Annotated in this window: 35 protein-coding genes and 5 pseudogenes; 17 read left to right on the top strand and 23 right to left on the bottom strand. The window is 36.7% G+C overall.

Going from position 1 to position 40,908, the window contains the following annotated elements; translation table 11 throughout:
• Positions 1-294 precede the first annotated feature (294 nt).
• Positions 295-1,089: pseudogene (gene blaOXA / locus ACQKKK_RS25115) on the bottom strand (class D beta-lactamase).
• 220 nt (positions 1,090-1,309) lie between these two features.
• Between blaOXA and ACQKKK_RS25120 the strand changes: the two are divergent.
• Positions 1,310-1,489: a small, acid-soluble spore protein, H family gene (locus tag ACQKKK_RS25120; RefSeq protein ID WP_427619846.1), complete on the top strand. Its 180-nt coding sequence runs from the start codon at positions 1,310-1,312 to the stop codon at positions 1,487-1,489.
• Positions 1,490-1,652: 163 nt separating this feature from the next.
• On the opposite strand, the gene ACQKKK_RS25125 is transcribed toward ACQKKK_RS25120, so the two are convergent.
• The gene (locus tag ACQKKK_RS25125) at positions 1,653-2,423 is read right to left on the bottom strand and encodes a GH25 family lysozyme (RefSeq protein ID WP_427619847.1); all 771 of its coding nucleotides are present in this window, start codon (positions 2,421-2,423) and stop codon (positions 1,653-1,655) included.
• Positions 2,424-2,963: 540 nt separating this feature from the next.
• Entirely contained in the window at positions 2,964-3,188 is a 225-nt protein-coding gene (locus ACQKKK_RS25130; protein WP_427619848.1) for a hypothetical protein, read from the bottom strand.
• A gap of 438 nt (positions 3,189-3,626) precedes the next feature.
• Between ACQKKK_RS25130 and ACQKKK_RS25135 the strand changes: the two are divergent.
• Positions 3,627-4,081, top strand: a pseudogene (locus tag ACQKKK_RS25135) (DUF2935 domain-containing protein); the annotation flags it as partial.
• Positions 4,082-4,174: 93 nt separating this feature from the next.
• Here ACQKKK_RS25135 and ACQKKK_RS25140 read toward each other — a convergent pair.
• The gene (locus tag ACQKKK_RS25140) at positions 4,175-4,525 is read right to left on the bottom strand and encodes a hypothetical protein (RefSeq protein WP_427619849.1); all 351 of its coding nucleotides are present in this window, start codon (positions 4,523-4,525) and stop codon (positions 4,175-4,177) included.
• Positions 4,526-5,196: 671 nt separating this feature from the next.
• Here ACQKKK_RS25140 and mscL point away from each other — a divergent pair.
• Positions 5,197-5,595 (top strand): large conductance mechanosensitive channel protein MscL, encoded by a 399-nt coding sequence (mscL, locus tag ACQKKK_RS25145; protein ID WP_427619850.1) that lies wholly within the window; start codon positions 5,197-5,199, stop codon positions 5,593-5,595.
• Between the two features lie 218 nt (positions 5,596-5,813).
• Entirely contained in the window at positions 5,814-5,984 is a 171-nt protein-coding gene (locus tag ACQKKK_RS25150) for a hypothetical protein (protein ID WP_427619851.1), read from the top strand.
• A 301-nt stretch (positions 5,985-6,285) separates the two neighbouring features.
• Here ACQKKK_RS25150 and ACQKKK_RS25155 read toward each other — a convergent pair whose 3' ends face one another.
• From ACQKKK_RS25155 to ACQKKK_RS25180, 6 genes are all read right to left on the bottom strand, one after another.
• Positions 6,286-7,848, bottom strand: a complete 1,563-nt coding sequence (locus ACQKKK_RS25155; RefSeq protein ID WP_427619852.1) for a hydantoinase/oxoprolinase N-terminal domain-containing protein — start codon at positions 7,846-7,848, stop codon at positions 6,286-6,288.
• On the bottom strand, positions 7,848-8,942 hold the full coding sequence (locus tag ACQKKK_RS25160; RefSeq protein ID WP_427619853.1) for a DUF917 domain-containing protein: 1,095 nt from the start codon (positions 8,940-8,942) through the stop codon (positions 7,848-7,850). The genes ACQKKK_RS25155 and ACQKKK_RS25160 overlap by 1 nt, the downstream gene beginning before the upstream one ends.
• Positions 8,943-8,969: 27 nt before the next feature.
• Positions 8,970-10,289 (bottom strand): purine-cytosine permease family protein, encoded by a 1,320-nt coding sequence (locus ACQKKK_RS25165; protein WP_427619854.1) that lies wholly within the window; start codon positions 10,287-10,289, stop codon positions 8,970-8,972.
• 167 nt (positions 10,290-10,456) lie between these two features.
• Positions 10,457-11,164: an aspartate/glutamate racemase family protein gene (locus ACQKKK_RS25170; protein WP_427619855.1), complete on the bottom strand. Its 708-nt coding sequence runs from the start codon at positions 11,162-11,164 to the stop codon at positions 10,457-10,459.
• A 281-nt stretch (positions 11,165-11,445) separates the two neighbouring features.
• Positions 11,446-12,054 carry a TetR/AcrR family transcriptional regulator gene (locus tag ACQKKK_RS25175; protein ID WP_427619856.1) on the bottom strand — a complete coding sequence of 203 codons (609 nt, stop codon included), beginning with the start codon at positions 12,052-12,054 and terminating at the stop codon, positions 11,446-11,448.
• A gap of 354 nt (positions 12,055-12,408) precedes the next feature.
• The gene (locus tag ACQKKK_RS25180; protein ID WP_427619857.1) at positions 12,409-13,221 is read right to left on the bottom strand and encodes a nitrilase-related carbon-nitrogen hydrolase; all 813 of its coding nucleotides are present in this window, start codon (positions 13,219-13,221) and stop codon (positions 12,409-12,411) included.
• A gap of 217 nt (positions 13,222-13,438) precedes the next feature.
• Here ACQKKK_RS25180 and ACQKKK_RS25185 point away from each other — a divergent pair, with 217 nt between their 5' ends.
• The gene (locus tag ACQKKK_RS25185) at positions 13,439-14,842 is read left to right on the top strand and encodes an amino acid permease (RefSeq protein WP_427619858.1); all 1,404 of its coding nucleotides are present in this window, start codon (positions 13,439-13,441) and stop codon (positions 14,840-14,842) included.
• Positions 14,843-14,913: 71 nt separating this feature from the next.
• Here ACQKKK_RS25185 and ACQKKK_RS25190 read toward each other — a convergent pair whose 3' ends face one another.
• The 3 genes from ACQKKK_RS25190 to ACQKKK_RS25200 all read right to left on the bottom strand — a co-directional run bounded on the left by ACQKKK_RS25190 (position 14,914) and on the right by ACQKKK_RS25200 (position 18,614).
• Entirely contained in the window at positions 14,914-15,774 is an 861-nt protein-coding gene (locus ACQKKK_RS25190; RefSeq protein ID WP_427619859.1) for a MurR/RpiR family transcriptional regulator, read from the bottom strand.
• A 205-nt stretch (positions 15,775-15,979) separates the two neighbouring features.
• Positions 15,980-17,353: an aspartate aminotransferase family protein gene (locus ACQKKK_RS25195; protein ID WP_427619860.1), complete on the bottom strand. Its 1,374-nt coding sequence runs from the start codon at positions 17,351-17,353 to the stop codon at positions 15,980-15,982.
• Positions 17,354-18,407: 1,054 nt separating this feature from the next.
• Entirely contained in the window at positions 18,408-18,614 is a 207-nt protein-coding gene (locus tag ACQKKK_RS25200) for a hypothetical protein (protein WP_427619861.1), read from the bottom strand.
• A 298-nt stretch (positions 18,615-18,912) separates the two neighbouring features.
• Between ACQKKK_RS25200 and ACQKKK_RS25205 the strand changes: the two genes are divergently transcribed.
• The 4 genes from ACQKKK_RS25205 (at position 18,913) to ACQKKK_RS25220 (ending at position 21,122) form a co-directional block, all read left to right on the top strand.
• Positions 18,913-19,419 (top strand): DinB family protein, encoded by a 507-nt coding sequence (locus ACQKKK_RS25205; RefSeq protein ID WP_427619862.1) that lies wholly within the window; start codon positions 18,913-18,915, stop codon positions 19,417-19,419.
• A 38-nt stretch (positions 19,420-19,457) separates the two neighbouring features.
• Positions 19,458-19,679 (top strand): hypothetical protein, encoded by a 222-nt coding sequence (locus ACQKKK_RS25210; protein WP_427619863.1) that lies wholly within the window; start codon positions 19,458-19,460, stop codon positions 19,677-19,679.
• A 424-nt stretch (positions 19,680-20,103) separates the two neighbouring features.
• Positions 20,104-20,685, top strand: coding sequence for a YitT family protein (locus ACQKKK_RS25215; protein ID WP_427619864.1), 582 nt, complete (start codon positions 20,104-20,106; stop codon positions 20,683-20,685).
• A 128-nt stretch (positions 20,686-20,813) separates the two neighbouring features.
• A complete protein-coding gene (locus ACQKKK_RS25220; protein WP_427619865.1) occupies positions 20,814-21,122 on the top strand; it encodes a hypothetical protein in 309 nt (102 codons plus the stop codon).
• 522 nt (positions 21,123-21,644) lie between these two features.
• Here the strand turns inward: ACQKKK_RS25220 and xylE are convergent.
• From xylE to xylA, 4 genes are all read right to left on the bottom strand, one after another.
• A complete protein-coding gene (gene xylE / locus ACQKKK_RS25225; RefSeq protein ID WP_427619866.1) occupies positions 21,645-23,066 on the bottom strand; it encodes a D-xylose transporter XylE in 1,422 nt (473 codons plus the stop codon).
• Positions 23,067-23,242: 176 nt separating this feature from the next.
• Complete coding sequence (locus ACQKKK_RS25230; RefSeq protein WP_427619867.1) at positions 23,243-24,289, bottom strand: aldose epimerase family protein; 1,047 nt, start codon at positions 24,287-24,289, stop codon at positions 23,243-23,245.
• Positions 24,290-24,337: 48 nt separating this feature from the next.
• Positions 24,338-25,840 (bottom strand): xylulokinase, encoded by a 1,503-nt coding sequence (gene xylB, locus ACQKKK_RS25235; RefSeq protein ID WP_427619878.1) that lies wholly within the window; start codon positions 25,838-25,840, stop codon positions 24,338-24,340.
• Positions 25,841-25,898: 58 nt separating this feature from the next.
• A complete protein-coding gene (gene xylA / locus ACQKKK_RS25240) occupies positions 25,899-27,224 on the bottom strand; it encodes a xylose isomerase (RefSeq protein ID WP_427619868.1) in 1,326 nt (441 codons plus the stop codon).
• A gap of 238 nt (positions 27,225-27,462) precedes the next feature.
• Between xylA and xylR the strand changes: the two genes are divergently transcribed.
• Complete coding sequence (gene xylR, locus ACQKKK_RS25245; protein ID WP_427619879.1) at positions 27,463-28,617, top strand: transcriptional repressor XylR; 1,155 nt, start codon at positions 27,463-27,465, stop codon at positions 28,615-28,617.
• A gap of 567 nt (positions 28,618-29,184) precedes the next feature.
• Positions 29,185-29,556: a DoxX family protein gene (locus ACQKKK_RS25250; protein ID WP_427619880.1), complete on the top strand. Its 372-nt coding sequence runs from the start codon at positions 29,185-29,187 to the stop codon at positions 29,554-29,556.
• Positions 29,557-29,664: 108 nt separating this feature from the next.
• Here ACQKKK_RS25250 and ACQKKK_RS25255 read toward each other — a convergent pair.
• The 4 genes and pseudogenes from ACQKKK_RS25255 to ACQKKK_RS25270 all read right to left on the bottom strand — a co-directional run bounded on the left by ACQKKK_RS25255 (position 29,665) and on the right by ACQKKK_RS25270 (position 32,440).
• Positions 29,665-30,282, bottom strand: a pseudogene (locus ACQKKK_RS25255) (class D sortase).
• 1 nt (position 30,283) lies between these two features.
• Positions 30,284-30,394, bottom strand: a complete 111-nt coding sequence (locus tag ACQKKK_RS25260) for an LPXTG cell wall anchor domain-containing protein (RefSeq protein ID WP_427619869.1) — start codon at positions 30,392-30,394, stop codon at positions 30,284-30,286.
• A gap of 205 nt (positions 30,395-30,599) precedes the next feature.
• A complete protein-coding gene (locus ACQKKK_RS25265; protein ID WP_427619870.1) occupies positions 30,600-31,316 on the bottom strand; it encodes a GNAT family N-acetyltransferase in 717 nt (238 codons plus the stop codon).
• A 14-nt stretch (positions 31,317-31,330) separates the two neighbouring features.
• The gene (locus ACQKKK_RS25270; RefSeq protein ID WP_427619871.1) at positions 31,331-32,440 is read right to left on the bottom strand and encodes a mandelate racemase/muconate lactonizing enzyme family protein; all 1,110 of its coding nucleotides are present in this window, start codon (positions 32,438-32,440) and stop codon (positions 31,331-31,333) included.
• 106 nt (positions 32,441-32,546) lie between these two features.
• Between ACQKKK_RS25270 and ACQKKK_RS25275 the strand changes: the two genes are divergently transcribed.
• Positions 32,547-33,806, top strand: coding sequence for a transcriptional regulator (locus ACQKKK_RS25275; protein WP_427619872.1), 1,260 nt, complete (start codon positions 32,547-32,549; stop codon positions 33,804-33,806).
• An 89-nt stretch (positions 33,807-33,895) separates the two neighbouring features.
• On the opposite strand, the gene nhaC is transcribed toward ACQKKK_RS25275, so the two are convergent.
• Positions 33,896-35,317, bottom strand: a complete 1,422-nt coding sequence (gene nhaC / locus ACQKKK_RS25280; protein ID WP_427619873.1) for a Na+/H+ antiporter NhaC — start codon at positions 35,315-35,317, stop codon at positions 33,896-33,898.
• Positions 35,318-35,839: 522 nt separating this feature from the next.
• Between nhaC and ACQKKK_RS25285 the strand changes: the two are divergent.
• From ACQKKK_RS25285 to ACQKKK_RS25300, 4 genes and pseudogenes are all read left to right on the top strand, one after another.
• A pseudogene (locus ACQKKK_RS25285) lies at positions 35,840-36,109 on the top strand (transposase); the annotation flags it as partial.
• A gap of 216 nt (positions 36,110-36,325) precedes the next feature.
• Positions 36,326-36,877, top strand: a complete 552-nt coding sequence (locus ACQKKK_RS25290) for a hypothetical protein (RefSeq protein WP_427619874.1) — start codon at positions 36,326-36,328, stop codon at positions 36,875-36,877.
• 870 nt (positions 36,878-37,747) lie between these two features.
• Positions 37,748-38,212 carry a hypothetical protein gene (locus tag ACQKKK_RS25295; protein WP_427619875.1) on the top strand — a complete coding sequence of 155 codons (465 nt, stop codon included), beginning with the start codon at positions 37,748-37,750 and terminating at the stop codon, positions 38,210-38,212.
• A 3-nt stretch (positions 38,213-38,215) separates the two neighbouring features.
• Positions 38,216-38,356 (top strand): annotated as a pseudogene (locus ACQKKK_RS25300) (winged helix-turn-helix transcriptional regulator); the annotation flags it as partial.
• Between the two features lie 359 nt (positions 38,357-38,715).
• Here ACQKKK_RS25300 and ACQKKK_RS25305 read toward each other — a convergent pair.
• Positions 38,716-39,240 (bottom strand): hypothetical protein, encoded by a 525-nt coding sequence (locus ACQKKK_RS25305; RefSeq protein WP_427619876.1) that lies wholly within the window; start codon positions 39,238-39,240, stop codon positions 38,716-38,718.
• A gap of 1,102 nt (positions 39,241-40,342) precedes the next feature.
• On the opposite strand from ACQKKK_RS25305, the gene ACQKKK_RS25310 reads away from it, so the two are divergent.
• Positions 40,343-40,720, top strand: a complete 378-nt coding sequence (locus ACQKKK_RS25310; protein WP_427619877.1) for a VOC family protein — start codon at positions 40,343-40,345, stop codon at positions 40,718-40,720.
• Positions 40,721-40,908 lie beyond the last annotated feature (188 nt).

Raw genomic sequence — 40,908 nt, forward strand, 5'->3', positions numbered from 1 at the left:
AAGTACCTTGCGCTTCCTTAGTGGTTGGTCGATGTGTACCCCCACAGTGGACTTTCACCACCTAGATAGTTGCCATGCCTGGCACACTAAAAAAAGAGCTGCCGAAGCAACTCTCTTATTGAAGTAAATCATCCGTTGGCTCTATAATATATTCTTTTATGCTTAGACTTAGTTCCCATTGAGAAAAATTGGGGTTTTAAACTTCAAATTGACTAATCCAAAATACTACATTAAGTTCGGGAAGCATCAACTCGATTGAATTACCAAATCAGGTATTAACCCCTTATCTTTCCATTAAACGATATTTCTTAAAATGTCCGTTGTAATCTTCCTGGCGTCTACTGATGTACCAGAGATGTTCGTAACAAAAACATAGTCACAATCCTGTGTTTCAATAAAACCAACATACCAGCCATTGTTTGACCCCTGTCCTGTTTTTCCGTATAGGGTATAGTTTTCACCTTCAGTTTGGATCATCATCCGCTTAACGGTTTTCATGACATCCTTATCAAAAGGAAGTTTATCTTTATATAAAGTTTCCATAAAATCCGCTTGTTCGATAGGAGAAATTTTGAGTGTGCTACTTAGCCAAAACTGATCAATCCCTCCACTAATGTCTTGGTTGCCATAAGAAATCTTATGAACCCACTCTTCCATTCTATTTTCTCCAATGTCACGGGCCATTGCTTGATAATACCAAACAACAGAGTTCCTTAAACCAGACCCAAGTGTATGGTCCTTGTTCCCAATCTCAAGTTCACGTCTCACTCCGTCCCAATATTTAATGTCATTTCATCCTCTACAGCCCCTACCTGTAATCCAATGAGTGCATTAGGTACCTTAAAAGTCGATTGCGGCGCAAATCCTTGTTCGGCTCGTTCATTATTATAGATAAAAGTCCTGCCTTTTTTCATCTCACGTAATATGAAAGTACCGTCACGTTCAGTAAAAAATTCATCGACGTCTTGCTTTTTAATGTTTAGCTTATCCCTGGCAGCATTGGCCCCACTTGTTTTTTTGCATACATGTAAATAGAACGAATGTACCAATATGTATTAAAAAGACTGACAGGACCTTTAGTTTTTTCATATTTTATCACCACAACATTTTTTACAATCCTATCCATTTTAGCAGATAACCTAACATTTTTAAGTTTTAGAATTTTCATCTTTTCAATAATATTCATTTAGATCCCGCTCTCATATAACAGGGAAAGGTGGGCGACTTTTTGTTACATATCTTTAAAAAACGAATAAAATTCAGTCTATCCCCCAATAATAAGTAGACTAATAAGCAGGGAGGGATTTATGTGGATGTTAAACGTGTAAAACAGATACTTTCTTCTTCATCTGACATTGAGGTGAGATATAATGGCACTTCAGTATGGATTGATAATTTAAATGAAGACGGCAGAACTGCTACAGTACATCTAAGAGGACCATTAGAGGAAAAATCAGAAGTGGTAATTGATGAACTCAAAGAAATATAATGAATCTCAATTAAAAATAAGCTCCTCTCTTAAAGAGAAGAACCCAGAGTGTAGACAAACCCCTTTTCCCAAAGAATCGTTGGAGAAAAAGGGCTTTTTTTATCTTTTAATTAGCATATTTAGTTGTGACTATGAAATAAGGACACAACTAAATATGCTTTTCTTATTTCAACCTTAGCTTTTGACCGATATAAATTTTATCCGGGTTTTTAATGCTGTTGAGACTAACAAGAGATTTTACGGTTGTTTTGTTGTTTTTTGCAATCAAGCTTAGTGTATCGCCTTTTATTACCGTATATGTTGTGGTTGATCCAGTTTTCAATGCACGGGAGTTGGGCGTCCTAAAAGCATTTACTGTATTTGTAAAATCCCTATAAGCTATATTCAAATCCACCTTTGTGCTGATACCACTTATCTTACCAGAATCGGAATGCTGCCAAATATCTGTGCTTCGTCCCAACGAGCTGGTGTATTGAGCGATCCACAAAGCATACCTCGTCAATCTTGATTCCTCTAAAGTATTTTCGAGAAAGTATTTACCCGTATAAAGCATAGCGGTGTATCCTGCTTCTTCAATAGCGTCTAAAAAAGCTATTGCAGCATCGGTTAACTTTTTTTTCTTTGCACCTTTTTTATTTTCTTCAAGATCAAGAACAACAGGGTAATTTAAAGCAAAGGAGCTGATGGAATCTAAAAAATAAGCAGCCTCTGCCTTTGCCTCAGCAACAGTAGCAAACTTCGCATAGTGATAGGCCCCGACATTCAATCCCGCTGCCAAGGCTTGAGGAGCATTTTCTTTAAAATAGGAGAGCTTAGGATAATTCGTTCCCTCGGTTGCTTTAATGAATACAAACTTCACGCCGGCCTTTGCAACCTCATCCCAATTAATAGCACCTTGCCAATGTGAAACATCGATTCCCTTTACATTTTCCATATTAATATCCTCCTCTTTTTTCAAAAGGAAAAACACTCTATGTGCATGAATATAATCCATTTTCTAATTTTATGATTTGAATTCGTTCTTATAAACACCTCATGGTGGAAACATACATTCCTATTTCCCAAACTATAATTGTGGGAATGTTATTGCCGTCCTAAATACCATTCATTTGGTATCATCTAAAATTCATTTCAGTGAAAACATTAAACGTCGTTAAAAATCAGATTGAAAGTATAGTGCTTTAGTTTTCAACGTTTATTGTATGCTATCCTGATTTTATTAATATTAGAAGGGAGTTGGGTGCCCGATGTAACAAATAAATTTGAAATCAAATATTTCAAATCATACGAAATAGATTAGTCTGCCGATTTTCTATAAATTGTTGAGCAATAATGAAAATAGTTCCATATAAAAAGGTTGCCGTAGCAACCCCTGTTAGACCCACATATTAATAGTGGACCTATGTATCAAACATGGCATCTTCCATTAATAGTTTTCGGTGGCTTAATAGCTTAAAATTCTCTTTTTTATAGACTAATAGTCTTTTGTTCTTAATTTTTTAGCTGCATAGGCAAGGTTTTTCAAACATTCTATTCGAACTTTATCGTCACATACAAAGTCGTACAAAATTTCATTTTCTAATTTTGTATATATTAACGAGATTTCATCCTCTTTTGTCCATTTTCCCATTCGATAAATTTCTAGGTGACTTTGTATTTCTTGTACAAAGTATTCGACCGTACCAAATAAAACAGTCATTTTTTAATACCCCACTCTTATTCATATTCATGATTTTCTTTGTTTTCAAAACATTTGTTGTTAATTTTTTCAAAAATTGATTTTGGACGCGACAGGTTTTCTTTTACTAGACTTTTGTTACCTTTCCCCAATTCATTTCACTGGCAAGAATATAACAACACTGAATTCTTTCATCAAATCATTCTCTTCTTTCTTTTCTTTAATAATTCTTACGAGATAATTATTTGAGGCAATATAGATATCAAAAAACCTTTTTTAATTCTATATATCCTTTAATCCAAGTTCATAAAAATCATCATTATACTATTTTCAAATTTTCATTCTTAATAAAGTTCGAAAGGTTCTACTTGTTTCTACGGGTAAGGACATTATAAATTAGTTTTGAGTGAATTTGAGGCAATATTCAATAGAGTACTTACAATACATTTTATTTGTACCAATTATTTTAGAAAACGATTAAAGGAATTAAATGAAGGTAAATTGAAACCACTTGCTGATGCTATCATCAAAGAGAATGTTTTCTTTTTAAGGATAATGGCTGATTATGCAAAATTTATTGGACATCTCCTTGATCGATCGGAAAGAAAGTTTGTAGATATGGCGCGAAACTTTAGCAATGATTTTGATCAATTAGTCTTTCAAGCTGTAGACTTAGAGTCCATGAAGCCGCAATCTCAAACTGCCTCTCATTGGATTAATTTCTAGTTCAGAACCGTGTTTCCGTCGTATCACTTCGAGACTTTAAGAAAACCGCCAGAGATTTAATCGAAGAATGCAAAATCAAGAGCATTATCCATCCTCTATTGGCTGATCACGTTTTCCGTGAAGCCAATCGTTTCCTTGAAATTATCGATATGTTTGAATCCCATCTTACAGGTGAAAAATATAATTAATTGAGTATGAATGATATAGAAAATTGCAATTATCGGATTCTAACCTAAATATGCCCCTCTCGAATATAGAGAAGGGCTTTTATATGTAAAAAGTTAAGATTGGGAGTTCACCAATGTTTTAAGTTTCTCTTTATCAGAGACATGAATCCATGGTAAATCCAGATTATCATCGTTAATACCAGGTTGGATAACGCGGCTATACAAAAGGTCACAAATACAATCATTTAATAACTGGATATCCTTGTCTGATATTTTCCGGTTATATGTTACATCAGCGTCTCCTGTTTGTTTAGTCATCCCCCCTATCAAGCCTCTTTGTTTTAATGAACTTCTAATCACTTCTCGAATAGCCTCTAGACTAGTCAACGGAAATACATCAAGGTGCCTAACAATCATTCTAAAAATATCCTTTTTAGATAAGTCCTGTTCAATATGCTGTCGCAATTATTCCACCCCATTCGTCCAAACATTCTTCAAATGAAAGGTAAAATCCTCCTTTGTCCTTAAAAAGGAAAAAAAACTAATTTGATGCCGCCATTTGCTTTATTCTCAATGGAATAAATAAAAAATCTGATTAACGACTCCCAGTCACAAATACAGTATATGGAAAAAATGCCCGTTTGGTCCTTAAACTTTTATCGAAGATCAACAAATAATTAACCAATGCCCACCAAAAAACCCCTCTCGATTTTGAGAAGGCCATTGAACAATGGAGGAGTACCACTTAGGGGGTAGTACAATAATATAATTATCGCCAATCAAATACATTTATATTCCTCCCTTATATTAAGTAACAATTTAGTGAAAGCTTCTTTACCTGCCTTACAAATTTATATTGAATTGCTTTTTAGTACTATTTGTAAAGCTTTAATTAGTGCTTGGTTCTAGAAACGTTAAATCCGCCCGCAATAAAATATGCTTGATAACTACTTTTTAATGTTTTGTGAAAGCTACCCCCTTTGATTGACTGCCTTCCTTCTACTTATTAATGGATTTCAAAAGATTAAGCGGATTATCATTCCTTTATTTGTAAATAATAAAGGCCACTTACTCTATTCAATTTTCTCCATGTTTCTGATATGCTTTTATCATTAAAAAAGAAAGGTGTAGTTACGATGATAAAGGAATTCAGGGAGTTTATAACCAAAGGCAACGTTCTCGATCTTGCTATAGCTGTAGTGATGGGTGCTGCATTTGGGAAAATCGTTTCATCGCTAGTCGAAAATATTATCACACCTCTAGTTGGAATTTTACTAGGAGGGGTCGATTTTTCTTCGTTATTCATTTCAGTTGGAGACGCGAAAATTCAATACGGTGCATTTGTTCAAGCTGTGATTGATTTCTTGATTATTTCGTTTGCTATTTTCATGTTTATGAAGATAGCGAATTCTCTTATTAGAAAAAAACAAACGGACGAGGAAGAGGAAATTGTAGTGGTACCGGCAACCGAGCAATATTTAAAGGAAATTCGTGACCTTTTACAAAAAAATGCAAGGCAGGACGAAACATTATAATTTCATACTTTAATTTAACACACGGAACCATTCTATAATAATGGCCGCATGTCTTCTTGGAGTATCGGAAACGAAAGTTCAAGGAGACATATAAATAACTAACGATTTAGCCACTCTCAATTAATAAAATGTACCCTATAGAATAGACACTTTGAAAAAAGTCCACCTGTAGGGTACTTTTGTTTATAATTAGAAAAAACACGTCGGAGTGAATCAAGATGACCAAACGATTATTTACGGAAAAAGAACAAGCACAACTAAAATGTAATCCTCATGTTCAAGCTGTTAGTGACAAGGTCATCAGTACACAGCTGAATTTAAACTCCAATTTATTACTGAAAATGAGCAAGGAAAAATACCAAAAACTATTTTTGAAGAAGCAAGTTTAGATATTGAACTAATCGGCTTAAAACGTATACAATCTGCAGGAAAACGCTGGCGTAGCTCATCGTGAAAATGGAGAAGAAGGTCTACACGATGTAAGAAAAACAAATTCTGGACGTCCCGTTGGTAATTTGTAATTTTTATTCTTATTTTTATTTTTATTTCCTAATCTCAATACCAAGTACAATATTCGTCAACTCCACTATTCATAGCACCTCACTTTTTCCAATTACCAGAAAAAGTAAATCTTTCTCTGCACAATAAATAGCTACTTTACAGACCCCTGCCTAGCCTACACCAGTCCATTCATGACTGGGCTAAATCACCAGCTGCTTTCACACGAATACGGGTTGCATTCCCAGGCATATACGCTAAAGGTACATCTTCTATGTCGACAATAACAAGCGTTTCGGGATCAGCTCCTGCACTGATTGCTTCTGACATCGCTATTTCCTTTGCCTGTTCCAATGCTGCTTCCCTTCCTATTTCAGCTAGTGCATATACTTTTTCAATCTGCCCGCTAACCTGAGAGATAGCCGACCCAATGGCATTTGCTACACCTGAATGTAATGGGCGAATGACTTCAGATGCACCGTTTAATTCCTCAGGTAAAAGGATGCTTCCACCTCCAACGAGAATGACAGGCACTGGTGCAGCACTTGTTTTCATCTTATCAATAGCTTCTTCGACCAGATTGACCATATTTAAATAGACTCTATTTAATAATTCCTTATCAAGGTAAGCCACTTTTGAAGCATCCCCAAGTTCCACCTTTCCAAGAGCCACAGCAACATCAGTTGTTGTTAAAGTATTACCTCCGAAAATCAAGGCTTTTTCTGGCAGTCGGTATCCGACACTGTCTGGTCCAATTGTGAACTCACCATTCTCTCCTATGCGGATTATTGTACCTCCGCCAAGTCCGATCGAGATTAAATCAGGCATCCGGAAGTTTGTTCTGGCTCCTCCAATCTCTACTGCCAAAGAAGATTCCCTTGGAAACGATTGAACTAGAACACCAATATCTGTTGTTGTTCCCCCAACATCTAAAACGATTGCATCGGTTAATTCACTCAAATAGGATGCTCCTCTTAATGAGTTAGTCGGACCGCAAGCAACAGTGAAGATTGGGTATTTGACCGCATATTCAATTGACATTAATGTCCCATCATTCTGGCAAAAGAATACTTTTGCCTCAATTCCTTCATTCTTCAGTGCATTGATGAATCCATCCGCAGTGGTTTTAGCAACATTTACGACAGCTGCATTAAGAATCGTCGCATTTTCCCTTTCCAGTAAACCGACTGAACCAATTTCTGAAGATAAAGAAATTGAGATTTCTTCTCCCAGTACTTCTTTGAAAATTTCACTTGCTCTTTGTTCGTGTGTTTGCGTTACAGGTGAGAAGACAGAAGTAATCGCGATGGAATCCACTTTCCCATTGATATCTTCGGCAATTTGATACAAATGCGCTTCATCTAATTCAACAATCTCCCGGCCATCAAATTCATGTCCGCCGCGGATTAGGTATACGTACTTTCCGAGTACTGAGCAAAGGTCTTCAGGTACGCCGATCAGCGGTTTAACGGCTAAAGTAGCCGGAGCACCAATACGGATTGCTGCGATTTTGTTTAATCTCTTTCGTTCAACGATAGCATTTGTACAATGGGTCGTACCCAGCATTGCATATTTAATTTGCTCCCGAGGAACCTTTGCATCTTCGATTATTTTTCTCATTGCCGTATAGATGCCTATGGAAACATCCTCCGTTGTAGGTGATTTTGTTTCCGAAATGACCTGATTATATTGATCTAAAAGCACTGCATCTGTGTGGGTTCCCCCGACATCAATTCCTATTCGATATACACTCATTATACTAGCCCTCCTTTTTTCAATAGTTCTTCAACAGGAACATAACCGACGTCATAGCCAAAGTATTTTGGACCAACAGCTTCAATTCCCTTTTCCGTTCGCCACTTTGGATGGCATGGCATTCCGATTACCACGCATCTTGCTCCATATCTGATTCCTTCAGTAGTGATCGGCAAGCCTGTTTCTGCATCAAGCACGGCAATCAAATCTGGAGTGACACAAAGCAAGCGTTTCTCTGTCTGTGCAATTAAATGCTCATTTTGGAATCGCACCTCGAGTTTTTCTCCCTTATACTCATTGATTCCCTCAAATGTTGCCACACCTCTAGCAAATCCCGCTTCTGTCTTGCGGTTGATATCACTCACTTTTCCACGGAACAATTCAAACCCGTCTGCCTTATTCAACACTTCTTTTATTGGATCAACATTATTGTCCTTTGCAAGCCTTATTGTCTTACCGATTTTTTCCTCTAAGCTTAGTATATTTCTAATTCCGCTTTCCTTTATATTCTTTCCTGTCATTGGATAGATGGCTGTCATTGTGGAACCGCCCATTTCAATCGTCGCTGCACGAGCAATCCTTTCTGTCCAGACATTATTTATGGTTGAGAGCAGTGAAGTATTGCCTTTCTCATCCGCAAGCACCATCGGAGTAGCAGCAATTCCATCCAAATAAAAAGTGACCATTTGCAATTCCGGGAATGCTCTTCCCATCCCATCAACATCCACCACAGGCAAGCCAAGCTTTGCAGCAAGTGCAAGGGGCACCATCGAATTCACTCCGCCTGCTTCAATCGGCATCGTTGCAAAAATCTTTTTTCCTAAATAAAATTCGAGGTTTTTGAAAGCGGCTGTTGCTTCTTCGCCACTTGGAGCTTTTTCCAACATAACCGTCGGTGCTCCCATCATTGCGGAAGGAACTACTAATGCGTCATCAGGAACTTCATCCACATCCAACAATGTGATTTCCCCGTATTCTTCAATTGCCTGTAAAGCCATTAGTTTACCAATGTAAGGATCTCCTCCTCCGCCCGTTCCGAGTAAAGCTGCACCTACTGCTATATCTTCAATTTCCTGTTTACCTAATCTCCTCATTTTCTCAAAACCCCCGATTTTCAAAAATTATGATGCGATATGATCCCTATTCTCTTTTTTCCCTTTGATAGATTTTATAAATAACACACCTGTGTAATAGATAATGCCGCTTATTAAAAGGGAATTGATAGATGGTATGCCAACTGTAATAAAATAGCCGCTTGCAAATCCTGCTGCCCAGGCAACTAATGTAACTGGATTCAATTTTTCAGGCTCAGATGGCAAATTTCCTTTCTCTCTGCTTTCATCAAGAGCTTTTCGATACGTTTTTAGCACGAAGTAATCTACCACCATAATTCCAGCTATTGGAGGTATCATGATTCCAAGTAAAACAAGGAAGTCTACAAATCTATCGAGAATGCCCATTATGGAAAGCAAAGTGCCGATAGCACCAATTACAAGTGTAACGAGTCCCCGATTCATCTTGACCTTAAAAACCGAATCGAAAATATTAGTAAAGCCAAGAGAAGAGGAATATAAATTCACGTTATTAATTTTCACTGTGGAGAAAACGACAACTGCAGCACCAAGCCAGCCAGACGTTTGTAGCATGATGCTCACAACATCGCTCGTTTTTGCTGCATGGGCCATCAACACAGCGATCATTCCTACACCAAGTTCACCCACTAGAGTACCAATTGTAGTCATCCAAAAAACATCCTTACCGTTTCGGGCAAACCGACTGAAGTCAGGTGTGATTACGGCACCAATAATGAATCCTCCAGCAACCATTGTTGCACCCACGCCCAGAGAAAGACTCTCTCTCGGGGGCGGCGTTCCCATTAAACTGAAAATGGAATGATCACTGAGAACTTGATAGATGCCAATCCCTACCACCAATAGAAAGGCAGGAACGGTAATTTTGGCTGTCATGCTTAAAAGCTTAAAACCAAATATAACCAGTACAGTTACGCCTAATCCGGTGATGGCAGCTGCAATTGGGAGGGTCAATTTACCATCGGTGGCTTCAACCAATCCATTAGCAAAAACAGTGTTCTGTACTCCAAACCAACCAATTGTACAAAAAGCAATGACCGCGCCAATGATACTCGAACCATACCTGCCGAATCCTGTCCAACGCGACAATAGACTAGTTGAAAGGCCTTCACGTGCACCGGCATAACCGATTAGAAAACTTATAACTTGTAAAATGACACTTCCAAACATCATGGCCCAAAACGCCTGCCAAAAAGTCATTCCGTATCCTAATGCTGCACCTAGCATAAATTGAGAAAGTGTAGCTAGGGCACCGACTCTGACAATCATGATATCCCACATTGGCAATCTCGCATTTTGTGGAACTCTCGATAGAGAGTAATCGTCTCCCAACTTTGTATTATCTTCCATAAATTCACCCCCTATGAATTACTCCTCAGCTTTATCGATCAACTTGGAGATTTCCCTGCCTTTTTAAGGCTCTTTTGTATGATGAATATCAATAACTGCTGACCGAATATTCCGTTAATTTATTTTAAAGGGGTTAACTTGTTGTGTTTTCTTTTTCTTAAAAAAGTTTATGAACTTTTTACTCTCTGTTTAGAAGGTGGAGTCATGTAGGTCAAGCGGCTTTGTTTAACCCCCATAGCAATTAAAATTTCAAGCATCTTTGTGGCTGCAAATGCGGGATCAATAACCGGAACATCATAACCTTTTTGCTTTAATCGTTCCTGAAGCTCCGCTGCAACACCCATAAAGCCTGTACACCCTAACACTAAAGCATGAGCATTGTCATGTTCAATTGCTTTTATCATTTCTTCAAACAACGCACTTTTTAACTTTTCCTTGTCTTGAACTTCTAGAACAGGAATATTTACATACCTAATTGAGGCAACATTCCCATCTACACCTAGAGTTTTGCTTATGTTTTCAATCATAGGTACAACATTAGGCAACACCGTTACAATAGAAAAGGATTTTGCTAATGAGCTCGCAACAAGCATGGATGACTCACATGGTCCAACAACTGGAATATCCAATATTTCTCTTGCAGGCTTCACACCTGGATCTCCAAAACAATCACTAATTACACCCTCATACCCCTCTTCTTCAGCCTGCTTTGCTTTTTCCAGGAAATTAGGTATACAAAGTGCTTCATCATATTCGCTTTCAATTGATTCAGGTCCATAATCAAGATTGCAAACTCCTACTTCAGTGTTTTCGGAAACATAAGATTTAATCTCTCTTCTAATTTCTTCATTAAAAATGTCCGATATAACCGGCATGATCACTTTAATTTTAATTGGAATACACTCCTTTATTTTTATTAGACCTGCTGAACCATTTTTATTGCTTTGTCATGATTTATTATTTATATCACCCCCTTTTAGGAAACCATTCCATTTCTGCCATAGTTATGACTTTACCTTTTTATTATTCAAACAGGGGATATCTTCTTACTTTTTCCCCTCTTTGAAATCATGTTTGAAAGATTTGCTCCTTTCCTCGTCTGATCATAATACGAATGACTTTCATATATTTTCCTTACATATTACCTTCCTATTTGTTATTCACCTTTAGTCAAAGGCCCATATTTCCTCTCTATATCACTAAACATGGAGCTGATGAATCGATCTGCAATATGAACTTGTTCCATTAAATCTTGACCCTCATACAAGTTTATACCCCAGAATAATCCATTCCCGAGTAAAACAAATTGCTTAATGATTTGGTCCACTTCGTCTGCGGAAATGCTAGGATAACTCTGCCTCAATAGATCTTCAAGTGAACTAACCATCCAATCATTAAAATGCAACAAATACTTTTGTAAATATAGTTTTATTTCCGGAATGGGTGACGTAACTAACGATATATAAGCCATAGTCTCTCGCTCATCATCTTTGTGATACTTAACGATCCCGTGAAGCATTTCACTAAAAATCTGATCAACTGATTGTGAACTTGTTTTAGCTAAAATTCGTTTCATTTCGGCTAAATGGTTATCAAGTAATTGTTGAAAAGCAGCGATAAATAATTCCTCTTTGTTTTTATAAAAAAAATAAATGGATGCTGGTTTTATTCCCACTTCATCCGCAATTTTCTTCATGGTAGCTCCTTGGTATCCATGTAGTGAATAATGCAAAAGAGCTGCATCTATCAATTCTTGCCTTTTCAATTCATCCCCACCTAACGTTTATTAGGTAAATTATAAAGCGCATATTTCAGAAAAACAATAATTTTCTGATTTTTTTTGCTCCGCTGAATTATTAATATTGTGATGACAGTAGTTGCACAGAGATCAACACATTTACGGTTATCTTATGCCTCAAGAGATTCGGCACTGTCGATTAAAAGAAATCCTTTTGGCAACACACACTAGTATGTTCTATAAAATTGGATCTTGAGCCGATTCTTGGCTAATAAAACAAAAAATCCATTTATCATTTAATAATGAAAAATGGATTTTAATAAACTTTTATAAGATTCTAGTTATATTCCCACATAATTCGTTTAATGAATTTCGAAAAAACTATTTCTCCAATTCAAATAAAGCAGCAGCATTTGGCCACAATTTCTTGTCTAAATCATCCAAATAAGGAACCACTTTTCGTACATCGGAAATAATTGAAAAATCTACGTCATGAATTAAAATACTCTGTTCTGTTCTTGAAGCTTCACATAGGACCTCACCGTTCGGAGCAACAAATTTACTCTTTCCGCAGCTCCCTTCATTAACCGTGTTTACGCCAAGAATATAAACCGTATTATCGAGTGCGCGCGCAGGAAGTTGAATATCCCATCTTGTTTCTGCTCCGTAACTCCATACTGAAGGAACAATAATAAGTTCTACACCTTGAAGGGCTAGAATTCGGCTTGGTTCAGGAAATTCAATATCAGCACAAATAAGAACACCTATTTTTCCTTTCGATGTATCAATTGCATTATAGACTTTCTCACCAGGAGTGAAGATTTCTTTCTCTCTTCCCCACAAAAATGATTTTCGATAAGTTGCAATGACTTCCCCTGTTGACTCAATTACAGCTAAGGATATGTAAAGGTCTCCATTTTCTCCCTCAACAAAAGGTACGATGAGTATTACTTTTAACCTCTGAGCTAGCTTTTGAAATAATGAAACAGTTTCTCCAGTCGGAACCTCTTGCAACGATTGGAATTGTTCCTTCGATAAATAGTAACCACTTACCCAAAGTTCAGGTAATACGATTAATTCAGCTCCTTGTTTAGCCGCCTCTTCAACCATTTCTATACAATTTTTAATATTTTTATCCCTTTCTCCAGGGATAGCTTGTAATTGAACTGCAGCAACCTTAACCAACAAAAGCACATCCTTTTCTGCAAATGAAAATTATCGGATTATTTAGAAATCTGTGTTTAATTTAATAATATTTTATTTTATTTAATTAAGCAATGATTATTTCTTTTAGTATTTAATTTTGAATTTTTTATTTCAAAAAATCTAAAAATTGTGTAAACTATAATCAATCCAGTTTCGGTTAGGGTATTTGTAAACTTTTACACAACATTTTTCAGGGAGGTCTTACATGAAAAAACAACAGAATGAGTTAGAACAATCACTCAGTTCTCGTCACATGTCAATGATTGCTATCGGAGGCGTCATTGGTGCAGGTCTTTTTGTAGGTAGTGGCGCTGCCATACATAAGGTCGGGCCTGGCATCTTGGTTTCGTATGTAATAGCCGGTGTTTTAGTGTTCTTGATTATGAAGAGCCTAGGTGAAATGGCCACTTCCAATCCATCAAGCGGTTCATTTTCAGAATATGCTCGAGACGCAATTGGCCCTTGGGCAGGTACAACAGTTGGGTGGCTTTATTGGTTTCAATGGGTTGTCGTTATTGCCATTGAAGCCATTGCAGGTGCAGCCATCATCAATATGTGGTATCCAGGTATCCCTTTATGGTTTCTTGCTTTGGCCTTGACAATCGCATTGACTTTAACAAATATCTATTCAGTGAAATCCTTTGGAGAATTTGAATACTGGTTTGCCATGATTAAAGTAGCGAGCATCATCGCCTTTTTAATTTTAGGCGTATCTTATATATTCGGATTTTCAGGAGAATCGGCTGTTGGAATATCTAACCTTGTACAAAACGGGGGATTTTTCCCTAATGGTGTTAGCTCCGTCTTTGTGGGAGTCATCACTGTATTTTTCTCTTTTGCCGGTACAGAAGTAGCGACTATTGCAGCTGCAGAATCAAAGGATCCTGTTAAGTCTGTCTCTAAAGCTATCAATAGTACAATATGGCGTGTCTTAATCTTTTATGTAGGCTCAATAGCCGTAGTTGTGACATTACTTCCTTGGAATTCTGCTAATGTATTACAGAGTCCATTTGTTGCCGTTTTAGAGAACCTAGGTATTCCTTTTGCAGCTCACCTCATGAATTTCATCGTACTAACAGCTGTTTTATCATGTCTAAATGCTGGTTTATATACAACATCCCGAATGCTCTTCTCTTTAGCTAAAAAAGGGGATGCCCCTAAATATTTTAGTAAGTTGAATAATAATGGCGTACCTGCTAGAGCTGTTTTTGCAGCGACCATATTTTCTTATATTGCTGTAGTGATGAGTTATGTTTCTCCTGAATTAGTTTTTCTGTTTCTAGTTAATTCATCAGGAGCGATTATATTACTAGTTTATTTGGTTATCTCCATTTCTCAGTTGAGGATGAGAAAAAGATTAGAAAGAGAGAATCCTGATGCTCTTAAAGTGAAAATGTGGTTGTTCCCATATTTGACTTATGCAACAATCCTGGGGATTTCCATCATATTGATTTCCATGGCTTTTATTGATTCTACAAGAAGCCAACTTTATTCAACACTATTATTAACCGGAGTAATCATTGTGTTGACTCATTTCTTCGGAAATAAGAAAATTAATAGCGCAGAGGATAAAAGTAAACTATCCAGCAATTTGCCTCCATTGAAATAAGGCAGAATATTATGATGTGATATTTTTAAAAAAGCCTTACTCTTCCACATTGGAAAAAGTAAAGCTTCTTTCTATTGCATCTTCTTTTTTTGAAAAACATCAAAATGACTCCAGATGTCTTCTAAAACTTCTAATCGATCATGTATATCTTCCTGCTTCTCTTTTCCGACAAACATAATCAAAGCATTAATCAAGCTCAATGGTGCAACAAAAGAGTCAATAAAGCTGGGCATCTGACTGGATGCTGTCAACGGAATGTCCGCATAAGGAATAAGCGGTGAGAGTAAATTATCAGTAATGGCAATTGTTGTCGCATTTTTTTCCTTTGCAAAAGAAAACATTTGAATGGTACTTTTCGTATACCGATCAAAACTGACACCAATCACTACATCTTCCTCACTTAAATTATATAACTTTTCCGATGAATTCTCTAATGACTGCAGGAGTTCCACATTATTTAAAACAATTTGAAGATAATATTCTAAAAAAACGCCCAGGGAAGTGGCACTGCGGTTTGCGATAACATATACTCTTCTCGCTTGTAATAAGCATTTCACTGCTTCATGGAATGCATCTTCATCCAATTTCTCCATAGTGGATTTTATGTTTGCGATGTCATCTTGGAAAACTTCGTATACTCCTGAAGATTCTTTATTGTAAACCTTTTGGGACATCTTTAATCGCTCTGTCGTTGTCAGCTGCTGCTTAACGGAATTCTGCATATACTGCTGCATCTCTGGATAGCCTGAATAGCCAAGCGAGGTTGCAAATCGCACAACAGTGGCATCACTGACCCCTGCCATTTTTGCTAATTTTCCAACTGTAAAAAAAGGAACGGTCGTTTGATTCTCTAATATATATGTAGCTATTTTCACGTGGGACTTGCTCATTTCCCCTATTTGTCCAGCGATGTTTTGATAGACGTTTGACATTAAAAAGAGCGCCCCTTTATTTATATTTATGTATTGTAGGAGTATCTATTTCCTTTTTGTGAATGATTATAATTTAACAATAGGTTTTTTCATCCTTTTTTGTCAAGTTAATTGCAAGTACCATGGTGGAATTAAAAAAGGCCGATCAATTAAAATCGCTTTGATCGGTCCTTTTTCTTTTCATCTAACACTTAGTTAAACTGAATTATTTCAGGATCCGTCCAATGGCTTCATCATGCGCTTCCACAGTTCGAAGAATATCTTCCTCCGTGTGTACGACAGACATCGAATAACGATTAAGCGGCTTTGTATAAATACCTAATTTTAATAACTCATAGTCAATCTCTTTTCTTAATTTCGTATTTGCCCTGCTCATATCACGATAATTTTTAATCGGGCCTTCGGCTAAGATAATGTTAAAGATACTGCCCATACCGACTGTTTGCATGTTTAAGCCATGTTTTTTATACACATTCTCAAGTTCCTTACGTAAAGATTGCGTCTTTGCAAACAAATCTTCCATCGTATCTTCTTGTTCTAATAAGTCAATAGTTGCTAATCCGGCGGCCAATATGGTTGGGTGACCATTGTATGTTCCACTATGATATAAAGGATTTTGTTTATTTATATTATCTGCTCCGGCTGTTAAAATATCTCGTCCGCCTCTAGCTGAGCTAATCATCATTATTTCTTTTTTACCTCCAATGGCCCCTACTGGGAATCCGCCACCCAGTACTTTTCCTAAGGTAGTAATATCTGGTTTAATACCATAGACTTTTTGAGCTCCCCCAATTGATATCCTGAATCCTGTTTTTACTTCATCAAATATAAGCACTATATTAAGTTCTTCTGTTATTCTACGAAGCCCTTCCATGAATTCCTGTTCAGCAGGAATGAACCCTCCTTGAATTGGCTCTAAAATAACACCTGCTATTTCATGTGCATGGGCACGTAGAATCTTTTCGGTAGATTCCAAATCATTGAATGGAAGAATGACAGTATTTTCAATGTAGTAATCTGGTATTCCTCTTGATTCTCCAACTGCTTTAGGAGCTGTTGCGTTTCCTGCTTGATCCATATCAGGGTTAACACTCACTAATACTTGATCATATCCTCCATGATAATGCCCTTCAAACTTCGCCAATTTCGGTTTTCCGGTATAAGCCACCGCTGTACGAATTGCAAGAAGTGTTGCCTCTAATCCCGAATTCGTATAACGAACCATTTCAATACCAGGATATAACTCTACTAATTTTTCTGCCATTGTTGTTTCCATCTTGTGAGGCGTACCAAATATAGTCGTTCCAGACTCTATCATTTGTTTTGTCACAGCATCAAATACCTGTTGATGACCATGACCTAAAATTAGGGCTCCGTAGCATAATAAATAATCGATATATTCATTACCATCTACATCATATAACTTACTGCCTTTTCCTTTTTCCATCATTAGTGGATGTGGCGGGAAGTATTTAATATGTGCTGTGACACCGCCTGGAATCACTTCACAAGCTTTTTCAAATAATTCAGCTGATTTTTTTGTTTTTTCTGATAATATTTTTTTATCATGTATTATCATAATTAATTTCCCCTTTATATAGGTTTTTTATGCGAAGTTTTTATAAATAATAGAAGAGATTTTTTTAAATTTAATCAAACTTCTATTAAATGTGGAGATTTTTCAGACCAAACCCAGAGATTCAATTGATTAAGCAACCAGGTCCAGGTTCAGGCCCGACCATAAGAAGATAAGATAATAAGGTATACACTTTGAAAGTGCTTCCACCAACCATCATTTCCAGCTTCTCATTCACTTCCTGTTCTAACCAATAGTAAATTCCCTTATTATTAAAATAAACATTTCATTATAAAGTATAATATGAAATAAATATTACAAAGTCAAGATTAATAAGGAGATTTTTGCTTATTTTTATTACAAGATCTCAAAAATATAAATGCTAGCCCATACGGATGAAGCAGATTCAACGACTATTCAAAAGACCAGAAAAATTTCTCAATAAATAAGCTGTAATCAATATTTTCGACGGATATCTGATTTTAATGAATAAACGCCAATTAAGCGCTCCTAGAAAATGGCGAGCTTAATTGGCGTTATTTATCATGCACTTCAATCATGGCTGTGTTCCATTTGCCTCTACCGGAGCAAATGGCTGTAATTCCTATACCACCGCAGTTATTTGGAGATGCTGTTTCCTTTACATATTCTATCGTGGTCTATTTTAAAATAAACTAAACATTTATTCTTTAGAGATTCATCAGTTGGTGCCCACTAGTAAAGGATAGAAAAATGAGTCTGAACTACGAAGTTTTCTGCATTGAACGGAGCTCAACTATATTGCTGAATTACAACGTACTTTTATTTAATTCGAAATCTTTAAAAGGTTTTTGCAATCAAGGCAAAGATTTTCTTTTAAAGCTTTATATCCATTTTCTTCAATTCGGTCACTCTTGCACCTTCTCCCCCCTTATATATTAATTTAAGGGGGGAGGAGGCTCATTTAGCAGGCTACATTTTTAAATTTTAAATAAGAGGTTTTCTTTAAATATTTTCACTTTTATACTTTGACTTTCGTTCTAATGAAGGAGAAAATTTTAGAATACGTAAACTGCACTTACATTGCTTCATAGTTTTTTATTTCAAATTCATTTACAGGCCGACTAATTGACTTTCCCAATTTTTTAATAAGCTCTTGGTAATCCTTAGTATCATTTGGATCTATACCTTCCCTGACGTTTAGTATCTCGTATCGGTCATACTGTTCTGGAATAAGTTTTCCGTCTACATGGATATAAAGCCTATATTTGATCCTCAGATTCATAAAAGTACCATCTCCTTTACTATCAGTTCGATATAAGGAGCAGTTTTCCTGCAAGAAAAAATACTCTTATGTGGTGCTCCACTACTATTCATTTTTCTAAACAGAAAGATTAGTAGTTCGTATCTCAACATCTCTTTTTCATTGTAAATTCGTGATGAGCGTACATACCGTTAGAATCATTAGAAAGAATTGTTATATATATAAGAGAACAACATATTAAACTTTCTTGAATTCAACTGAATTTTTTTGTCATTTAGGCATAAATTGTTCAATACGACCCAAAATGGAGGTTTTTTATATGACTTACCCCGAACAAGTATTAAAATTGTACGACTACCACGTGTGGGCAAATGGAGTTATCATTGATCGTTTAAAAGAACTTCCACAGCACATTTATCATAAGGATATACAGAGTGGTTTTTCTTCGGTATCTAAAGTGTTGTCTCACATTTATCTCACAGATTACACTTGGTTTGACATTATCTCAGGTAAAAGTATGGACGAAGCAATGGCATCTTATAATCAACTAAGAGAAGCGGTGGAAAAGAAAAGTATTGAGGAAATGAAAAAAATATTTATAGACTTATCCGAAAGAAACAAAGCACTTCTGAGTACAAAGGATATGGAAAAGGTAATTGTCGTGGATAACCCATATGCTGGGTTGCTTGAAACCTCCATTTCCGAATCGGTATTACACGTTGTCACTCACGGATCATATCATCGTGGCAATATAGCTACCATGTTGCGGCAAATGGGACACACTTCCGTTATGCAAGATTTTGGTCTTTACCTTTATTCAAAATAGAAAACTATATACCATTTCCTAAATAGGGGGATGTATCGATGGATGAACTAGTTGGCTCTTGTGTTCGCTGTGCACATGATGTATATTGTACGGGTGGTTTTCTGAACGGTATTCTGTTAGATAACAAGAAAATCTTGTGTTTTAATTGTATGGACTTATTGATCGAAGCAGAATTAGTCGGGGGAGCAATGATGGATTATCTTCGGAAAACATATCCGTTTTCCGATTTGCAGGAGTTTACGCACAAATCAAGTGGATAAATGATAGCTACATGGTTAACCATAGTTGTATTCATACTGGCCTTTTACATAAGACGAACTTCACCACAAGAGGATACCATTACAAATCGTCTATCAAAAAATCAGTTTGAATAAACAGGACTAAGCTTAACCTAGTTTATAATATATAAAAATCCTAATAATAAACGGACTTGTCCCATGAAAACATAAAAATACCTGAAAAAGCGACACTTTTTATGAGTGTCGCTTTTTTTGCCGTAATTACTTCAGGGCCACAAGTTGACGGGCTTTATTCTATGCTGCACTCAGCTAAATTTAAGAATATCATCTGAAATACAAAGCAAACAATACACAAATAGCAATCGTAATTTCCAATCAGCTAAGTATAAATTTAGACTCTTCTCATATATTTTAAGATAATGATTTGGACAAGGAGAATATTTTTATGAAAAAGTTTATTATTCTGCTTTTTTCATCTTTTTGCATTGGAATTGGTCTTAACCTGTTTATAATCCCCATTCATCTAATAAATGGCGGGATATTTGGAATAGGTTTGTTAATCAAATATGTTTGGGGGATTAAGGTTGGACATACCATGATCATGATCAACATTCCCATATACCTTCTATCTCTTCTATACGATAAGTCTTATTTCTTTAATGCCATTTTTGGGTTAGCTTTTACTTCAACCATTATTGATTGGCTAACACCACTAAACGGTTTGGTTCATCTACCGATCATAACGAGTGCCATTATCGGTGGAATGACGATTGGGATTGGTGTTGGTTTTATGCTGAGACAACATATTAGCCCCGGTGGAGTGGATTTACTAGCACTATTAATCTCAAAATCCACAGCAATTAATCCAGGAATTGTTATTTTTATTATTGATTCACTGATAGTGATTGCGGGAATTATTATATTGAAAGATTTAAAGTTAATGTATTCCATCATCACGATTTCCTGTGTCGGGTTATGCGTCATTTTAATCAATTCTTTTAAGTCAATAAACTTTTTTATAAGATAAAGCCATGCCTACAAGTGCTGACAGGGAAGACTGATCCCCCTTTCGATATTTTGCTCGTGCTGCACCCATGATTTTAACGTTTACTCGGGATTTCGCTCCTTTTACTCGTGAGATTGAGCTATTTATTCGTGAATTCAGCATATTTACTCGTGAGTTCGTGCTGCACCCATGATTTCGCACGTTTACTCGTGATTTCGAGCCGTTTACTCGTGAATTTGGCTGTTTTACTCGTGAATTTTGACTATTTACTCGTGAGTTTTGGCTATTTACTCGTGATTTCGTGTTGCACCCATGATTTCGCACGTTTACTCGTGATTTCGAGCCGTTTACTCGTGAATTTGGCTGTTTTACTCGTGAGATTGAGCTATTTACTCGTGAATTTTGCTTCTTTACTCGTGAATTCGTGCTGTACCCATGATTTCACGCCCGTTTACTAAGCACTTGCCAGTTCTCTTGTATCTCTGGTTTTAAGTTGATAATCCGTGTATCCAACAACCCTTATGAAAAATTCCATATATATCCGTAACCAAACTGCAAAGCTTAAACAAGTTCCTCTTACTAATGGATTTCATCCTTTTCGTACCTAACTCTTAATCATGGACGTAGATATTGCACATCACTTTGGTCATATAATCACCTTTAGTTTCATTTTATTGCATAATTCGCTATCTTACCGAAATTTCCTTCTCCCAAACCTCTCCCGAACCATAAAAAAAAGGCTGCCTAAGCAACCTTCCTTATTGAAGTAAGAGATCCATTAGTTGAAGAGCAAAGTATAACTATACAACGTATATTAATCCAGAAATACCCAAACAGATTACCAGCTATGAGACCTGAGATTAATGCTATTTTCGCCTAACGCTTCGATCTTGTTGTTTCTGAATGAAAATTTGCACTTTGTTGTTGTCCACCTGTCCATGCACCTATCCACTTATGTCCAGTTTAAGTAATTTTACTATTTAAATAATTTGACTATCTCCTGATTTTTTGTCCTTTCTTCTCCATATATTCTCCATCTGTTCAAGAGTCTTGCCTTTGGTTTCAGGAACCATTTTCCAAACAAATAAGGCAGAAAGCACGCTCATTAAACCATAGAAACCGTATGTTAGTCCCCCACTATATTCCATCATCATAGGATATGTAGAAGAAATAAAATAGTTAGCCGCCCATTGTGCAGCTACAGCAATAGCTACAGCCTGACCTCGAATTTTATTAGGGAAAATCTCTGAAATTAGCACCCAGCAGATTGGGCCCCACGACATCATGAATGAAGCTGTATAAATAATGATAAATACAAGCGTCCATACTCCAATAATATTAGAAAAAGCCATGCTTGCTACACCAAACATTCCAATTGCCATTCCTATGGAACCTATTATTAATAAAGGCTTTCTTCCCCATCGATCAACTGTTAAAATTGCAATAACTGTAAAGATAACGTTTACCAATCCCATAATAATGGTTTGTAGCATAGAAGAATCTTTTGCTGCCCCCATGCTTTCAAAGATACGCGGAGCATAGTATAAGGCTACATTTATACCTACAAATTGTTGAAATACAGAAAGAAGTATACCTACAATGATAACTAATTTTCCATAAGTGAATAATTTTTCAGAAGAAATATTGATAGCAATCGTTTTTTTAATATCACCCAGAATCGCTTTCGCTTCTGAAGATCCATTAATTTTAGTAAGGATAGCTAAAGCTTTTTGATCTTGATTCTTTATTGCCAAATAGCGAGGTGTTTCAGGAACTAAAAACAAAAGTACAGCAAAGAGTAAAGCTGGTATAGCTTCTGAAGCAAACATGTATCTCCATCCTACATCATTTATCCATTCTAACGGTTCACCATTTGCAATACCCCAGTTTACAAAGTAGACGATTAACATACCAAAAATAATCATAAACTGATTAAATGATACCAATCTGCCGCGAATATCTGCTGGAGCAATTTCTCCTATATAGATTGGACAAATCGCTGACGCCAATCCAACACCAATTCCCCCGATGATTCGATAAAAGTTAAAAGCTAGTAATAAAGAAAGTGTTGGTTCACCTTTTGTAAAAAATAAAAATTCAGGATAAGCAGCGCCTAATGCTGATACTGTAAAAAGGATCGCTGCAAGTATCAGTGTTTTTTTACGTCCTAGTCTTGATCCAAAATAGCCAGATATTAATCCCCCGATAATACATCCTATTAAAGCACTTGAAGCGGTGACGCCATGTGCCAAAGAGCCTAACCCTAAGCTATCGATAAAATAAACCTTTAATGATTTTTCAGCTCCAGATATTACAGCTGTATCATATCCGAATAGTAACCCTCCAATTGCGGCCACTAAAGTAATAGAAAAGATATATAATGAGTTTCGTTTTTGCTTCATGTTTTATTAAAAACAGTTAAGAAGACGGGCTAGGTGAAAGTCCATTAATTATAACAGCGCATACTTTTGGTTGCGCTTTCAAAATTAATGAAAAATGACCTTTTCTCTCCATCATCCATTCTACTAACTGCTTTTATCCTCCCTTCCATTGTAGAATTTCATTTCACTAAAATTTTTTAATCGACGGTAAAAGTAAAACGAGTTTTAGAATGATACTCTTTATCTTTTTCTAATAAAATAGAAGGTAATTGCTGATTATGAATGGCATTTGGCGGATGTTGAGTTTCAAGACATAAGCCAAGATATTTTTGGCAAGGAATTCCTCTAATTCGAAAAGTATCTTCTAGCATATTTCCCGTATATAAAACAACATATGGCTTATCTGTTTCCACTATCATTTTCCGTCCGTTAGAAGGATTAACCAAACAAATTTCTTTTTGATGATTTTCACTTAATAAGAATGGATGATCATACCCATTTCCTACTAGTTCATTTTGTTGATGAGTCGATTTTACTCCTTCAATAATTCGCTTTCCTGTTCTAAAATCAAAAGGTGTATGTTCAGCGTCTATTAAATTGCCTGTAGGGAGTAAGGACGGATCAAGCTCTAAAAACTTATCACTTTTCATAGTCAATTCATGCTGTAAGATATCTTCTTTTAAATTGCCACTCAGATTAAAGTACGTATGATTGGTTAAATTTAATAACGTATTTTTATCTGAAATTCCATGATAGGTTATTATAAGTTCATTATTATTAGTGAGAGTATAAACGACACTTACCTCAAGATTTCCAGGATAACCAGCTTCTCCATCAGGACTTATATAAGTAAATGTCACACTAGCCTCATCTATACTCTCACTAGTAGAAGATTTCCAGACCACGTTATGGAATCCATCAGGTCCACCGTGTAAATGAGTTCCCCCTTCATTCTCAGGGAGGCGGTAAGTAACCCCTTCTATATCAACACTTGGTGGATTAACTCTCCCTGCCACTCGACCGATTACTGCCCCAAAATAAGGGGAATAATGTAAATATTCTTCTGCAGAATCAAATCCTAACACGATATTTTCTATATTCCCTTTTTTGTCTGGTACATCGATTCTAGTAATCGTACATCCAAGATCAATACAGGTTACTTTTATGTTTTGATTGTTCATGATTGTATAAGACTTCACCAGTTCTCTATTTATTTCACCGAAAATTCCCTCTTCTATTTTCACGTTAATCTCCTTTTCGAAGAAAGGTATGCATGATTCGAATGCAACCTGTTACTTTCTGCTAAATTGATTCAGCTTTTTACTTAAGTCTTTTGTTTGGGAATATACCTCTTTATATAGAGCATAAAGTTGTTTATACACTGGAACATTTTCTAAATTAGGATGATATGTTTTTGAAGAAGCAATGAATAAATCTGCGCATTCTTCTAATGAGTTGTACCACCCACAACCATAAGCGGCTAACATGGCTGCCCCTAGCGCCGGTCCTTGCTCAGTAGATAGCTTTATAACTTTTGTGTTAAAAACGTCTGCTTGAATCTGAAGCCAACTATCGTTTTTTGCTCCCCCTCCAATTGATACAATAGACGTAATTTCTTTTCCATTTTCTCGAAAAATTTCAATTGATTCATTTAATGAGAAGGTAATGCCTTCAATAACTGCCCTAGTAAAATCCCTCTTTTTATGGGAAGTATCCATTCCTATAAAGCTTCCACGTATAGTAGCATCTGCATGTGGTGTTCGTTCCCCAACTAAGTATGGAGTAAATAAAAGCCCATTTGAGCCAATTGGAACATTGTTTATATCAGCCAATAATTCTTCAAATGACTCATTTTCAGCAAAATTATCTCTAAACCAACTTAAACTGTGGCCAGCAGACAATGTAACTCCCATCGTATAAAAAGCATTTTCTTTTCCATGATTGAAATAATGCACTTTCCCACCAAAGTCTCTATCATTTCGCTCCTCATAAGAAAGTACGACACCAGAAGTTCCGATGCTGCATAACGTTTCTCCTGATGATAGAATGCCAGCTCCAATTGCACCACAAGCATTATCGGCTCCACCCGCAAATACCTTAGTCGATAAAGCTATCCCTGATTTTTGAGAGAATTCTTCATTAATTGTTCCCACGCATTCACTAGATTCCACTAGTGATGGGCATATGCTGATATCAATGCCCACTAATTGACAAAGCTCTTCGCTCCATTTTTTCTCACTCACGTCCAACAGTAATGTACCGGCAGCATCTGAATATTCACTATGAATAAAGCCAGTCATTTTGAAGCGTAAATAGTCTTTAGGCAACATAAATACAGCTGTTTGATCAAATATCTCTGGTTCATGCTCTTTAACCCATAGCAGCTTAGGTAGTGTAAACCCTTCCAAAGCTTGATTTTTTGTTATTTCTAAAAGACGCTTTTCTCCAATCATTTCATATAGCTGATGACATTGTGCTGTCGTCCTTGTATCGTTCCATAAAATACAATGGCGTAAAAGATTATGATTCTTATCCAATAGTACTAGACCGTGCATTTGTCCAGAATAACTAATACCTTCTATCTCTTCTGGTCTTACATCGGATTTGAAGATTAACTCATTTAAAGCACTAGCAGTCTGCTGAATCCACTCCTCAGGATTTTGTTCACTATATCCTGTTTTTTCATGCAAAAGAGGGTAATTTTTAGAAGCTTCTGCACAGATCTCACCATTTTTATTAACTAAAACAGTTTTGACAGCGCTCGTTCCTAGATCAATTCCGATAATATATTTCATCATGATTCCTCCACTTTTATAAAAGAGAGCAGAAATTGTTTCTACTCTCTTTTATCCGTTAAACTTCTAAAATATATTGATTTAAGATGGCTTTTAAGCGTTCCTGTCTTCCTGACTTATTCGTAATGTTTGTATTTTGTAATGCATATTGCTCTAGTGTATGGAAGTTGGCCCTTCCTTCAACAATCTCAAGTCCAATGCCTTCTTTGAAACTGCTGTAGCGTTCATCAATGATGTTTTCAAAAACTCGATCCTCTAATAATTTATGAGCCACTTTTAAACCTCTAGCGAACGCATCCATCCCTGCCACATGAGCATATACTAAATCTTCTTGTTCAAAGGAACCTCTGCGCACTTTAGCATCGAAATTTAATCCTCCACTACCTAATCCACCATTTTGGAGGATCTCATACATTGCTAAAGTTGTAGAATATAAATCTGTTGGGAACTCATCGGTATCCCATCCTAAAAGAGGATCACCTTGGTTTGCATCCACTGATCCTAAGAAGCCCTGAACTCTGGCTACGCGTAATTCATGTTCAAACGTATGCCCAGCTAGAGTAGCATGGTTAGCTTCAAGGTTTAGTTTGAAATATTTATCTAACCCGTATTGTCTTAGGAACGAAATGGTCGTTGCTGCATCTGTATCATACTGATGCGTTGTTGGTTCCTTTGGTTTTGGCTCAATTAAGAATTGACCTGTATATCCAATTTCCTTAGCATAATCTACAGCCATATGCATAAATCTAGCCAAGTTATCTAACTCTAACTTTAAATTTGTATTAAGCAGTGTTTCATAACCTTCACGGCCGCCCCAGAACACATAGTTTTCTGCTCCTAATTCTTTTGCTGTTTCGAGCCCTTTTTTTACTTGAGTTGCCGCATAAGCAAATACATCTGCATTACAAGAAGTAGCTGCACCGTGAACGAAGCGAGAATTTGTAAACATATTAGCTGTGTTCCACAATAACTTTACGTTACTTGTTTTCATATACTCTTGAATCATGCTAACGATTACATCAAGGTTTTTATTTGTTTCTTTTAATGTGATTCCTTCAGGTGCGATGTCTCGGTCATGAAACGCAAAGAAAGGAACCCCTAATTTTTCAAAAAGTTGAAAAGCTGCCTCTACTCTAGCTTTTGCTAAGTCCATTCCATCATATTTATCCCAGGATCTTTGCATCGTAGCTGCACCAAAAGGATCTGTCCCATCAGCTGTAAATGTATGCCAGTAAGCAACTGAGAAACGTAGTTGTTCCTTCATTGTTTTACCGCCTACTACTTCTTCTGGGTTGTAATATTTAAAGGCAAAAGGATTTTTAGAACCTTTTCCCTCATATGAGACTTTGTTTACGCTTTCAAAATAATTAGTAGTTTGAATCATGTGTTACTTCCCCCTTTAATAGTGAAAAACTTCCCTAATTAAAATTTTTGTAAATACCATTTTAGAAAGTTTGTTGCACCAATAAACTAACTTTATTTCATGATATACAAAAAAAATGTTTATTTCAATATTTTTTTAGAAAACTTAGTTATAATATGTAATATACGATTTCTGGACTGGGTTTTTAGTTAAAAATTAAAAACACTTAGTTCAATGGTAAAACAAAGGAGCGATTATCATTCCGATAGCAGATCAAGCTTTAGTAAAGAAAATGAATCAAAAGTTGATATTAAATGAAATTTTAAAAAACTCTCCAATCTCAAGAGCAACCCTTTCTGAGATTACAGGGTTAAATAAATCTACTGTTTCTTCCCAAGTCAATACATTACTTGAAAAAGATTTTATTTTTGAAATTGGAGCAGGAAAATCTAGAGGTGGCAGAAGACCAGTGATGCTTGTTTTTAATAAAAATGCAGGCTATTCAATAGGCATCGATATAGGTGTTGATTACCTTAATGGAATTCTAACCGACTTAGAAGGCAACGTTATCCTGGAGAAGGCTTCTGACTTGTCTAGTCCTTCAGCTGGTGAAGTGAAAGAAATTTTGTTTGCACTTATTCATGATTTTATTATTCATATGCCCGACTCTCCTTACGGTTTGGTGGGAATAGGTATTTGTATACCAGGTTTTGTGGATAGCAATCAAAAAATTATTTTTATGCCCAACTTGGAATGGTATATTGAAGATTTGCAACTCTTAATTGAAAGCGAGTTCAATGTACCTGTTTTTGTTGAAAATGAGGCTAATGCAGGCGCATGCGGTGAAAAAGTGTTTGGGGTTACTAAAAACTATGAAAACATCATTTACATCAGTATTAACGCAGGCATTGGAGTCGGGATTATTATTAATAATGAATTATATAAAGGAGTAAATGGCTTTTCTGGAGAAATGGGTCATATGACGATAGATTTTAACGGGCCCAAATGCAGATGCGGGAACCGAGGCTGCTGGGAATTATATGCTTCAGAAAAAGCATTACTGGATTCTTTTTCTATAGACGAAAAAAATATGTTACGAAAAGAAATTGTTGAACGTGCAAATAAAAATGATGTAGCCGTCTTAAATGCACTCCAGAACTTTGGCTTCTACGTCAGTATTGGCTTAACTAATATTCTCAATACATTTGACGCACAGGCTATTATTCTGAGAAATAACATTATCGAATCTCACCCGCTTGTGTTAAATACCATTAAGAATGAGGTTTCTTCTAGGGTATATTCTCATTTAGAAAGTAAGTGTGAACTATTGCCCTCTTCATTAGGAAGAAATGCACCTGCATTAGGGGCTGTTTCAATTGTGATCGAACATTTTTTAAATGTTACTACAAGCTAATTTATATAGCAGAGTATAGATGATAGATGATAGATGTCTGAATACCTTTCCTAAGCTAACAGGATAGGTCTTTCTCTACCTAGAGTAGGACCTCTCTTGTTTGTTTTCGTCCCTACATCTATGAAAGGATAATTGTATTAAATGAGTTAGGTCTAATATAAAACAATTTGTTGTAAATCCATCATTTAGAAATAGCTCTCTTTTATCATTAATTATGAGAGATTTTTCTTTTGGTTTGGCTCAATAACAGTTCCTTCGTTCTCTATATCCGTCTAAAACCTAAGAAGAGATATAATTTCTTCCATTCTTCAACAGACGAATAAGATGTACCACCACCGCTATTGGCATTGGAAAGGGAGGGGATTTCTGAAATCATCTGAATATTTTTTAGAAAAAACTGCAGATCAACTCGCTTTTCTACGAGTTTGCCTGCAGTCGCGCGCCACGACTGTTAAAGTTCGATAATTTTTTTAGAATGCATTAAAAAAGGAAAGTGGAATATGTTTAAAATGTCAATCTAAGGGAGGGAATGAGAATAAATGAAAAAAAATAAAAATTATATATTGGATCTTTACAGGGCTTTTGGTGGCATTAATGGTTTTGGGTTCTATTCCGGATATAATGTCTGCTCCCGATGCAGTCGCTTTATTTAATCATTTAGGTTATCCTACCTACCTCCTACCCTTCATTGGAATTGCCAAATTATTAGGTGTCGTGGCAATACTTATTCCTGGCTTTCCAAGAATCAAGGAATGGGCTTATGCCGGTTTTGTAGTTGATTTGACGGGTGCTATGTTTTCAAGCATATCAGTGGGCGACCCTGCCAGTGGATGGCTGCTTTTCATTATCGGATATATTTTGATAGCCGGCTCTTATATTTACCATCATAAAATAATAAAATCCGCTGCATCGAGTACTTTGAGCAATAAGAATAACTAAACAATATAGTGAAATATGCTTTCAACTTCGATTTCCTTTCTAAATAGAATTTGTGGAAATAATATTTAAAGAGCCCCAATAGGATTTCCTTATTGAGGCTCTTGATGATTAACTTACTGTTTTTGAAGTCAAATACGCGACAAGTATATAGCGTTCAGGTGCTGACCCGATATAATCAAAGGGATAACAGGTACTGACGGTTAGTGTTGCCCGTGGCTTTGGTACGATTACGGTTCGATCATCCTCATCCACAATTCGAACTTTGTTGATTTTGTATGTGAACTCTCCTGCCGATGTTCCTACAATCAACAAATCTCCTTCGCCACTTGCCCGAGTTTACGGAATACCGTATCTCTATGACCGGAAAGAACGGAATTGTCTTTTTCACCTGGCAGCACACTTTCTGCAAAGTGACCAACACCTTTCTCCAATTCATCCTCGTTTGTTCCATGAAAAATCGGGAGTTTTGCATTTAGTATGGGTATATACAGCTCCCCTTTCTTCACCCGTTTTAGGGCGGACAGGATATAGCTCTTTCTTTGTTGTTTCATTACTTGGTGGTTTCTGTACAGTTTCTTTTACTTGGCTACTTGGAGCATGAGTCTTGTAAAGGAAGTAGCCTTTTGTAAACTTATAGATATTAGATGAGGAAAACCAAACCCCAAATAAAATGATAGCAATTGTACAAGAAAGCAGAAGTAACCGCTTTTTCTTAAATTGTTTCATATTAAGCTTTCTTTATTTTTCGATACATCAAGCTCCCGAACAAGACAATGAATAGTCCTAAAAGGGCATTAGGAATATAATCGGAAGCGGTCTTTGGAAGTTTAGCTAACATTTCATATGTTTCTAATACAATAACAATATTTTAACAATGAAGTTATTTTTTCCAATAAGGCAAAATTTTTATTTTACTTACTTTGCTAAGAAACTTTTTAAAAAGCATTTACCTCTTTTTGGGGAGATGGATGCTAAAAATAGCACCTCCAAGTGTAAGATGTTACCTAACACTTGGAGGTGCTAACGAGAATTACGAAGAGATTTTAACTCGTATGCTTATTGCCATAAAAGACTAACTGTTTTCCTTCCTGTTCTTCCATTTTGAATCCACGCCAGCCTTCAGCGAGTATTTCTTGCTGTGCTGCAATATCATTCATCTCAAAGAACTGGATTTCCTGCCAAGGAGATGCGTCCACTACCGACAATTCCTTGACAAATACATAACGCATTTGCCCCCCATATTTCTCTTTTAATGCTGCAATCTCCATTCCCTGGGCAAACTTATCCTTTAAACTTGGGATGTTAAAAGGCGCAACTGTACAGCATACATATCGGTAAGGCGACTCCTGCTTGTTCAACTCCTTCATGATCAATGTTGCAAGTGTCTGTTGCAGTTTGTTTCCCCTGTATGCAGGCAGTACGTTTGAAATTTCCTGATAGATAACTTTCGACAGCTCGTTTTCTGTCAATCCGATATCTCTGCCAAGATGCTCCTCATCAATAGGAGGAGCCAGTAACGCCCGGAACGCAATTAGTTCTTCACAAACGAATGCTCCAATCATCAACCCATTTCCTTCTAGAATATATTGAAACTCTTCCTTGGTAAGCGGTTGAAGCACACCTTTATCGTTCAAATGTTGAACGACCTGTTCTTGGACTTGCAATATATCGAATAAATCCTCCAACACTAATTTTCTGACCTCAAAGCGCTCGTTATTTTCCCTTTCCTTTTTGATGGTTCCCTCATAAATCAATTCCAAAGTCGCTCCCCCTTTTATCGAATAACATCCTGAAAAACAGTTAATTCAACTAGCGTTTCTTCATTTATCTGTACACCTAATCCTGGTTTTTCAGTCAATCTTATATATGGCACATCGTAGAATAGATTTCCAACATCCCTAGAGAATTTCAATGGACCGGTGAGTTCTACGCTTGTGATCACTTTCTTGGAAAAAGCTACATGGAATCCTGCTGCAGATCCAATAGAAGATTCAACCATCGAGCCTATCTGACACTCTAACCCAGCAAGCTCTGCTTGGTGGGCAAGTTTTACCGCAGGATATATGCCACCGCATTTCATCAGTTTAATATTCACTTTATCGGCTGCTCGTTTCTGGATAATTTCACGCATTTCCCGGGTGCCCTTTAACCCCTCATCAATCATCAACGGGATCGTAGACTTCGATTTTATTTCAACCATTCCATCGATGTCATCAGCAGCTACCGGTTGTTCAAGCCAATCAAGCTGGCATTCACGCAATTGATCAATCGCTATAAGAGTTACCGCACTGTTCCGCCACCCTTGATTAACATCTGCTCGTATAGCAATATTCTCACCCACACGGGCGCGTACAGCCTGAAGGCGTGCCACATCCTCACTGACATTGGTGCCAACCTTCATTTTAAATGATTGATAGCCCTTCTCGGCCATAGCAGCCGCTTCTTCGGCCATTTTTTCAGGAGAGGCTATACTTAGGACATGGGTAATCGGAAACTCATCATGATAACGTCCCCCGATCAACTGGTAGACTGGCTGCCCCAGCTTCTTTCCCATGATATCAAAGCAAGCAATATCGATAGCCGCCTTAGCTGTAGGGACTCCATAAATTGTTTTGTCCATCAAATCATGTAGACTTTCTATATCAAATGGATTCTTGCCTAACAGTATGGGTCCCAGCGTATTTTTCAACACCTGGTAGGTCCCTTCCACTGTCTCACCTGTCACATGTTCGTCTGCCACACCTTCACCGTACCCAACAATCCCTTCATCCGTCTCTATTTTAACAAGAATCGATGGCATAAATTCGTAAGTATGGTAACTAATCACAAATGGCTCTTTAAGAGGCAGATGGATTGCATATAGGTGGATCGCTGTAATTTTCATTTCTAAAAACTCCCTTTCGATTCACAAGATTGTACGAATTTGATATAGTTGTCGTTAATACACCGTTATTTAGGACTACATTAGCTCTTTCACTTGGAGGTTAACAATGAATACAAGAATTGCTGTCATTGGTTCCACTGAATTTATCGAAAGAATTGAAACCATCACATCCGAAATTGCTGAAATTGACTTGGACGCCTATATATACCAGAAACCTACTGAGGCTGGTCTGCTAATTAAGACCCTAAAGCCATGTGATGCTGTGTTGTTTTCAGGGGCGTTGCCGTACTATTTTTCAAAAAAATATCATGAGCACCTTCCGATTCCTTCTTTTTATTTAGCACAAGATGAGATGTCGGTCGCTTCTTCCTTACTATCCGTGCTATATCATAAAAAAATCTCTCCTCACCGAATTTCCGTCGATGTTAGCCAAGCCTCCATTGTCACGAACGTATTAGCTGACCTCGGAATCGAGATGGATACAAGCTATATCATGGATTACCAGGAAATGCTTGAGGACTCATTTGACATTTCACTGATCACTTCTTACCATCAAAAACTTTGGAAAGATGGTTTCATAGATCTTGCACTAACAAGCGTACATTCTGTATTTGATCAACTGCAGCTTATTGGTGTACCTGCCATGCGCATGGTTGATCCTCGAAGTTCCATCTTTAAAGCACTGCAGGATATTAAAGCCCATACAGACCTAATTAAAAGCAGGTCTTCACAGATTGCCGTTTGCTATGTCATATTGGAAGAAGCGAACGCTCATGAACTCGTAGATGTGCTGGCACATGAAATTCAAGCCTCCGTCCAGTTACTTGAAGAATGCCATTTCATACTGTACAGCACCCGTGGTGATATCGAATCATTGATGAACAGAAACGGGCTGAATCATTTTTTTGCCCAATTACAGAAAAAGAGCACAATTGGTTTCGGATATGGTTCAACTATTATGGATGCAGATCGACATGCAAAGATTGCCCTTGGTTTTGCTGAAAAACATAGTGATGACAAATGCGGATACATTTTCACGGAAGACAAAGATTTGCTTGGCCCGTTTCCACAGCATGCTAAACAGCAACGCTTGAAAAACGATCATCCCGAACTTCTTCAGGTGGCCAAACAGACAAAATTAAGCCCTGCAAACATATCTAAAATCATCCAGTTCAGTCATTCCCACCAATCCGTCCAATTCACAGCTGCTGAACTAGAGGATTATTTACAGGTGACCCGTCGTACCACAGAAAGAATTCTAAAAAAACTATCCGATCATGGTCATGTGACCATCGTTGGAGAAGAAATGACCTATTCAAAAGGGCGTCCCCGAGCTGTTTATGAACTTAATTTGCCAGTATACTAAATCCAAAGAAAAGAAAGGTTCTCGTTGAGGGAACTCTTCTTTTCGAAGGGCTCTTGCTTTGGAGCATGTCCCATTAAAAGTTCGGCAAGTTATATTGGTAGAGTTGCTTCCTCTTCTTTCTTGATATTCTGAATTTCAGCTTCTGTCAATTTCGTAATCGTAAAGCCAGTCATCGCATAAATGATGGAAATAACCGGAATGATAAAATTCAGTATCGCATATGGTGCATAATCGAATGCGTGCACACCAAGTGTAGCTAAAATAAACACTCCGCAAGTATTCCAAGGAACAAATACCGAAGTCAATGTTCCGCCATCCTCAAGTGCTCGGGATAGGTTCTTCGAGTGTAGTCCTTTATCACGATAAGCTTTTACATACATACGTGAAGGAATGACGATGGAAATATATTGTTCCGAGCATGTAATATTCGTCGCAAAGCATGATAAGACCGTTGATGCTACGATGCTTCTTGATGTTTTTGCAAATTTTAATATTTGCTTTACGATTGCTTGAAGCATGCCTGTGTTTTCAAGGATTCCACCAAATGTCATCGCAACAATCGTCATTGACACGGTGTACATCATTGAATCCAATCCGCCGCCGTTAAACAGCTCGTCGACCATTTTATTGCCCGTATCAATCACGAAGCCGCTTTGCAAAGCTGCTATTGCATTAGCCACGTTGCCACCTTGAATGAAAATTTGTGATAAGAAACCGAGCAAGACCCCTATAATCAATGCTGGAATGGCTGGAACCTTTTTAGCAACAAGAATAATGACGATTAACGGAATGATCAATAGGAATGGGGAAATGACAAAGCTATCCTGTAAAACACGGATCGTTTGTTCAATATTCGCAGCATCCATATCTCCTTTCCCAAAATCCCTCCCAAGAATGGCGTACACGACCAAGGCAATGATAAAGCCTGGAATCGTTGTGTAAAACATATGGCGAATATGCACGAATAAATCTGTTCCGGTCAGCCCGGATGCAAGATTCGTCGTGTCTGAAAGCGGTGACATTTTATCACCAAAATATGAGCCTGAAATAATGGCCCCCGCAATCATTGGCGCAGGTATCCCCATACTTAGGCCAATCCCCATCCCAGCAACACCGATTGTCCCCATAGTTGACCAAGAACTACCGATAGCCAATGATACTACTGCACAAATAACGGAGATGCTTACAAGAAAAAACGAAGGTGTGAGGATTTTGAGACCATAATATATCATGGTGGCAACAATTCCTCCGCCCATCCAAGCCCCGATCACCATCCCTACCAGAATAATGATGACGACTGCTGGCAGAGCGAGACGAATCCCCTTGTACATAGACTCTTCAATTTCACTCCACTTATATCCAGAACACCAAGCAACTATAGCAGCAACTGATGTTCCTAAGATAAGTGGAATATGTGGACCCTGTTCCAGCCAAACAACCGTAATTGCCATCATTACAATCATGACGATGAGCGGTATTATTGCAACACCGAATGACATTTCTTTTTTCATAAAGCATCCCCTTTGTTTTTAAAATTAATTGAATGACTCTAGTATTTTGGTAAACAAAAATACGTCGCTAAATAGCCGCTAATAGAATTATCATAATATTTCCATGGGTATTCGTCAATTAATTTTTTGAAAATTGGCTCTCTTTGGCGAATCGTTTGAACATCCCTATCGTTACCAAACAAAACTGCAGTAACAACAGCAGTTCATCTAAGAGTTGATCATCGTAAGGCTCTTATTACGAGAAGACCCTTGCCCCAACATCGAGTGTAGAATGATCAAATATTCGAATGAATGTAATTTCATATATTAAATTGGGTGGTTGGTAGAAAGGATAAGCCCCTCTCAAATGAGAAGGGCTCAGACTGTAGACAAACACGATAAATAATTGAGTTTGTCTATAGTCTTTTTAAGGGTTTGCCGCTGGCGGTCCGCCCTTGGACAGCTTTTCCCGCAGGAGTCTCGCTGTTTTAATATTTAGCTGGAACCCTTTTGCTAACAGTCTTTTTTGTTTTAAAATAGAAGTACCTTTGCCCGTCGGGTGAATCGTTGAAGTATTCTACAACCACTAAAGAGGGTATCGTGAGTACAAATCACCAAAACATATTTGCGCACCGTGCCCTTTTTTAGCACAACTTACGGAAAGTAAAGATCATTAAAAAGCGGTGACACGTCACATTTGGCAAGAATACTGAAGAAGCAGATCATCTTCGCCATCACGAAGATATAAAGCCAATTTATGCGAAACACAAAGAAACAATTGAGCGAGTATTCGCAGATGCAAAAGAAAAGCATTGGATTTGAGTCAATACTATATCTTTTATCCTCATGTAGCGATATTTTTTCCTGTAAATGGTTTTCTTGTTATTCCACTAAAGGGCCAGGTTATCGAAAAAGTTATTGTTAGTATATTTTTCATTTGAAATAATTATAATTGGACTACATGGCCTATTCAGGAAAGAACGACAGGGTGAAAGAATGCCCACATATTTTTTAGAAGGAGTGTTTCATATGGATAGTACTATACAATCATCTTTTAAAAATTTACTATCTCAAGATAAGGACTTACAATACGAAGCCTACAATCATATTCTTGCATCTACCAAAGAAGAGGTGGACTGGGCTTATGATGTATGGGAACAATTGAAGCTGGATTTAACGCATTCTGATAACCATCGAAGATCGAGGGCTGCCCAATTTCTTTCTGGTTTAGCGAAAAGTGACCCTGAGAAAAGAATGCTAGAGGATTTCCCATTGGTTTGGGAAGTAACAAAAGATAATAAATTCGTCACAGCAAGACATAGCCTACAATCTATATGGAAAATAGGTCTAGCTGGCACTGAGCAAAAAGAGATGGTAATAAAAAGTCTTGTTGATCGGTTTATAAATTGTGTACATGAAAAAAACTACACCTTAATTCGTTTTGATATTATTCAAGGACTTAGGAATTTGTTTAATGAAATAAAAGATGAGGAAATAAAGCAAATCGCATTGGATTTGGTTGAAAAAGAAGAGGATACAAAATATCAAAGGAAGTATGCAATAGTATGGAGAAATACGTAGAGAATGCCTAAGTTGGATCTTTTTATTATATTCAACAATCTACGGTTTTGTTGAATAGTCTGTCATTCTACAACCGTAATTGTTAATAGGCTTGTCCATGCCTTATCCTTCCTTCAAAGAGATCCGAAACTTTTGACCTCGGGAAATACTTTCATTAAAGGAAGCCTAATTTATTAGCAATAGCAATCGTAATAATTCACCCATTTCCTATAAGAATTGCCTGCATCCTAAACTTCGTTATTACTTGAAAGTAGCTTGTTTCTTGCCGCTATGACGAAAGCCTACAAAACTTCATTAGAAAAGTTACCGGATAACGTTTTGGGTACTAGTTGCTCTTACAGCGCTTTCACTTCCTGTAGTTTATAATCCTTCATCTATCAACACGTACGATGTTATTGATCTAATTTTAATTATCAACTTGATTGCAATCTCCGTGTTAATCATTATTTATTTAGCATAACGATTCCACTATTTTTACGGAGTAACTTATGGTCAATACCTTTATTTTTCATTGCTTATATTGAAATTTTCGCCCCCTATCATTCTATGGATGAAACTAATCTGATTGATATAATAATGTACGTACTAATCGTTATTAGCATAATGAATGTTCATTACTTTAAAAATATATATAACTAAGAAGCGCCTTTTAGGTGCTTTTTAATTTGACTTACAATTTTACTTCCTTTCTAACAGCTCCATCCACACAAGGTATCAAGATTCATTTCCATCAACTCCTTAACATCTTTAAAACTAATTCTTCTTTCATTTGATGAGAATCATAAAAAAATTTGCACTTTTCAGGTTCTTAGTACTAATCTCTTTTTCTCCTAATAAACTTAATAAAATAACTATTTTAGGAGGGGCGCAATGTTTAATAAATCCACGAATAAAAAACCGGATGCTAATAATCCGCTTATTTGTAAAATTAATGACGTTACTCACCAAAAATATCATCTATATAAGAAATCATATGAGCGGGAAGTATTGGTCATAAAAGATTACGGTGAAGATAGCGGTGTTACCAATAAAAGTATTGCGTTATTCGAAGCAGTTAAAGATCAATTTGACCGTTTTAAAATTGCAAAAATTGTTAAAGAAATTAATAAAGACAATATTTTGGTCGATAGCGATCTCATCCTTATAGACAAAAAAGGAAATGAGCTACACCTATCTGGTTGTAGTTGCGGGTATGCTGGAACTGGTTCACAGGGGACAGTTAAAATTTTGAATAAAGCTGGATTTGAGATAGATAGAAGGTTTGTGTTTTGTTCAAAAGGATTCACTCTTTTTCATCCAAATGAAGAAAAAGAACTTTATGGGGAACGTTTATAATTTCTTTCATTACGCCTTAAAGAGTTGGAATACCATGGGATAGTGGAAAGAAAAGTATTTCCAGAGGTCCCTCCTCGTGTGGAAAAGAAAAAGGGAAACGCAAGTATCTTCATTGAATTAAAGAGATTTGGATTAAATTTATAGAAAATTAGATATAGATCATTCTTTAAATTTTGGGTGCTTAAATAATGTTGATTTATGAATAAATGAATCGGCTATGGTTAGCTTTTACCAGCAGACGAGTTTAAGATTCGGGTGGGTGTGGAAGTTCAAGATGAAATTGAGGATACCCACTTAATCCTTGGAGGATTGAATAGGAAAAAGTAAACAGGTCACTTAGTGGAATTTCTCAAAATAAGTGACCTGTTTTTACACTATATTCGGTGCACTCTGATCTTACCCCATCGCCATCCAAGCCTAAGGGTGCCAAGAGGGTATTTGTGAGTGTGTTTTTTAAAAATCAAAAATTTCCCCAACATTTTTATATGTTTATGAGAAACCCATTATTGTAGGTGGTTTTGCTGTCCCATTTGGCCAAATTGTTGCTGACCTTGTTGATTTCCCATTTGCTGTCCGGATTGTTGCTGACCTTGTTGATTTCCCATTTGCTGTCCGGATTGTTGCTGCCCCCCGATCATTTGTTGTAACTGCTGTTGGGCCTGACTTACAGCTTGATTCATTTGAGTTAATGCTCGATTACTTTGAACATATTGGGAAGCTTGATTTAAAGTTTGAATTGCTTGTTGAATAGATTCCTGTAATTGTTGATCTGTTTGTTGTAATTGTTGTTGTGTTTGACCACTTAATTGTTGAATCTGTTGCGATAATTGATTTTGTTGACCCTGTGATTGTTGTTGATTTTGTTGACCCTGTTGCTGGCCGGATTGTTGTTGCCCTTGTTGTATTTTAGAAAGTGAACGTTGCAGATTATTTAATTGATTTCTAAAGTCACTTAAATCTTGTGCAATTTCAACATCCACACTTTTTCTAACCTCAGATTCATTTTTTTTCTTGGTGTTATTATCCATAAAAAATCCCTCCATATTTAATAATGAAACCCTTAAAAGTCCTTTAATATGATGCTCGATTGATTGATTAAATATCCAATTAAATTTTTTTCGCAAAAAAACTTTTTAAATTTATTGTTTTTTGTATTGAGTTCTTTTTATTCGATTTGCTGAATACGTGATTTGATGGTGTCTACAAAGGGTTGATGAAGAGTGGATTGCTCAACTTCTTCGTCTTGGATTATTGGAGACAAGCTTTGCGTGACGCTCGTTAAAGAAGAAAAAAGATGATTTATTCCTGCCCTGAGTGGATATGTGAACCCTCATCAAGCATGATGCTCAAAATGAATGATTTTAATCATATTGATTTCCTTACTGAACAGAATGAAAAACTCGATCAAGAGGTTGCCCCAAAGAGTTAGTGTGTATCAAGAAAACATAGAACGACTGGATTAGATACCTAATATTGCCACTCGAATGGACGAACAAATTCTAACTGAAATCAGAACGGACTTTGAAAAATAGTTCGAAAGTGCAGCCAGATTATGTTCATGGGCCGCCTTCCTACCAGGACACAATGAAAGTACAGGAAAAGGAAATCAACCAGAGCCAAAAAGGGAAATAAATATCTAAAATCTGCTATAACCAAGGCTGCCCATTCAGTTGGAGCCTTCAAAAACTATCTTGGAGCTCTTTACAGACGGACAGCTGCAAGAAAAGGAAGAAAATGCTGGAATTACGCCATGTTAAGAATTTCTTATTATCTTTTAATTAGAAAAGAAATGTATGTAGACATAGGCGAAGATTATTTTGATATACAACAGCAAGCTTCCATTGTACGAAATTCGGTTCGAAGGTTAGAAAACTTAGGATATACCGTAAATATATCAGAAGCATCCTAACCACCGATTTATTAGAAGATCTTTAATAGGGCGCTTCTCTTTTTCCTGATTATTAGTGTTTAATTTCATGGTAGTTCATTAAGAATATCATTAGGACAAATGTAAAATTTATAGTAAAAGCTTTTATTAGTATCATTCAAAATTTTCATGTATAATTAGTTTTATCTGAATATTCAGTAAACTAAGCCTGGACACTAAAAATAGCAAAGGAGAGGTTATCATTGGAAACAAATTTGATTAAAGATGTTAGACAAATAGGGATACCAGTAAAAGATATTCAAAAAGCAATAGGTTATTATAAAGACTTATTAGGGCTTCCCCTTCTATTTAATACAGACAATATGGCATTCTTTGAATGTAATGAGACTCGCCTTCTTCTCAGCCTTCCTGAAAAAGAAGAATTTGCCCATTCAAGTTCTGTTATTTATTTTCAAGTTGAAAATATAAAAGAAACATACGAAGAATTACATAAAAAAGGAGTTTCCTTTATTAACGAACCACATATGGTAGCAAAAATGGGACAGATTGAAACTTGGATGACCTTCTTTAAAGACACCGAAGGGAATACTCATTCTTTAATAAGTGAAGTCCAAATTTAATAAAACCTACCTTAGATACCTTGATTAGAAGGTATCTTTTGTTAATTCTTATGACAGTCCCTTTCTTCAACTTTACTGCCCCGTTAGTGCCTAAATCGAGTAGGGGGAAAATAAGTTATTTTCGCCCCTCTCACAACACCGTACGTACGGTTCGCGTATACGGCGTTTCAATTTATATCACAGTGTGT

Origin of the sequence: Peribacillus sp. NPDC006672, from assembly GCF_050274955.1 — a bacterium.
In the GTDB taxonomy this organism is placed as follows: domain Bacteria; phylum Bacillota; class Bacilli; order Bacillales; family DSM-1321; genus Peribacillus.

Bases quoted from the DNA above. Each gene is read 5' to 3' on its own strand.
- xylA (WP_427619868.1), bottom strand. From the start codon at position 27,224: ATGATTCAAACTACTAATTATTTTGAAAGCGTAAACAAAGTCTCATAT.
- mscL (WP_427619850.1), top strand. From the start codon at position 5,197: ATGATAAAGGAATTCAGGGAGTTTATAACCAAAGGCAACGTTCTCGAT.
- ACQKKK_RS25215 (WP_427619864.1), top strand. From the start codon at position 20,104: ATGAAAAAGTTTATTATTCTGCTTTTTTCATCTTTTTGCATTGGAATT.
- ACQKKK_RS25155 (WP_427619852.1), bottom strand. From the start codon at position 7,848: ATGAGTGTATATCGAATAGGAATTGATGTCGGGGGAACCCACACAGAT.
- ACQKKK_RS25305 (WP_427619876.1), bottom strand. From the start codon at position 39,240: ATGGATAATAACACCAAGAAAAAAAATGAATCTGAGGTTAGAAAAAGT.
- ACQKKK_RS25190 (WP_427619859.1), bottom strand. From the start codon at position 15,774: ATGTCAAACGTCTATCAAAACATCGCTGGACAAATAGGGGAAATGAGC.
- nhaC (WP_427619873.1), bottom strand. From the start codon at position 35,317: ATGAAAAAAGAAATGTCATTCGGTGTTGCAATAATACCGCTCATCGTC.
- ACQKKK_RS25130 (WP_427619848.1), bottom strand. From the start codon at position 3,188: ATGACTGTTTTATTTGGTACGGTCGAATACTTTGTACAAGAAATACAA.
- ACQKKK_RS25260 (WP_427619869.1), bottom strand. From the start codon at position 30,394: ATGTTAGCTAAACTTCCAAAGACCGCTTCCGATTATATTCCTAATGCC.
- ACQKKK_RS25165 (WP_427619854.1), bottom strand. From the start codon at position 10,289: ATGGAAGATAATACAAAGTTGGGAGACGATTACTCTCTATCGAGAGTT.
- ACQKKK_RS25290 (WP_427619874.1), top strand. From the start codon at position 36,326: ATGGATAGTACTATACAATCATCTTTTAAAAATTTACTATCTCAAGAT.
- xylB (WP_427619878.1), bottom strand. From the start codon at position 25,840: ATGAAATATATTATCGGAATTGATCTAGGAACGAGCGCTGTCAAAACT.
- ACQKKK_RS25160 (WP_427619853.1), bottom strand. From the start codon at position 8,942: ATGAGGAGATTAGGTAAACAGGAAATTGAAGATATAGCAGTAGGTGCA.
- ACQKKK_RS25200 (WP_427619861.1), bottom strand. From the start codon at position 18,614: ATGAATCTGAGGATCAAATATAGGCTTTATATCCATGTAGACGGAAAA.
- ACQKKK_RS25170 (WP_427619855.1), bottom strand. From the start codon at position 11,164: ATGCCGGTTATATCGGACATTTTTAATGAAGAAATTAGAAGAGAGATT.
- ACQKKK_RS25125 (WP_427619847.1), bottom strand. From the start codon at position 2,423: ATGGAAAATGTAAAGGGAATCGATGTTTCACATTGGCAAGGTGCTATT.
- ACQKKK_RS25150 (WP_427619851.1), top strand. From the start codon at position 5,814: ATGACCAAACGATTATTTACGGAAAAAGAACAAGCACAACTAAAATGT.
- xylE (WP_427619866.1), bottom strand. From the start codon at position 23,066: ATGAAGCAAAAACGAAACTCATTATATATCTTTTCTATTACTTTAGTG.
- ACQKKK_RS25295 (WP_427619875.1), top strand. From the start codon at position 37,748: ATGTTTAATAAATCCACGAATAAAAAACCGGATGCTAATAATCCGCTT.
- ACQKKK_RS25195 (WP_427619860.1), bottom strand. From the start codon at position 17,353: ATGATAATACATGATAAAAAAATATTATCAGAAAAAACAAAAAAATCA.
- ACQKKK_RS25210 (WP_427619863.1), top strand. From the start codon at position 19,458: ATGGATGAACTAGTTGGCTCTTGTGTTCGCTGTGCACATGATGTATAT.
- ACQKKK_RS25275 (WP_427619872.1), top strand. From the start codon at position 32,547: ATGAATACAAGAATTGCTGTCATTGGTTCCACTGAATTTATCGAAAGA.
- ACQKKK_RS25270 (WP_427619871.1), bottom strand. From the start codon at position 32,440: ATGAAAATTACAGCGATCCACCTATATGCAATCCATCTGCCTCTTAAA.
- ACQKKK_RS25185 (WP_427619858.1), top strand. From the start codon at position 13,439: ATGAAAAAACAACAGAATGAGTTAGAACAATCACTCAGTTCTCGTCAC.
- ACQKKK_RS25205 (WP_427619862.1), top strand. From the start codon at position 18,913: ATGACTTACCCCGAACAAGTATTAAAATTGTACGACTACCACGTGTGG.